Origin of the sequence: Aliifodinibius sp. S!AR15-10, from assembly GCF_031569985.1 — a bacterium.
GTDB lineage: Bacteria > Bacteroidota > Rhodothermia > Balneolales > Balneolaceae > JAMQKA01.
The window spans coordinates 57672-115342 of sequence record NZ_JAMQKA010000011.1 but is presented as its reverse complement, the minus strand read 5'-3'; the positions used below and the strand labels follow the sequence as shown (position 1 = coordinate 115342).

At 47.7% G+C, this 57671-nt stretch carries 42 protein-coding genes (1 of these 42 only partly in view); 16 read left to right on the top strand and 26 right to left on the bottom strand.

The window, feature by feature from the left end; genetic code table 11:
* Positions 1–148 precede the first annotated feature (148 nt).
* Positions 149–1660: a hypothetical protein gene (locus NC796_RS09535; protein WP_310684157.1), complete on the top strand. Its 1512-nt coding sequence runs from the start codon at positions 149–151 to the stop codon at positions 1658–1660.
* Positions 1661–1903: 243 nt separating this feature from the next.
* Here NC796_RS09535 and NC796_RS09530 read toward each other — a convergent pair whose 3' ends face one another.
* From NC796_RS09530 to NC796_RS09520, 3 genes are all read right to left on the bottom strand, one after another.
* Complete coding sequence (locus NC796_RS09530) at positions 1904–3517, bottom strand: sulfatase (protein ID WP_310684156.1); 1614 nt, start codon at positions 3515–3517, stop codon at positions 1904–1906.
* A gap of 560 nt (positions 3518–4077) precedes the next feature.
* Positions 4078–5592 (bottom strand): arylsulfatase, encoded by a 1515-nt coding sequence (locus NC796_RS09525; RefSeq protein WP_310684155.1) that lies wholly within the window; start codon positions 5590–5592, stop codon positions 4078–4080.
* Between the two features lie 85 nt (positions 5593–5677).
* Positions 5678–5833, bottom strand: coding sequence for a hypothetical protein (locus tag NC796_RS09520; RefSeq protein WP_310684154.1), 156 nt, complete (start codon positions 5831–5833; stop codon positions 5678–5680).
* A gap of 357 nt (positions 5834–6190) precedes the next feature.
* Here NC796_RS09520 and NC796_RS09515 point away from each other — a divergent pair, with 357 nt between their 5' ends.
* A complete protein-coding gene (locus tag NC796_RS09515; RefSeq protein WP_310684153.1) occupies positions 6191–6862 on the top strand; it encodes a hypothetical protein in 672 nt (223 codons plus the stop codon).
* A gap of 536 nt (positions 6863–7398) precedes the next feature.
* Here NC796_RS09515 and metK read toward each other — a convergent pair.
* The 4 genes from metK to NC796_RS09495 all read right to left on the bottom strand — a co-directional run bounded on the left by metK (position 7399) and on the right by NC796_RS09495 (position 11444).
* Entirely contained in the window at positions 7399–8547 is a 1149-nt protein-coding gene (gene metK, locus NC796_RS09510) for a methionine adenosyltransferase (protein ID WP_310684152.1), read from the bottom strand.
* 177 nt (positions 8548–8724) lie between these two features.
* Entirely contained in the window at positions 8725–9738 is a 1014-nt protein-coding gene (gene ruvB / locus NC796_RS09505; protein ID WP_310684151.1) for a Holliday junction branch migration DNA helicase RuvB, read from the bottom strand.
* A 236-nt stretch (positions 9739–9974) separates the two neighbouring features.
* Positions 9975–10790 (bottom strand): tetratricopeptide repeat protein, encoded by an 816-nt coding sequence (locus NC796_RS09500; protein ID WP_310684150.1) that lies wholly within the window; start codon positions 10788–10790, stop codon positions 9975–9977.
* Positions 10791–10898: 108 nt separating this feature from the next.
* On the bottom strand, positions 10899–11444 hold the full coding sequence (locus NC796_RS09495) for an RNA polymerase sigma factor (protein WP_310684149.1): 546 nt from the start codon (positions 11442–11444) through the stop codon (positions 10899–10901).
* Positions 11445–11876: 432 nt separating this feature from the next.
* Here NC796_RS09495 and NC796_RS09490 point away from each other — a divergent pair, with 432 nt between their 5' ends.
* Both NC796_RS09490 and NC796_RS09485 read left to right on the top strand, forming a co-directional pair.
* A complete protein-coding gene (locus NC796_RS09490; protein WP_310684148.1) occupies positions 11877–12632 on the top strand; it encodes a segregation/condensation protein A in 756 nt (251 codons plus the stop codon).
* Positions 12633–12724: 92 nt separating this feature from the next.
* Positions 12725–14428 carry a M28 family peptidase gene (locus tag NC796_RS09485; protein ID WP_310684147.1) on the top strand — a complete coding sequence of 568 codons (1704 nt, stop codon included), beginning with the start codon at positions 12725–12727 and terminating at the stop codon, positions 14426–14428.
* Positions 14429–14617: 189 nt separating this feature from the next.
* Here NC796_RS09485 and NC796_RS09480 read toward each other — a convergent pair whose 3' ends face one another.
* From NC796_RS09480 to NC796_RS09465, 4 genes are all read right to left on the bottom strand, one after another.
* Positions 14618–17557 carry a CHAT domain-containing tetratricopeptide repeat protein gene (locus NC796_RS09480; protein WP_310684146.1) on the bottom strand — a complete coding sequence of 980 codons (2940 nt, stop codon included), beginning with the start codon at positions 17555–17557 and terminating at the stop codon, positions 14618–14620.
* Positions 17558–17955: 398 nt separating this feature from the next.
* Complete coding sequence (locus NC796_RS09475; RefSeq protein WP_310684145.1) at positions 17956–21033, bottom strand: CHAT domain-containing tetratricopeptide repeat protein; 3078 nt, start codon at positions 21031–21033, stop codon at positions 17956–17958.
* A gap of 91 nt (positions 21034–21124) precedes the next feature.
* Entirely contained in the window at positions 21125–22078 is a 954-nt protein-coding gene (gene ftsY, locus NC796_RS09470) for a signal recognition particle-docking protein FtsY (RefSeq protein WP_310684144.1), read from the bottom strand.
* Between the two features lie 90 nt (positions 22079–22168).
* Positions 22169–22756 carry a CDP-alcohol phosphatidyltransferase family protein gene (locus tag NC796_RS09465; RefSeq protein WP_310684143.1) on the bottom strand — a complete coding sequence of 196 codons (588 nt, stop codon included), beginning with the start codon at positions 22754–22756 and terminating at the stop codon, positions 22169–22171.
* A 79-nt stretch (positions 22757–22835) separates the two neighbouring features.
* On the opposite strand from NC796_RS09465, the gene NC796_RS09460 reads away from it, so the two are divergent.
* A complete protein-coding gene (locus NC796_RS09460; protein WP_310684142.1) occupies positions 22836–23411 on the top strand; it encodes an NUDIX hydrolase in 576 nt (191 codons plus the stop codon).
* 389 nt (positions 23412–23800) lie between these two features.
* On the opposite strand, the gene NC796_RS09455 is transcribed toward NC796_RS09460, so the two are convergent.
* On the bottom strand, positions 23801–24088 hold the full coding sequence (locus NC796_RS09455) for a hypothetical protein (RefSeq protein ID WP_310684141.1): 288 nt from the start codon (positions 24086–24088) through the stop codon (positions 23801–23803).
* Between the two features lie 127 nt (positions 24089–24215).
* Entirely contained in the window at positions 24216–24635 is a 420-nt protein-coding gene (locus NC796_RS09450) for a helix-turn-helix domain-containing protein (RefSeq protein WP_310684140.1), read from the bottom strand.
* Positions 24636–24913: 278 nt separating this feature from the next.
* Between NC796_RS09450 and NC796_RS09445 the strand changes: the two genes are divergently transcribed.
* The 3 genes from NC796_RS09445 (at position 24914) to NC796_RS09435 (ending at position 28149) form a co-directional block, all read left to right on the top strand.
* Positions 24914–25378, top strand: a complete 465-nt coding sequence (locus NC796_RS09445; protein ID WP_310684139.1) for a DinB family protein — start codon at positions 24914–24916, stop codon at positions 25376–25378.
* Between the two features lie 86 nt (positions 25379–25464).
* The gene (locus NC796_RS09440) at positions 25465–26796 is read left to right on the top strand and encodes an ATP-binding protein (RefSeq protein WP_310684138.1); all 1332 of its coding nucleotides are present in this window, start codon (positions 25465–25467) and stop codon (positions 26794–26796) included.
* Positions 26797–28149, top strand: coding sequence for a sigma-54 dependent transcriptional regulator (locus NC796_RS09435; protein ID WP_310684137.1), 1353 nt, complete (start codon positions 26797–26799; stop codon positions 28147–28149).
* A 267-nt stretch (positions 28150–28416) separates the two neighbouring features.
* Here the strand turns inward: NC796_RS09435 and NC796_RS09430 are convergent, their stop codons facing one another.
* Positions 28417–29097 (bottom strand): YceI family protein, encoded by a 681-nt coding sequence (locus tag NC796_RS09430; RefSeq protein ID WP_310684136.1) that lies wholly within the window; start codon positions 29095–29097, stop codon positions 28417–28419.
* A 17-nt stretch (positions 29098–29114) separates the two neighbouring features.
* A complete protein-coding gene (locus NC796_RS09425) occupies positions 29115–29741 on the bottom strand; it encodes a YceI family protein (protein WP_310684135.1) in 627 nt (208 codons plus the stop codon).
* A gap of 422 nt (positions 29742–30163) precedes the next feature.
* Here NC796_RS09425 and NC796_RS09420 point away from each other — a divergent pair, with 422 nt between their 5' ends.
* The gene (locus tag NC796_RS09420) at positions 30164–30538 is read left to right on the top strand and encodes a response regulator (protein WP_310684134.1); all 375 of its coding nucleotides are present in this window, start codon (positions 30164–30166) and stop codon (positions 30536–30538) included.
* An 854-nt stretch (positions 30539–31392) separates the two neighbouring features.
* On the opposite strand, the gene NC796_RS09415 is transcribed toward NC796_RS09420, so the two are convergent.
* The 3 genes from NC796_RS09415 to NC796_RS09405 all read right to left on the bottom strand — a co-directional run bounded on the left by NC796_RS09415 (position 31393) and on the right by NC796_RS09405 (position 36886).
* Entirely contained in the window at positions 31393–32649 is a 1257-nt protein-coding gene (locus tag NC796_RS09415; RefSeq protein WP_310684133.1) for a hypothetical protein, read from the bottom strand.
* A gap of 551 nt (positions 32650–33200) precedes the next feature.
* Positions 33201–34487 carry a hypothetical protein gene (locus NC796_RS09410; RefSeq protein ID WP_310684132.1) on the bottom strand — a complete coding sequence of 429 codons (1287 nt, stop codon included), beginning with the start codon at positions 34485–34487 and terminating at the stop codon, positions 33201–33203.
* Between the two features lie 419 nt (positions 34488–34906).
* Positions 34907–36886, bottom strand: coding sequence for a PAS domain S-box protein (locus NC796_RS09405; protein WP_310684131.1), 1980 nt, complete (start codon positions 36884–36886; stop codon positions 34907–34909).
* Between the two features lie 146 nt (positions 36887–37032).
* Between NC796_RS09405 and NC796_RS09400 the strand changes: the two genes are divergently transcribed.
* Entirely contained in the window at positions 37033–37242 is a 210-nt protein-coding gene (locus NC796_RS09400) for a hypothetical protein (protein ID WP_310684130.1), read from the top strand.
* A gap of 216 nt (positions 37243–37458) precedes the next feature.
* Here NC796_RS09400 and htpX read toward each other — a convergent pair whose 3' ends face one another.
* Positions 37459–38331 (bottom strand): zinc metalloprotease HtpX, encoded by an 873-nt coding sequence (gene htpX, locus NC796_RS09395; protein ID WP_310684129.1) that lies wholly within the window; start codon positions 38329–38331, stop codon positions 37459–37461.
* Between the two features lie 350 nt (positions 38332–38681).
* Between htpX and NC796_RS09390 the strand changes: the two genes are divergently transcribed.
* Positions 38682–40052: a serine hydrolase domain-containing protein gene (locus NC796_RS09390; RefSeq protein WP_310684128.1), complete on the top strand. Its 1371-nt coding sequence runs from the start codon at positions 38682–38684 to the stop codon at positions 40050–40052.
* A gap of 592 nt (positions 40053–40644) precedes the next feature.
* Here NC796_RS09390 and NC796_RS09385 read toward each other — a convergent pair.
* The 4 genes from NC796_RS09385 to dnaX form a co-directional block, all read right to left on the bottom strand.
* Positions 40645–42549, bottom strand: a complete 1905-nt coding sequence (locus tag NC796_RS09385; RefSeq protein WP_310684127.1) for a M1 family metallopeptidase — start codon at positions 42547–42549, stop codon at positions 40645–40647.
* 116 nt (positions 42550–42665) lie between these two features.
* Complete coding sequence (recR, locus tag NC796_RS09380; RefSeq protein WP_310684126.1) at positions 42666–43274, bottom strand: recombination mediator RecR; 609 nt, start codon at positions 43272–43274, stop codon at positions 42666–42668.
* A 60-nt stretch (positions 43275–43334) separates the two neighbouring features.
* On the bottom strand, positions 43335–43676 hold the full coding sequence (locus tag NC796_RS09375) for a YbaB/EbfC family nucleoid-associated protein (RefSeq protein WP_310684125.1): 342 nt from the start codon (positions 43674–43676) through the stop codon (positions 43335–43337).
* Positions 43677–43755: 79 nt separating this feature from the next.
* The gene (gene dnaX, locus NC796_RS09370; protein ID WP_310684124.1) at positions 43756–45747 is read right to left on the bottom strand and encodes a DNA polymerase III subunit gamma/tau; all 1992 of its coding nucleotides are present in this window, start codon (positions 45745–45747) and stop codon (positions 43756–43758) included.
* A gap of 887 nt (positions 45748–46634) precedes the next feature.
* Here dnaX and NC796_RS09365 point away from each other — a divergent pair.
* The 5 genes from NC796_RS09365 (at position 46635) to NC796_RS09345 (ending at position 53966) form a co-directional block, all read left to right on the top strand.
* Positions 46635–46994: a DUF559 domain-containing protein gene (locus NC796_RS09365; protein ID WP_310684123.1), complete on the top strand. Its 360-nt coding sequence runs from the start codon at positions 46635–46637 to the stop codon at positions 46992–46994.
* Positions 46995–47339: 345 nt separating this feature from the next.
* On the top strand, positions 47340–48005 hold the full coding sequence (gene trhA / locus NC796_RS09360) for a PAQR family membrane homeostasis protein TrhA (protein ID WP_310684122.1): 666 nt from the start codon (positions 47340–47342) through the stop codon (positions 48003–48005).
* 123 nt (positions 48006–48128) lie between these two features.
* Entirely contained in the window at positions 48129–51029 is a 2901-nt protein-coding gene (locus NC796_RS09355) for a hypothetical protein (RefSeq protein WP_310684121.1), read from the top strand.
* A gap of 45 nt (positions 51030–51074) precedes the next feature.
* Positions 51075–51632 (top strand): DUF2911 domain-containing protein, encoded by a 558-nt coding sequence (locus tag NC796_RS09350; RefSeq protein WP_310684120.1) that lies wholly within the window; start codon positions 51075–51077, stop codon positions 51630–51632.
* 1644 nt (positions 51633–53276) lie between these two features.
* Positions 53277–53966: an OmpA family protein gene (locus NC796_RS09345; RefSeq protein WP_310684119.1), complete on the top strand. Its 690-nt coding sequence runs from the start codon at positions 53277–53279 to the stop codon at positions 53964–53966.
* Between the two features lie 161 nt (positions 53967–54127).
* On the opposite strand, the gene NC796_RS09340 is transcribed toward NC796_RS09345, so the two are convergent.
* The 3 genes from NC796_RS09340 to NC796_RS09330 form a co-directional block, all read right to left on the bottom strand.
* Entirely contained in the window at positions 54128–56770 is a 2643-nt protein-coding gene (locus tag NC796_RS09340) for a SusC/RagA family TonB-linked outer membrane protein (protein WP_310684118.1), read from the bottom strand.
* Between the two features lie 287 nt (positions 56771–57057).
* On the bottom strand, positions 57058–57342 hold the full coding sequence (locus NC796_RS09335) for a cryptochrome/photolyase family protein (RefSeq protein WP_310684117.1): 285 nt from the start codon (positions 57340–57342) through the stop codon (positions 57058–57060).
* Positions 57339–57671: the end of an SDR family oxidoreductase gene (locus NC796_RS09330; protein WP_310684116.1), read on the bottom strand. Its footprint extends 1119 nt past the window's final position; the window shows 333 of its 1452 coding nt (coding positions 1120–1452); its start codon lies off the right edge, out of view — the gene reads right to left on this strand; it ends in the stop codon at positions 57339–57341. Before NC796_RS09330 ends, NC796_RS09335 begins: the two co-directional genes overlap by 4 nt.

Sequence of the window (57671 nt, the reverse complement as noted above, 5' to 3'; positions counted from 1 at the left end):
TTTTTTAAAAAGATAAAATTGATTGTATATCAATTATGCGCATTAGCCATTGTTGGGATAATTACAGCTTTACAATTCGAAATTTTTCCTGGACATTAAGTAAATTTTGTTATTTCAAAGTACTATATATCAAACTTGATATCTTATCTTGGAAGTCATCGGATTAAAAATCAATTTAAATTTTCTAGTAGCTGCGTTAATTCTATTAATTGGATTGATTAGGTTATACTATTTTCTAATTGATCGAACAATCCGTGAATTAGGAGATCAAGATTCACTCCCTTATTACTATAGACTCCTATCTCCTACCAACATTTCCGACCTCTATCACTCCATTCTTTCGAAAGCATTAGATAAGGCAAAATTAATATTTGGGAAGCCGTTCAGTTTACGTGCTCTTTCAACTTGTTTATTACTAGCATTCGTTTACCCACTACTACTCTTTTTATTTACTTGGGCATTTTTCGGCGTGTATCAAATTGGAAATCAAAGTGTCATGCCATCCGACTGGCCTCATTTATATCGGCTATTATTCATTATTGGCTTAGTTTTTTGGTTTTATACTTCTGCAGAAGTTGCAAAACGTGCTGATAAATTTACCTATTGGCTTGACCGGACTTTGGAGCATCTTTTTGAATTTAAAGTTTGGAAATCTTTTGGCTCATCCCTTTCAAATTTAGAAAGAAGAAAGTTAATAGCACCACTTATAGGGATAGCTATAGGTTTATCTCTTTATATACTTGGAGCATCAATAAGAACTGCACTATTGTTTGGTACTATACTATCGGCTCCTGTTGCCTTTGTTGACGACTTTCCCGGATCTGATCAAATTGTCTTTGGAATGCTTTTTGGTGGATTATTCCTGCTCTTACCTTCTGATTTTAATGCTGGTATATTCGCTGTGTTCTCGGTTATAACATTACTTGCTATTTATCCAGTTGCGCCCGATAAAGTAATTTTTTTTGACAAGCGCTATGCATATCTGATATTCCTTTTATTAATTGGTATTTCACCTCTGTTTTTTTCGGAGGCATCTAATCAAGCCAAGCCAACATCTGATAATTGGACAGCTACATTTTTTCTCTTAGCATTGCCACTAATAAACGGAGTATTAGACTTCTTTTCCTGGGCTGTTTCTCGAACCTTGGGACGTTTGATGATTAAACTTAGCTGGTTATGGGCATTAGTATTTATAATTGTTGATCTACTGGTTGCATTCCTAATACTTGTGGGCCTAACTTGGACATTATCATTTGCTGCTAGAATCCATTCTATTGATATAAATCAGTTACTTAATCAAGTTTTTGCAGAGCCATTTGAAGCGGGTCTCTGGATCGTGGTTATGCTTGCCAGCACTTTAATCCCTACCGTTATCCACATTTGTTTTGCAATTATCAGTTTATGTACAATTAAACAATCTTCGGCAGGCTCAAAGTGGAGAGAACAATTGGAGGCCCAAATTAAAAAGTTTAAACCGCCAATGTCACTAGTTGAACGTCGTAAATTAGCTAACTATTTAGCTAGACATAGAGGTGTTACAGTTACAATTATAGCTCTTATAGTTTTTGTGGCAATTCTTTACTTAATAATAGAATCAAACTTTATAGAAATACTCAGGCTTGTAGCAGAATCAGAAATCAAAATTCCCTCCTCTCCATGATTCTTATAAAAACAAAAATTGTCTAATAGTTACCTCATATTTACACACACCTCTGTGAATATATCAATGAGGTCAAACGAGAAATCCGTACTTATATCCTCTGATATAAATATTTATGGGTAAAAGGTTTACCGATAGGTAGTTGGTATAATAGGCAACTGAAGAACAATATCTTGGATTTTCTAAAATGAACACTACTCCAGGGAGGACTCCGGTAACCAAACCTGTTGAGTAGTCGTTGACCTACCGCTGCCAAGGCAGGGGCCCCTCCTCAAAATCGGAGTCATTCACCCAGCCGGTGTTCATCTCTTCGCCCGCCATATACCGCTGGTAAAAGTTGGCCGTGCCCTCATCCATATACCGGTAGGCATCAAAAACATAGCCGCGGCCAAACATGCGCGGATCGTCCTGCTCCTTAAGTTTCTGATAGAGCTCAGCTTTCAATTTCTCCTTGCGCTCAGCATAGACCGGATCATCCGCCAGGTTGTTGATGCAGTCGGGGTCCTCTGCGATGTTATACAGCTCTTCGGCAGGGCGCTTGCCAAAATTCCACTCCCAAAAGTGGTACATGCCCTGCGTTGTTCGGTGATCCAGGATGTACGTTTTAGTGGGACTCCCATCGGTATTCAGGTACCCCGTTTCGGGATTACCTGCCGGCCAGCGGTCGGGCTTAAAGTTGCGGAGGTACAGCATATCACCCCGGATAATGCCACGCACCGGGTAGCCCCAGTCATGCGGGCGACCCACATCGTGCCGCTCTTTTCCCAGTAGTACATGATCGCGCGCTGGATTTACCTGTCCGGCTGATTCCGAATAAAAAATGTCGGCCAGGCTGCGCCCCACCGTGGGATACATGCTGGTTTCCTCCCAATTCAGCCCGGCCAGTTCAATAAATGTTGGAGCGAAGTCGGCAAAGCTGATGAAATCTTCAATCACGCGGCCCGGATTCTCAATTCCCTTCGGCCACATTATCGCCAGTGGCAGGTGTGCCGACTGCTCATACGTCTGTCCCTTGATCCGCGGAAACGGCATGCCGTTGTCGGCTGTGACTACGACGAGGGTATTGTCCAGCTCCCCGCGCTCCTCCAGCATCGCCAGCATCCGCCCGAGGTGGGTGTCAAAGTGCTCGATTTCAAAGGCGTAGTCCAGCATATCGGTGCGCACTGAATCAGTATCGGGCCAGAATTCGGGGACTTCATTAATCTCTGAAGTCTTTTTATCGCCCTTTTCTATGCCTGATCGATATTCATAACGGCGGTGCGGCTCATATCCGCCGTACCAGAAAACGAAGGGCTCTGCACCCGTTTTCTCTTCCAGGAACGCCTCAAAGTTGGAAGCATAATCATTGGACGATATCCCTCCGGCAGGTGGTTCTGTTTGGTGCTTATTATAGGGTTGACCCGCCAGGTGACGCGGTTCCCCGACCTCCGTTTGGGCTACGCCCGGCGCCCAGCCCTTGCCGGTACTGCCTACATGATACCCGCGTTCCGCCAGCACTTCGGTATAGACCTTAAACTTGGTCGGAAACTTTGGCCAGTGGTTGGCGGCCTCTTCCAGCTGCCACGAGTTGCGCCCGGTAAGGATTATCGATCTGGATGGAGCGCATTTGGGATTTGGCGTGTAGGCGTTGGTAAAGAGGATGCCCTGCTCGGCCACGCGGTCAAAGGCAGGGGTCTCAATCCAGTCGGTTCCATAAGCACCCATATGGGGATAGGAGGCATCATCGGCAATGGCGAACAGGATATTAGGGCGGGAGCTGGATTGCGCTTTTATTTCTGCCGTGAAATTAAGTAATCCAACAAAAACAATGATAAACAAAGCATACGATTTCCAATAAACACCCATTTTCTTGCCCATCCCATTTGATTTAGAAGATTATAGATCCCTGCATATTGATTACAATACTCACAAATTCTCGCATCAAAGACAAAATATCCCTCTTGCGCCTGCAGGTGACTCTAGTTCAAGTTTGCAACTTGGACCAGTACAGCAGTTGATAGCTCGTATGGCACAAGTTGCAAACTTGCGCCAGATAGGGGAAGCTACTTCTTCTTAGTCGGTACCAATAGTATAATTTCCTGCCCTGTGGACCCCATCTTGTTCTTCCCCTACCAGCAGGGGAAGAGACGCGTTGATCAGGTTCATTTAATTGAATTACAGAGTCTTCCTCCCTGATTATAGGAAGGAAACAATAGTGGGTCAACAGAAGGTAATTATCTTATTGCCACTTTGGGTCTGACTGCAACGGTCTCTCAACGCCTGATTGGGCCTGCCTCTTGGATTGTGCCTTGTCACTTGTGCAGGAATTAATTCCCGCACTATGGATGTGCCCGTTTCGCGTACCTCTGTGCTCTAATCAACCGGCCCTCCCGGTCGACAGTGCAACTGTCTCCCAACTAATATTTTATTAACGCTAATTACTCTTCCAATTCACTTCCGATGGGAAATACCTCAGACCGCACGTGGGCCTGCTCCATAATCTGCCGCATCTCCTTCACCACGTCAGGATGTTGATCCGCAACATTGTTCTCCTCGGAAAGATCCTCCTCCAGGTTATAAAGTTCGATCGGAGCATTGGGGTTTTCATTCAGATTTAGGCGCACCGCTTTCCACTGGTCTTTTCGCACCGCCTGCTTGCCGCCCCGCGCCGGGAATTCCCAGTACAGGTATTCGCGCTGCCGCTGCTCCCCGTTGCCGGTTAATGTCGGAGCCATGGAAATACCATCTATATTCGGCGGAGCAGCCACCCCGGCCAGCTCGGCAAATGTTGGCAACATGTCTTCAAACGCTGAAATATGACCGCTTTCGCTGCCTTCCGGCACGGTTCCCGGCCACCAGGCGATGGTCGGCACGCGTATGCCGCCTTCATACAGGTCGCGCTTGACACCGCGCAGGGGACCGTTGCTGTCAAAGAATTCAGGATCGTGGCCGCCCTCCACATGGGGACCGTTGTCACTGGAAAAGATGATAAGCGTGTTTTCAGCAATGCCCTGATCTTGAAGCTTCTTCATCACCTGACCTACATATTTATCAAGCAGGGTGACCATCCCGGCAAACGCCGCCCGGGGACGGGGCTGGGCCGCATAATGTCCACCTTCGAAAGGCTCTTCTTCAAAGATGCTCTCCCCGTTTTGGTCAAGATAAGGCGCCATCGCCTCCTCGGGCACCGTTATGGATGCGTGGGGAATATTGAGCGGCAGATACGCAAAAAACGGGTCCCCTGCGCTGGCATTCTCTTCAATGAAAGACAGTGCTTCCTCCATTATAGCGTCCTGGCTATACACAGCGGCATTTTTGGGCGGCCCCGATCCCGGGTGCTCAAATCCTTCCCGTGAGGTCTCGATCACTTCGTTGCCTTCCAGCGGCACGCGTTCAGGCGCCTGGCCCGGCACCTCGCGAAACAGGAATTCGGGGTAATAAAAGTGTGCCCGGCGCTGATCGTTATATCCAAAGAACAGGTCAAATCCCTGTCGCGATGGGGATCCTTCCGACCCGGGATAGCCGAGCCCCCATTTCCCAAACGCCCCGGTTGCATATCCTGCCTCATGTAATATCTCCGCCACGGTCGGCACGCCATAGGGCAGGGGATATTGCCCTATCGGCATCCGCTCCTCGTTGCCCCGGACCGGTGTGTGCCCCGTGTGAAGCCCGGTCATCAAGACTGAACGGGAGGGAGCACATACCGTGCTGCCGGAATAGTGCTGGGTTAGGCGCATCCCTTCGGCGGCCATCTTGTTCAGGTTGGGCGTTTCTATTTTCGTTTGCCCAAACGGACCTATATCACCATAGCCCAGGTCATCGGCCAGGATGTAAATGATGTTGGGCTGCTCATTTTGTGGATCCACTCCTTCATTTGCCCTTTGCTGCTGACAGCCGTAGAGCATCGACAGCAGAAAGAGAGTAAAACAAATAATTCCTATTCCATGCTTCATATCGCTTCCCAAGTTTTTATCCATTGTGTAAATAACGTCAGCTCGGTTTAAGGATAGCCAAAATGGCGCTTCATTTGCTGAATTTTTAGGATTTAGAGGTGTTCATTTTTTCAACGACAAAAAATGAACCAAAAAAATCGCCGGCTGGTGAAATTTTTGTTGCGTTCGCCGCACCTGCGCTAAAACCATTTAACTCGATCCGCTGGAAAACGCGGATCTCAAACACAAATGGTTTCTTCACGCTCCGGCTTGGCTCACTTGAGCAACAAAAATTTCGAAAGGCCGGTTTATAGATTCCATATTAACTTCTGCTTATCCCGTTCACGTTAAATATGATCCCTTAATTAAATGTTAACAATTGTACTGTGTACTTCTTCTCTATGCATCGCACTTTGCCCATCAAACTTGCGGACCTATCTTCCATAATCCGACTGCATGGTGTGAAAATAATTCGATCTTTTCCAATGAATTCTGAAATTCAATTTTTGTCGTTCTTTCAAATGGCGGCGTGGTACTGGCGATGGAGATATAGCACCAGTGGAACATTGCTTGTCAATCGTCGCTTTAATTGTAAGCTAATTTCAACAAAGAATGTCTTATGAAAAAGAAACTGTTTTATATTCCGGGAATAATTTTGTGCATTCTTTTGATTGGGTTTTTCGCACTCTCCCTGAGTCTCGACGGACTGGTGAAGTCAGCAATTCAGAAAAATGGGAGTCAACTACTCAAAACGGAAGTTAATGTCGATGACGTGGCCCTTTCTCTATGGAATGGAAAGGGAACCATTGATGGAGTGGAGATCCGAAATCCAGAAGGGTTCGAGGATCGGGCAGCCATCCAATTTAACCAGGTATCATTACAGGTTGACCTCTCAACGCTGTTTTCCGATACGATTGTAGTTAACAACCTGACCGTTCAAAACCCAAGCATCTTTGTTGAACAGAACAGTAATGGAAACAATCTTAAAACACTCCAAAATCAACTGGGGTCTACATCAGGCAGCTCCTCCCAGGCGCACCTTGTCATCAGCCACCTGCTGATTAATGACGGACAAGTGCAATTGACCTCAAAACTCGGGAAAGAACGAAAGGTAGAGGGCGAAATAGCCCAGATAGAGCTTACCGATGTGGGCAAAAAGGGTAGTGGCAATCTTAAAGAAACTGCACGCCAAATATTGGAACCGGTATTACAACGAGCGATAACGGAAGCTACTAAAGAAGGGTTGATGGATGTAGTAGAAGAGAAGGTACAAGATCTTTTAGGCGGGTAGAGAAAAAACACAGGCCACCATCTGCGATGAGCTGTGTTTAAGGGATAATTAGGGCATCCTCACGAGGGCATTAAATGGCTTCCCTAACCCGAAGCTTTTCCCGTTGCAGGGATGTTCATTTTTTGTATGACCAAAAAACGAACCAAAAAAGTCACCAGAAAATCCCAGATATTCACAGTTCTTATCCCTTCGGAGAGAGTTGCTTTTCCACACAGGTTGCTTGGTCACAGGTAGCAGCAGGGATTTTCTGGACTTGGGTGCGCTACCGGAAGCATCTGAATTTATCCTTCTCTCTCCGGCCTTGGATTTATGAGCCGTCCGGGGAAGCGAAGTGTTGGCGTGGTATAGTTATTTGTTACTGGTTATTTGCTTATTTGGTTAAACCAATAACACTAATTCCTAATAACCGATAACTAATCTCCGCCGGTGATTTTTGGGTATCAGTTCTTTAGCCATCTGGCAGCGGATTTGCTCACACAAAAAGGAACACCTCTGCCATGAAAAAAGGCTACGATGACTTTTTGAGTAAACCCCAATTACAGGGCGTCCTGAATTTTATCGACGTAATCCAGCTTTTCCCAGGGGAACTCATCGCGACCAAAGTGTCCATAGGCCGCTGTTTTTCGGTAAATCGGCCGGCGCAGATCAAACCGGTCAATAATGCCTGCGGGCGTGCAATCAAAGATTTTCTTGATCGCTTTGGCAAGCTCCACGTCTTTTACTTTACCCGTGCCGTTGGTGCTGACATTTACCGATACCGGCTCAGCAATTCCAATCGCATAAGCCAGCTGTACCAGGCACTCATCTGCAAGTCCGGCAGCAACCACATTCTTGGCGATATGACGGGAGGCATAGGCCGCGCTCCGGTCCACCTTGGTGGGATCTTTACCTGAGAACGCACCACCTCCGTGGGCACCGCGTCCACCATAGGTATCCACAATAATTTTACGCCCGGTCAGCCCGGTATCACCGTGGGGACCACCGATCACAAATTTACCGGTGGGATTCACATGATAGATCGTTTCTGAGTCCAACAGCCCTTCAGGTATGACTTCCGGGATCAAATGCTTCTTCAAATCTTTCTTAATCTGCTGCTGCTCCACATCCTCATCGTGCTGGGTAGAGATCAAAATAGTATGAATGCGGGCAGGGGTTCCATCCTCACCATATTCCACCGTAACCTGGCTTTTGCTGTCGGGAGCGAGATAGGGCATCAGATCGGTGTTTTTGCGAATATGCGCCAGCTTGCGAAGCAAATCGTGCGAATATTGCAGTGTCATCGGCATCAGGGTGTCGGTCTCACGGCAGGCATAGCCGAACATCATCCCCTGGTCGCCGGCACCCAGTGCCTTATCATCCGAGGCATCCACGCCCTGCGCAATATCGGGGCTTTGCCGGTGGATGCTGGAGAGCACGCCGCAGGAGTCGGCATCAAACTGGTAGCTGTTCTTGGTGTACCCGATCTCACGGATAACCTGGCGAACGATATCCTGTACTTCAATATGTGCCTCGGTATTCACTTCGCCCGAAAGCACGGTCAAGCCGGTTGTGACCATCGTTTCAACAGCCACTCTTGAATTCGGATCCTTTCCAATCATGGCATCCAGGATCGCATCCGAAATCTGATCCGCTACTTTATCAGGATGTCCTTCTGAGACAGATTCTGAGGTAAAAAGATTTTGCATAGTTACTGTTAGCCAAATGGTTAAAAATAAAGCACGGAACCTACGAAAAATTGGACATACTTTACACAGTTTATTCCGATTCTCCGGGCCCAATTCCCGTTTTTTTAGCTGGCATTTAAATTTCCCCTGGATTTGGATATGATAGGTAAGATGTAAAACCTGTTGGCACCTTGCCTGCTAACCAAACAATCCCGGATCTGTTTCCTCCGGGTTCACTCCCAAGTACTCAAAGGCTTTTCGGGTGGCTATTCGTCCCTTGGGCGTGCGCTGGATAAACCCCTCCTTGATCAGGTACGGTTCATAGACCTCCTCGATGGTGCCTTTGTCTTCCCCGACCGCCACGCCGAGCGTTCCGAGCCCCACCGGCCCGCCGGAGTAGTTCTCAATAATCGCCTTCAAAATCCGAATGTCCATCTCATCAAACCCGTTTTGGTCCACATCCAGTGCATTAAGTGCCTTGTCGGCAATTTCGTCTGTTATGGTATCCAGGTCATCTACCATGGCAAAGTCGCGCGTGCGCCGCAACAGCTTGTTGACAATGCGTGGCGTTCCCCGGCTGCGACGTGCAATTTCGAACGCTCCCTTGTCGGTAATGCCGAAGTCCATGATTTTGGCTGTCCGTAGTGCAATATGCTGCAGGAGCTCTACATCGTAGTAGTCCAATCGCATATCGATGCCAAAACGAGCACGCAACGGGGCAGTGAGCAGACCTTTCCGTGTAGTGGCCCCCACGAGGGTGAACCGGTTAAGATCAATCTGCACGCTTCGGGCGTTCGGCCCCGAATCAATCACGATATCCAGCTTATAGTCCTCCATGGCAGAGTAAAGATACTCCTCCACCACCGCGTTCAGGCGGTGAATCTCGTCGATAAAGATGACATCGCCCTCTTCCAGGTTGGTGAGCATGCCCGCCAGGTCGCCGGGCTTCTCCAGCACCGGGCCCGTTGTAGGCTTGATCTGCACGCCCATCTCGTTAGCGATGATATGGGCAAGCGTGGTTTTACCAAGACCGGGAGGTCCGGAAAGGATGACGTGGTCGAGGGCCTCCCCGCGCTTTTGAGCAGCCTGGATAAATACCGAAAGATTTCTGATCACCTTCCGCTGACCGATAAACTCCCCGATAGAGGCGGGACGAACATTCTGTTCAAAAGCTTGTTCTTTTTTTTCGGCGTCTAGCAGTGGGTTTTGCACGGCGAGTGACTAATGGATGATAAGTTTCAGTCCGGCCTTAAATTAATTCATTATTCCCTAATCTCGAAAAGCGATGAGAATAAAAGTAGATGGCAATCAACATTTTTTACTCCATCGGGAATGAAGATATGTTTGAATAGTAAGAGGCCCGTCCCAGCGTGGGTAATACCATGCCGGGGACAGGCCTTGATGAGGTATCACATAGCCGACTTATTAAATGATGCCTACAAAAAACATCAGTTCTGATTCATCCCTTCTTCAATACTATTGAAGTCGATATTTCCCAGCTCGTAGTCCAATTTGCGCAGCAGGCGGAAAGCAGGCTTGCGATACGTGCCATCCAGGGCGTAGGCTTTTTGGATCGCCTCGCGTGCCTGTTCCAGGCTGTCGATATTGACATATGCATTGCCCAAGTACCAATACGCCTTTTCCTGCAACACTTTGTCGTCTTCCACGATAGAAAGTGTTTGCTGAAACGCCCGGGAGGCCGGCTTGAACTCACCGTTGTTATATTTGATTATGCCGATATTGAGGTGAGCACGTGCTGCTACGGGGGCATCTTCATATTGCCGGGTCACATCTTCATACATTCGGACCGCCCGGGCAATATTACCCGAAAGCGCCGCTTGAAAGCCCACGTTCATCAACGAGTCTGCCCCGGTGAGTTCGGACTTCTGCGAACGCATAACCATGGGGGCTGCGAGGTTATTGGTCATATTGATGCTGTCGATTGTCTGATCTGCAAGAGGCTGAGAGCCATCGAGTTTGAAAAAATTGATGGCAATAACCAAGATAGCAACCGAAGCTGCTGCAGCGATCCACTTCCAGGATTTCTGCAACTCAGAAACTTTGTCATTCTCCCTGCCGCCGGTTCGCCCCTGTTTTTCTTCAAGGATCGACTTGACCGCCAGTTCGGTTTCCAGGTAATCGAGATGCTCTTGATTTTTGAGGAGGCTAATCCACAGTTCTTCTGTCTCTTTATCAGATAGCTGACCTTTTATATAAGCATCAATCTGTTTAATGATCTTGATATCTCCTGATTGATGATTCATTACACTAGTATTTTATTATTTCGATTCATTTTCATGGTCTATACCATGTTTTATGGGTACCGTTTACTATATAGACCGATGAGAATGCAATTCCTTACAAAAAAATTTTTATTTATTGCTTTTTTTCTTGTAGCACCGGTTTAACTTCTTGATTATACGGTGTTTTCGGGTCCAAACATTGCTTACGCTGAGGTTGAATTCTGCCGCTACGGCCTCTGCCTGGCAATCGGGATGGTCGAACCAGTATTGCATGAATTTTCGGTACATTTCCTGGAGCTCTTCCATGCAGCGCTTCAATATTCGCTTCCGCTCCTTGTCCAATATCGATTCCATCTGGTTTGGCAGATGAAACTCTGAGCTTGGAACCCGGTCGTAGTTGACCTCCCTTTTTTTCTCCATAAATTTCAGGTAGGTGTTCTTGCAGGTACTAATCAGGTAGCTTAATACCGCATCATTGCTGTCCAGACTATGCTCACGAATCGCATCCAACCCGGGTTCCATGGCTTGTTGCACACTGTCTTCGGCATCACTTTTGGAAGCCCCCATATGTATCTGCAAAAACCTGACTAATCGTGGTATAATCTCTTTGAGCATCTCATTTACACGCACATCATCTCCATTCTGAAGAGCTTCTACCAACTCTGAATAATCCATCCAACTAAACTGTTTAGACTAATTGTTCACGGTATACCCCTTTTTCACGTCAACCAAAGGTATTAAAAACATACCAGAATAATGCATCGGCACTCAAATCACTATTAAAAATTACTTTTTTACCTAAAAAGTCTGTCATCATTTGATATATTTGCTCTTAATTGTCACAATTTCGGGTTGTGCTATATAAAATTTGTGGCCGACATCACTGGTATTCAGTCGGTTTCTGTTTTTTTATGGAATTTGACATAAGAGGGCTTTGCTGAACCAGGGGTTTTGTCCAAGGTCAAAGCCTGAGCGAATTTGAAACCGGAGCTTATTAGCCATAAGTGAGGATTTCAAATTCGCGAAAATACCGAGATTGGGCAAAACAACGGTTCCGCAAAGGTCTCCATAATTATTTATCCGAGTTTTACAGTAAAATAGACGCCTATGTACCGAGTTCAGCTTAAAAATTTTGAAGGTCCGCTTGACCTGTTGCTCTTTTTTATCAAGCGGGATGAGCTCGATATCTATGACATACCGATATCCTACATCACCGAAGAGTTCCTGGAATATATCCACCTGATGGAGGAGCTGGATCTTGAGGTCGCCAGCGAATTTATCCTGATGGCCAGCATGCTGATGTCGATTAAAGCCCGCATGATGCTGCCCCAAGAGGACTCCGATGATGATGAGATGGATGAGAGCGATCCCCGGTATGAGCTTGTGCAACGGTTGTTGGAGTACAAGCGCTACAAAGAGGCCGCCGAAAAGATGTCGGATATTGAGGAACAGGCACAAAAGACTCACTACCGCGGCTATTTCAAAGTAGATGACGTAGAAAAACAGGCCACCGGGGAGGCGATGAAGGATGTCACTATCTTCGACCTGATGGCGGCTTTCAACAAGGTGCTCACGCAGGCTGAGAACAAGCCGACGGCCCATCATGTGGAAAAGATCGGGCTCACCATTGAAGATCAGACCGAATATATCCTGGAGAAACTCCATAACAGAGGGCGAACGTCTTTCAAAGCCATATGCCTTGAACTGGGAAGCAAAACCAAAGTTGTGGTCACCTTCCTGGCCACGCTGGAGATGCTGAAAGAACAGCAGATCAGCCTCTACATCGATGAGGACGATCCCACTGAATTTTACCTGGACCTGCGCCCTGTAGATGAAATTATCGGAGACTCAATGCGCCCCTAAGAAACAGAATAAAATACTATTCATGTGAGTTATAAGTGCTGAAATCGGAAAATGAGCACTTATAATGCTTTAAACCTAACCACTTTTTGGCTATGAAGAATATCACTTCATTCATTTCTTCGGCACTGGGCCCCATTTTACTCTTTCTCAGCGTGACCGGGATTTCCTGCGCTCAAACAACCACGATTGAGAATAACACGGCTCAACTGTTGCCATACCAGGATGAAATTGACACCACGTATTTAAAAAAACACCTCTCGGTACTTTCCCATGACTCACTACAGGGACGAGACACCGGCAGCCGAGGATTAAAAATTGCCGCCCGCTACCTGGCTGACCAGTACCGGGAGATGGGATTGCAGCCAGTGGGAGATGAAGACACCTATTTCCAGCACTTCAATCTTAGTGCCATCAAACGAGACAGCACGGTTTTTGAACTGTCCCGTGATGGGGGGCTTGTCGATCGCTCTGTAGAAAGCGAACAGTTGACTGCCAACTTTCTTCGTTCTTTTGGCGGAAGTGATACCCTTTCCGGGGGGATTGTGTTTGCCGGGTTCGGGATAGAAGATCCTTCCCGTGGCATTAACCACCTCGGTAATATGGACCTGGAAGGGAAGTGGGTGATGGTTTTTCAACAAATTCCTCATGTCGTGCAGGGCGACACCCTAATCGATCCGGGGGTTACCGGGCAGACGCGGTTTGATACCATCATCAAAGAAAAGAGAGCAGCCGGCATTCTCATTATACCGGCCCAGATGGGGGAAGCAGGATACCAGGCCTCGGCTAATGAGATTACGCGCCTTGCATACTCCGAACCCAACCAGTATGAACTGAAATATCTTGAAAACGGTGACCCCGGACTCCCGATGGGATATAACATGGTTAAACCCAGCATGGCAGCGCGCATTTTGGATATTAAAGAGGGTCCGCAAGCACTGCTAAAATACCGGCAACAGCTGATCAATAATATCAACGGGTTTTCTCCCCAACAAACCGGGTATTTTCTTACGCACATACCCTACACTTCCAGCCCGACCATGGAAACCAAGAATGTAGTAGCCCTGCTCGAAGGTTCAGATCCCGAGCTGAAAGATGAGGTCGTAGTACTGACCTCCCATTACGATCATGTGGGCATCGGGGCGCCCGACTCCACCGGGGACACGATCTACAACGGGGCCGACGATGACGGAAGCGGCACCGTAGCCCTGCTAAACATTGCCAAGGCTCTCACACAGGCTAAAACGGATGACCACGCCCCCAAGAGAAGCATCCTTTTTTTGCATGTCTCTGCGGAGGAGAAAGGCCTGTTCGGCTCTCGCTACTACTCCGACCACCCGATCTTCCCGATGGACAAGACCGTGGCCAACATCAATATCGACATGATCGGGAGGGTGGATTCGACCCATAAAGCTGAGGGCGTCACCGATTACGCCTATATCATCGGCAGTGAGATCATATCCTCTGAACTGGACAGCCTGATGAAAGTGGCGAATGCCAAGTCCGGTAATATCACACTGGATAAAGGCTATAACGACCTGCAGGATCCCAACCAGTTTTACCGCCGCAGCGACCACTGGAACTTCGGACGCCACCGTGTACCGTTCGCCTTTTTCTTTACCGGTGTTCACGAAGACTATCACCGCCCGTCCGACGAGATCCACAAAATTCAGTTTGAGAAGATGGCCAGGATCATCCGCACAATCTATGCTACAACCGTTGTGGTAGCCAACGAAGAAACTCCACCTGCAGTCGACAACGAGGAGTTCATCGAGATTACGAGGGCGCAGCCGCGGTGAAAGAGGTTGCGGGTCACTGCCACGCCCCACATTTTCTTAAGGGTAAGGTACCGGAGGTACTGGGCTGAAATTCCGCACCGGAGGAACGAGATGTGAATTCCAGCTCCAAAGTTGTAGATTGGGCTTATTCTGTAGGGGCACGGTGCACCGTGCCCCTACATGTTTTACGACGTTTTATGAATTCTTTCCTCACCTTCCCAAAACCACGAACGGCGCCCAATACACTGGGTGATGAAACAGGGGATGGTTGATCATCTGGAGCTTGGCCTGGCGCATGGCAGGGGCGGCACTGCCAAACGGCACCGAGCTGTCCCACCCCGCCCATCGCAGCAGCGAGTCCCAGCCCCAGCCGGAACCTTCCGACTCACCTGAAGTGAGCAGCGCGCTGTAAAACTGGTCCATAAAATAGGCCGTAGAGCGATCATAGACATTCCAGAGGCTGACGCTCACCGTGGGCACCCCCGCATAGAAAAAGGAGCGCTGAAGCCCCAACAGACCTTCACCATTCACCATTTTACCCAATCCCGTGTTGCAGGCGCTCAGCACCACCATGTCGGAATTGATGTTGAGCTGGTAGATTTCTGAGCTGCGCAGCATGCCATCCTCTTTCCCGGAGGCTTCCTGCGGGGCCGAGGAGAGTGCCAACCCGCTCAAATTGGGATAATCCTCGTCAATGATACCGTGCGTGGCCAGGTGAATAAACCGGTAGTTCTTGCTGAGATTCTCCTTCACAAACTGCTCGCTGAAATTGCCCTCTCTGAACACATCAGCATCTGCAAACTTCGTAGCAATGGAATCGACCTCCGCCAGGGTCGCAGGGAGTGGGGGATAGGCCTCTCCGCGCCGCAATGGGCTGGACGTACCGCCAAAATTTGAACCCGCTATGGCCAGCATCTGCCGCTCATGGGCCGTGTGTTGCCGCTTTTTGTCTCGAAGCAGCGAAAAAGTAGTCATTGAGGGCGCGTATTTTACGCTGAACTGCTCAACCAAAAATCGGTCCTCAATCCTAAGTGCCTCAAACGGCATATATGCCAGTACTTCGTCAGGAATAATCATAAGATTGGCATATTCCGCCAGTTCACTATAAAACGGTTCAATCAAGTAAGGAACCAATTTATTTGAGGCTGTCTCCAGCACAGTTGGCTGGGCGTGGGCCAAAATCTGATCGCGGAAACGTTCTACCAGCTGCGTCAGCTTTTCACTGGCATTCTCAATTTCTACCCTTTCCACCCTTATGTTACCTGGCGTAATCAAAAATATGAGCAGTTCATCCCCGGCAAAGGCATATTCCAGGATCGCCGTTTGGTCGCCTACCAATGCAGTGGCTGCCTCAGCCGATATGGGAGAGGGATATTCCAGCTTTTTATAGCCGGGATTCTGAGCCCGAATTTGGTTCATAAATGCAGCATATTCCAGTTCTGCATCGCGCAGCTTGCTCTGAATCTTCCTGTTTTGAGAGGGATCAGGCGTAGTATCTATTCGTGCCTGCAGCGTCTCGATGGCCTCTAACATCTGTTGTTTTTTTAATCGCGTTTCCACTGAAAGCTCTTGGTCTAGATTCTGGGAGGCCTGTACCAGCTCATCCAGCAAGCTTCGGGCTCTCGATGCCTCCACCAGTCCAAAAGCCCGGCTTTCATCGCCGTGGTACTTCAACACCCATGAGGCGAGGTCGACATAAAAATCGGAATACCCTTCAAAAAAGCCGGACTTGAGGCTTGACAGCTCCCCCACTTTGCTACGGTTGCTTTCAATAGTCTCCACCAACCGGTTTCCGTAATAAATGGCGCTGTCAGACTCCATGTCATCAAAGGTGTGCGCCAGCAGAGAGAGCGGCTTCAGAGTCTCTTGGGTGGAAAGGGATTGTCCTTGATGATAGGCATCACGAAAGTAGCCAATGGCCTTTTCAGGGTTTCCCATATCTCGCTGAATACTCCCCAGTACAACACTTACGTCCACTTTAAGATCTCCTATCTGGGTAGAATCAGCAATCTCTTTACTTCGCATGGCATATTTGCGGGCATTATCCAGTGCATTTCGCTGGCGCTCCAGCTGCGCAATATCCAGGTAAGAGAGGGCGATCTCCCGGATGTTGCCGGTCTTTTTGCGCATCTCAAGGGCTTTATGGTAATTGGCCCGGGCTTTCTCCATCTGCCCCAGGTCTACCTGCCGGGTCGCAATGTTTTTGTACTTAGTGGAGAGCTCTGCGGGCGATGTAATGTTGTGGGCCATGACCAACTCCAGGCTCTCCTGATAGTATTCCAGGGATTTTTTGGAATCTCCCAACTGGTGATAGAGATTACCCAAATTCACTAACAAATGTCCCTGTTTAACGGGATTCCCGGTTTGGCGAACATATTCAAGGGCTTTTTGGTAAGAAATCAATGCCTGGTCGTAGTTACCCAGGTTATAATGCACCATTCCCATATTCAGATAGGCTGTGGTTAGCCGGGCTGTGTTGTCCAGGGTTTTGCTCAATTCCAGGCTCCGGGAAAAATAGTCGTATGCCCGGTCATACATCGAAAGGTAATTATAGACCAGTCCGATGTTGTTGAGGGTAATCGCGACATTATGGTCAGTACCTACATTATTAAAAAGTTCAAGCGCCTGCTTGCTGTGTTCCAGGGCCCTGGGATAATCACCCAGTGCACGATTTACTCCACCCAGGTTATCATGGATAATTGCAATCATCAGCGAATCATTGCTCTGAATTGCCAGCTCCAGCGCTTTCTGATATTGCTCCTGTGCGGCAGGATAATGGCTCTGGTATTTTAAGATCAAGCCCATATAGTTGTGAACCAGCACTAAGTTCCCGACATCTTTGTTCTCTTGAACAAGCGGCTTGATAATATTCAGCCGTGATATCGCCTCATCATATTTTGCCCGCTGATACAGTGATTCTGTCAGATCAAAAAGGATATCAACATACCGGGTCGTGTCCTTAGTCCCATTCTTTTGATACATATTTACGGCTTCAGAAAGGTAAAACTCGGCTTCTTTGAAATTCCCCCTCTCTATATATTCTGAGCCAATCGAAGCAAGTGAGTCAGCAAGCGGCTGGTGCTGTCCTTCTGCCATAAACGGCAGCAAAAGGAGAGCAAGAACGATAATCACACCTCGATGCGAGAGCATATTCACAACAGTTATCCTCTTAATTTTATTTGTGCACACAATTAAGGGAAAAAAATTATAGCTGAAAAGAGTTAAAAACCTTAAAAACCAATTAATTTAAATTTTTTTGTAAGGATTTGGCTTGGCAGCGGTCTATAGGGTGATGGTCATATATTATTAAACAATAATCCTTAATTAACAGGAGCTAGGCTATGTTACTAATTGATGATAAAAGCTTAACACTCAATAATCTTCCAAATGGTCAAGATGATGGCTCAGGAGGGCAGGATTCCGATGACCATTTCCCAGATGAAGAGGATGGTTAGGGAACAAATTTCTTCATCACATAAACAATAGTACCGGCGGGGCTGATCTGTTTTTGGATTGGTCCCGTTTTACTAATCCCCACCCTTCAATATTTATCTACCCAGCAATATAAACGGTGCCCAAAACCGGGGAGAGGCATAACGCCTGTCATTCATCAGGTGCAGCTTGGCCTGCCGCATAGCTTCCCGCATTGTACCTTCAACAAGCATACTGTTGTAAAACTCGATCATCAACTCCGCAGTGGAGCGGTCATCAACCTTCCAGAGAGACACCAGCAGGTTTTGCGCGCCGGCATACTCAAACGCCCGGGCCAGACTCATCACCCCTTCGCCCTCATAAAAGTTCCCAAGCCCCGTTTCACAAGCACTGAGCACGACCAGTTTTGCATTCAGATTAAGGTTGTACACCTCCTCCAGCCGCAAGATCCCATCTTCCTTCAGGTCCGGTTCTTCTGCAAAATAGATGCCTGGATCGATTTCAGGATCATCCGCCATGTATGCATGCGTAGCGAGATGTATGATTTCATACCTGTCGAGCGCAGACGCCTTAAATGCTCTTTCTGAAGCCTGCCTATTGAGATAAAGATCGGTGCCATACCCCTGCATGCTCATGATGGAATCAACCTGCTGCACTTCATACCGGCTGAGCGGCAAGGCTGTTCTTGGCGGTAGGCGCCTGTCCTGACTTTCTTTTGAGGCGGTCATTTCCGCACTGGAAAAAACCGGTGCAAAGGCCAGGAAGGATTTATCCGTTTTTGAGGGAACTTGGGATTTACGGCTCCAGTATTTTACAAGTGTTGCCGAGGGCGAATAGGAAATGCTGAAACTTTTCAACAGGTACGACAATGAAGTGTAATCACCGGTGCCTCCGGCAGATTGAGAGATCAGCGCCTCAAATGGAAGGTAGTGCAACGCGCCGTCAGGTATAATGAATAAACTGTTGCCACTGATGCTGCTTTCCAGAGGCTGGAAAAGCTGGCGATAAAGGGTATATGAAAGTTCAGTATAGGCTTGGTGGTTTTCGTCAACAACGGCTTGCCGAAAATTGCGCACCTGGGCGGCAAGGGTAGAATCAACCTCCATTTTTTTCAAGGTAACCTGCTCCTGGGTTATCACAAATGCATAAACTTCATTTTTTACCAACGAATACTCGATCAAGGTCTGGCCGGGTTCCAGCAGGCGCTGAATCTCCTGTGGCGTAATATTGATATCCTGGTACTTCAGCTGGTGGTATTCAGGATAGGTTTGCTCCAGTGATTCTATATGATTATTTAGCTTTTGCTTGAGGATATATACCGAGTCCTGCAGGGCGGATGTCTGTACCGAATCGATATGCTTTTCCTGCCCCGTTTTTTCTTTTATCTGTCGATGTAGTCGCGTGAGATCGCGGCGTATATTACGTTCGTGGGCCACCAGTGAGTCCGGGATACCGGCAAAACTCTGGGCGTTTGTTTCCAATAGCTGCTCCAAAAGTACTTGCGCCTTGCCCTGCTCTGCAAAGTAAAGTGCGTACTGTATCTGCCGGGGATCCCCAGTTTGTTCATAGAGGTCATACGAAGTCTCCAGCCCGGCATCATAAATTTCATCGGCCCGTGTGCCCAGCATGAGCTTGGATTCATCACTCCTGTAGTCGGTCTGCATCTTTCTGATCAGTATTGAGGCATCAAGGTAGGTTTCGAATGCCTGTCGCAAATCTTCCATTCTCCCGTCTTGTAGGAACAAGGAACGATGGGCACTCCCTTTCCCCTGAAGTGCTTCCATAAGAAAAACGGGATGGGTGACGCTGTCAAATGACTGGTTTTGGGAGCTGGACTCCGATGCACTCTCATCAACCAGTATTGAAATAGCTTTCCGGTAATGAACTAGCGCTGTTCCCGGCTCGTCTAAATGTTCAAAATTCTGCCCGATCTTGGTGTGTGTATCTGCAATAAACGGGTGTTGTCCCCCCAGCAGCCCCGTATTCATCTCCAGGTCTTTCTGCAGGTACTCCAGGGCATTTCTGTATTCCTTTTTTGCGGTATAGGCTTCACCGAGGTTGGCATAGACGTTGGCAATCTCCGGGTGTCCGCCATCGAATATCTGGCGGTGCAGGTCCAGTGCTTTGTGATAATTCGCAATTGCTTGGTCATACTCCTCAAGGTCGTAATGCAGCGCGCCCAGATTTTGATAGCCAATGGCCACATCCAGGTTCACTTCCCCAATCAGTTTTCTCTTGATAGCAATCGACCTTTCCATATAGCTGATCGCTTCCTGGAGCTGGCCCATTTCGGAATAAACGATGCTGATATTATTATACCCCACTGCCACTTGAGGGTGATTTTCGCCCCAATAGTTGCTCAGCGTCTGGGTGGCCTCTTTCATATAATCAAGCGCCTGCTGGTAGTCGCCCTGGTAGTACTTTATAATCGCGATATTATTGAGGCCTGCGGACACATCGGGATGGTTTGGGCCCAAGGCCTGCCGGTCGATATCGATGCTTTTTTGCAGGTATTGCAGGGCCATTTCGTGCCGGGCCATCTTCTGGTATGTAACGCCTATGCTGTTGTAAAGCTGACCAGTAAAAAGCGCATCCGGATTTTCCGCACGATTGCCCAGGTCAAGTGATTCAAAATACTGATCCAGGGCCTTCTCATATTTTCCCTGGCTGTCAAACACATTACCTCTCAGGAATATAAGTTCGGCTCTTAGTTTTCGAAGGGTTCCGGCATGCTCAGCCAAAAGGGTAAGACTTTTTTCCAGATGGGCCATGGCCTGTTGGTAGCGCGACTGCTCGATATCCAGCCTTGCAAGCAGCTGCCATACCTTCACTTGAGGGGCAGGTTCGTCAGCAGCATAGCGTTGTATCAGCTTCCCTGTTCCTGAAATAATCTCTTTTGCACGTTCATATCTTCCGGCCTCAATTTTGTTCTCTCCCAGGTTAATTTGGCTGTCAATCACTCTTTGCCAGACACCATGCTTTTCGAAGAGCTCTGCTGCGCGGTTGAAGTAATGGTCAGAAGAATCGTAACGCGCATGGGTTTGGAGGGAGTCGGCTTTCTGAAATAAACGGTGGGCTTGAAGCGTATCAGGAGCAGCGATTTGTGCTTCAGCCCGGAATACCCAGATTGCAATGAACAGCAAGGATATACTGATCACCTTCTGAATAACGAAACTATACCTTTTCAAGGCCATATTTCACCACCATTTGTTAACGAATCAGAGCAATAGCTGTGTAAGTTTCAGCAGATGGGGTGCCAAGTTAAGGGCTGATCAAAGCATTTGGTTATTCACCAAACAGGGAATGTACAAAAAGCTCCCGGTCAAAAACCTGAAGATCATCAATATCCTCACCTACGCCAATATATTTCACCGGCACATTAAATTCATGGGAAATTCCGAGCACAATCCCACCTTTTGCTGTCCCGTCGAGCTTGGTCAGTACCAGGCCGGTGATATCTACAAACGAAGTGAAGGCTTCGGCCTGCTGCATAGCGTTTTGACCAGTAGAGGCGTCGAGCACCAGCATCACTTCATGGGGTGCGCCTTCAACCACTTTCCCGATGACGCGCTTAATTTTTGCCAGCTCATCCATCAGCGACTTTTTGTTGTGCAGCCGCCCGGCCGTATCCACGATGGCGACGTCGGCACCCCGTGATTTTGCTGCCGAAACGGTATCATAGGCCACAGCAGCGGGATCCGCACCCTGTCCCTGCTCAATGAGCGGCACATCGGCGCGCTCGCTCCAGATCTTAAGCTGATCTACGGCAGCCGCCCGAAATGTATCGGCCGCCCCGATCATCACTTTTTTTCCGGCCTGCTTGTAGAGATAGGCCAGCTTACCGATTGTGGTGGTTTTTCCAACGCCATTCACTCCGACAACCAAGATAACATGCGGCTTTTGGGGAAACTCGGCATCAAATTCGGCGGGCTTGTCGACCGAGCTCTCCTTCAGCAAGCCAATAATCTCCTCCTGCAGCATACTTTGCAGTTCACTTTCCGTAAGATACTTGTCGCGCGAAACACGTGCCTCGATGCGGTCAATTATCTGAAGCGTCGTCTGAACCCCTACATCGGATGTAATCAGGATCTCCTCAAGCTCATCAAGGACGGCATCATCTACCGTATTTTTCCCGGCGACCGCCTTGCCGATTTTCTCCAACAGGGAGGAGCGACTCTTTTCGACCCCTTTATCGACTTTCTCTTTCTTCTTAAGTCCAAGCTTTTCTAAAATACCCATGTACGGATTCTACATTGAAACTAGTTAACATTACGCTGCGAAACATCGGATTCACGCTTCATGAACCTCATTTGGTTTCTCCAGGTTCCATTAGCTGAATTCTGCACCGCGCGTGATCTCATTAAAACGTTGAAGATAATCAAAAAACGAGAAAACCATTAGCGCAATGGCGTTCCCCATAAAGAAAAAATGAAACGGCACGGCCTCCGGGAAAAGGAATACACTCAGCCAGTAGGCTGCCAGCCCATTTACAGCAAATTTGCCGGAAGTCACGGCCATAGCCACTTTACCACGATTTATTTTTATATAGATTGATCCTGACAAGATAAGGAGGTCCCTGAAGACGGCAAGGGCGAAGAACCAGAGTGGAATAAACCCGATATACACCGTATAGATAAACAGGAAAAAAGCGGTAAGCTTGTCGGCAATGGGATCGAGCACTTTGCCGAGTTCTGAGACTTGATCGGTTTTTCGCGCTATTATGCCATCCAGGTAATCGGAAATAACCCCGTAAATGAGAAGCACGATAATGGGCCAGGTTACCTGGTAGTTATTGACATAGTGAAGGTAAATGACAGGGAATGAGATTATGGTTCTTGAAGCAGAGATAGCGTTGGACCATGTAATAATTTTATCCCTGACTTCAATTTTAGGTGTCTTCTTCGGTTTATTTTCCACTGTTTCTGGCCACACTAAATAGTTATACTTCGATCATCAAAGGTATGAATTCAATTGGAAAAGAAAAGGAGTTTACCCGATGAGCATATTATCAGAGAGCCAGAAACTTATTGAGCGCAGAATCAGCTCGAAGGAGATCTTCGACGGCCGCCTGCTGCACGTATTTTTTGATGAAGCCAAGCTTCCCGACGGCTCGGAATCGACCCGCGAGTGGATAAAACACCCGGGGGCATCGGCCGTGTTGCCTGTTTTTGAAAACGGCGATGTGATGCTGGTCAAGCAGTTCCGCTACCCGGTGAGCCAGATTTTTTATGAGGCCCCGGCCGGTAAAATTGATCCCGGGGAAACAGCCGACAGCACCGCCGTGCGTGAACTGCAGGAAGAAGCAGGACTGACCTGCCAGCAGTTTCACTACATTGGGCATTTTTATCCGAGTATTGGTTACACGGACGAGATCATTCATCTTTATGTCGCCTGGGATATCGAAGAGTTTGAACAGGCGGTGGATGACGATGAATTTCTGGTAAAGGCACGACTCCCTTTTCGCGAGGCGGTGGAGATGGTTTATTCCGGCGAAATTTCAGATGGAAAGACCGCCATCACTATACTGCGAACCTGGCACTGGTGGCAGCAGGAGGGCCCTTTCGAGGTGTGAAATACATTGCTTAGAGATAGTACTGCGAGCTTCAGCTCGCAAAAGGTATCATCCTAAACTGAAAGTTACCGGGGATTTTGCAAGGAAAGAGTCATTGATAATATTTTAAAAGCGAGATCAATTTCATGAGCTTTACGAGATCCTGAAACAATTTCAGGATGACACATTGCTTATTTTCACCGTAGTGGAATTATCACTAAGAAGGTAAAAGTATAGGTATTAACCCGGTGATTAAATCTATCCGCGCCAGCGATATTGTTATTGGGAAACATACATTTACCTGACTACTAGTTGTCAACAAATCATCCCTTTACCAATAACAACTCTCGCGAGCTGAAGCTCGCGGTACTTAGGGTGTTCGTCTCACCTCTGCTGTCTCACATCTCCCATCACTTAATTATTTCCTCTTCCACGGCAAGTTCGTAGAGTGATTTGTGTAGATCGGTGTCTTCTATGTCTCCACGTTTAATAAGCTCATTCACTTCCTCTCCTTTGAGCAGCAGGATGCACCCCATTTTGTTGAGCTCTTCATCAAATTTTCGGGGGTCTGCCAGGGAAAGTTGCTCCAGGTCGATGCCATCGGGACTTTTATTCAAATTGACCAGGGCATAAAACTTGTCAGATTCTTCCTCTCCAAATCCAAAGATTTCGAGTTTTGTATCATCTTTTTTCAGCATATATAAAATTGGTTTCTCTAAAATTCTTTGTTTGCATGATGGTTAATAAAATGTTCAAATCTCAAAACACAAATAACAAACCTGGTTTGATATTTTCTTATTGCCATTTGCTATTTATTTAATCACATCACTTCTTGTAGCGATCCAGAAAGTCACGGGCTTTAATCAGTTCTTCCACCTCGTCAGTTTCTTTGTTAATTACCGCTACCTGGAAAAGGCTGATGATCGCTTGGTTTTCAATGCATTCAATCGTCTCATCCAGCGTTTCGCACTCCTGCTTCTCACTGACCAGGTCGTTGATCCCCTTCACTACATACCGAAAGTTGCCCGTTGATTTCTTTTCCTTCTTTTGAGTAGCATTACCCGCCGCCGGTTCATCAAAATACTCGCGCAATGCTTCTTCGGTCACGTACCATTGCACCCCCAGCTTTCGCGCCCGAATCTTGCCCTCACGCAGGTAAGCACGGATGGTCATCTTGCTGAGACCAAGCTTTTCGTGGAGATCATCTACGGAGTATAACGTAAGGCTTCCTATCTGTTTAGGCATAAATAAGCTTTTAAAATCCAGATTTAATTAGTTATCACTCAAAATTTTGAGTGATAAAAACTATATGTTAAATACATAAAACTCAATCTTATTTATGTATTACTTATACATTAACCTACTAACAAAAAGTTTACTTGATCTGTATAGGGTCTACACCTTATATTATTAACAGTTGTCTGAAACAAAGTCCTCGACCGAGGGCTTTTTCTTTTTTCTTCCCTCCCTGGCTGATTTATATTTCCTACCAAACCAACTTTATCACACAACATTTTTTAGCGATGGATAAGCTTAGAGAACACCTGCTTGACCAACTCGTTAACGAACATGCCCACACCAGTTTTAGCAATGCTGTGTCGGGACTCACCCCCAATGAGGTCGGCATTCAGCCCGACTCGCTTCCCTATTCCATCTGGCAGCTTGTCGAGCATATCCGCATCGCGCAGTCCGATATTGTGCAGTTTTGCATCGATCCTGACTACCAGTCGCCTGAGTGGCCAAAGGGTTACTGGCCTACCAACGCTGCACCATCAGGCACAAAGGAGTGGAAAGACTCAATCAAACAGATCGAATCTGACCTGCAACAGATGGTGGAGCTGGTAAAAGATCCTAAGAACGACCTGTTTGAACCGTTTCCACACGGCGACGGCCAGACCCTGTTTCGGGAAGCCATCCTGGTTATCGACCACAACTCATATCATACCGGGCAGATTGTAACCATGCGGCGCCTGCTGGGATTATGGTAGATGATTTAAAGCTTACAATTCCGCATCTTCAAGGGTTGAGATGGAGCCGCTGCAATTGCGAGCTCCCGAACCGATAAGCCGATTCGATGAGGGAATTACTTAAATTTTTTAAATATGTGCGGCTGGGGTACCTGTTGTTCACCTCCCTGCTGATACTGGGTGCGGTTTTTGGCTTTTTTGAGATCGTTCAGCTTACTATCCTGGAAAACCCTTCGCTCAGCACACTGCGCTGGCTCTATTTTACCCGGGGCGTGCTGGTAGCCTTCCTGCTCGTATCATGGGCGGCCTGGACCGTCTACAACTACCGTCAGCTGTATGAAGACAAGCTGGAAGTCGCCGAAGGGCGCTACAAAGATATTATTGAGCATTCTGCAGATGCCATTATCTCTGTCAATAATGATGATACGATTACTTCTTGGAATCGGGGTGCAGAAAAGATATTTGGGTGGAACCGGGAAGAGATTATTGGTAAATCGATGAAAATCTTTATCCCGGAGGACCTGCTGGAAGCACGCGAACTCGACTGCCTGGAATTTGGCATGACCTACCGTGGCTACGTGCAAAATTATGAAACCGAGCGCCTGACCAAGAGCGGGAAACGCGTGTTGGTCAGTCTGACGGAATCGTTTATCCGGGATGTAGACGGGGAAATCGTGGGGCGGTCGCAGGTGCTGCGGGATTTGACGGAGTTGCGCATGCGGGAGGAGCAGGTGCAGCAGTCGGAACGGCTGGCAGCCGTCGGACACATGGCAGCCGGGGTGGCGCATGAGATCGGTAATCCACTTACCGCCATCTCTTCGCTGACCCAGCTCGTTCTGCGCAGAACGGAAGATGACTTTGCCCGGGAACAACTGGCAAAGGTCCGCGAGCAGATACAGCGAATCAACAAAATTGTGCGCGACCTGGTGGACTTCTCCCGCCCCTCCAGCCTGGACCGCAAGGAAACACAGGTCAATCGTATCATCGAATCGGCGGTGGGGCTGCTCAAGCATGATGCCCGTTGCCGCGATGTGAATTTCAACCTGGAGCTGAGTCCCAATCTGCCGGAAGTCCTCTGCGTACCCGATCATATTCACCAGGTGCTGGTCAACCTGCTACTCAACGCCGTGGATGCCATGAAGGAGATTGAAGAGCCAAAAATTATTGTCGAAACCACCCGCACCAAAGAACCCGATGGCATTCAGATCAAAGTCTCGGACATCGGCACAGGTATAACAGAGGAACACATGGATCACATTTTTGAGCCCTTCTTCACCACCAAGGAAGTGGGTGCCGGCACCGGACTCGGACTATCGGTGAGTCACGGTATCATCAACAAAATGGGCGGCAACATTGCGGTAGACTCCACGCCCGGGGAGGGGACGACGTTCAATATTGTACTACCAATCAGAACTTACAACAACCAGCCACAACAGTAGATGAAAGGATCAATTTTAATAGCCGACGATGAAAAGGAGATCAGGGAAACGCTATCCATGGTACTGGAGGATGAGGGGTACAAATGCCATACTGCCAGCGATGGGGAAGAGGCGATCCAGGCCATCCAGGAGGGGCGATTTGATATCCTTATTACCGACCTTAAGATGCCCGGGGCCGATGGTATTGAAGTGCTGCAAAAAACGAAGCAGCTCTCTTCGCAAACGCTCACGATTATCATCACTGCGCACGCCACGGTGGAGACGGCCGTGGAAGCACTGCGACAGGGAGCTTCTGACTACATCCTGAAACCGGTCGACTTTGAAGAGGTCATTATCCGGATACAAAACCTGCTGGAACACAAGGAGTTGATCCAGGAAAACCGCTACCTGCGCGAGCAGATTGACCGCAAGTTCAACTTCAACCATATCATTGGTGAAAGCGAGGCGATGAAGCAGGTGTACGACATGATCAGCCGGGTAAGCAACGCTTCCACCCATATCCTGATCACCGGCGCCAGTGGCACGGGGAAAGAGCTGGTGGCGCGTGCCATACACTCCAATAGCGACCGGTCCAAAAAACCATTCCTGGCATTGAATTGTGGCTCCATCCCCGATGACCTTGTGGAAGCGGAACTTTTCGGCTATAAAAAAGGAGCTTTCACCGGTGCCGAAAAAGATCACGAGGGCATCTTTGAAGCGGCCAACGGTGGAACGGTGTTCCTCGACGAGATCGGGGAGCTGCCTCCCAACGTGCAGGTCAACCTGCTACGGGTGCTCCAGGAAAAAGAGGTGAAACCGGTGGGATCAAATCAAACCGTAAACTTTGATGCCCGCATTATTACTGCGACTAACCGGGACCTTAAAGAAGAGGTGGAAAAGGGCAATTTCCGGGAGGATCTCTATTTCCGGCTCAACGTGGTGGAGATCTCGATGCCGTCGCTCTCTGAGCGTAAAGAAGATATCCCGGTGCTCACCCATCATTTCCTAAACAAGTACAACCGCGAGCTAAACCGGGCGGTCAAAGGAATAACCAGCGATGCCATGACCGCGCTGATTTCCTACGACTGGAGAGGGAACGTCCGCGAGCTGGAAAATGTCATTGAGCGCGCCGTACTGCTGGGCACCGAGGATCATATCACAATTGGCGACCTGCCGGCCTCTATACGGAATACCGAGGAAAAGATAGAGCTTGACAGCCAGTCGCTCGACTCTGCTGTGCAGGCCTTTGAAAAGCACCACATCAAAAGTGTGCTCAAACGAACGGACGGCAACAAATCGGAGACGGCGCGCCTGCTGGGCATCGATCCCTCTACGCTGTATCGTAAAATGGAGCGGTACAGGATAGAGTTGTAGTAAATGGCACTTCTACAAGCTACAAATAACGTCAGTTCGATATAAAAACTTTCAAGTGGGATTTAGCGACTTTCGGGATGAGGCTGTCCAAAAGGGTAACAAAGCCTCCTCGCGATAACAGCTATAATTTTAGTGATCCTTATATCGAACTGACGTTATTTAAAAACGTGGAAATTGGCTCACTGAAATTCTGCTCTTGGGAGAGGACATTCCAATCAGCATTCAGCGGATTGGAGCTGGAGTGGGTTAAGCGAGTATATAAACAGATCATTCACTATTCAGCTCTACTGAAACATCGAAGTGTACCGTGAGCTTTTCGCTGGCTTTGATCAGTCCCATCAGTGTGGTGGGTGGCTCGATATTGAAGTCACGCATATTCAATGGCTTTACACCTTTCACCCGGAAGTGAGAATCCCCGATAAGCTGGCCTTCCACCACCAGGTCGGTCTTTTTCTCTACCCCGGCGATGGCAAGCATGCCCTCAGTGTGAATCTTCATCCAGCCGGTAGAATCGGGATGGACACTTTGGCTCAGCAGATCGGCCTGTAGTAACTGGTAAGTAATCTGGGGGTGCTTCTCGGCTTTGAGTGCGTTATACAGGTCGCGGTTCATCTTGCTTTTGCCACACTCCAGGGCTTTCACGGGAATGGTGACTTTGACCTTTACATCGCCCTCCCCCTGGATGTTTTGCGTGGGCTGAGATGTGTTCTCGATTTTCCCGTTGCCCGCCAGGCTTTCCGCGTAGCACCGGTAATCAACGATAGAGGCGCTACCTTCCAGCCATAATGCTCCCTTGGGAGCGATCTCGATATTACCGGAAGTGTAGGAAGGGGTAATCTCCTGTGCGCCGGCCTGTTGCGGCACTCCCCACGCAGCCATAAACATTATGATGGCTGCAATTGCGGGGATAAAGCTTGAGGTCACTATGTCTGCAACAGACCGGTACATCGAGATTAAGATATAATTTACTTGTTGTTTGCCACTGCTTTGTTTGCAACAGCAATATTAAATGAAATCGTTACTTCTTCACCAGATTTAATGGTACCGAACACAGCACTGGGCGGATCCACGCCAAAATCTTTCATATTAAGCGAGTAAGAGCCCTCAAATGAGATGGTATCACTCCCGCTCAATGTGGCCTGTACGGGAAAACTTACGTTTCGGGTTTGGCCGGCGATCGTCAACTGGCCGGTGGTGTTCAGCGTAAAGCTACCCGATTCCTGGCTGCCCGATACCAGTTCAGCCTTGGAAAAAACGTATTCAACATTTGAAAATTTTTTCTCTTTGAGTGCACCATAAATTTTGTTGTTCATGCCACCTTTGCCACTTTCTATGCTCTTGACAGGCACAGTAATTGAGAGCGCTTTTATTGATTCTTCAGATACCGGTACTTCTGCATTAAAGAGAGCATCTGCTAAATCTGCCGTTAAATTTATGGTTTCTACATCGCACTCCCAATCATGGATTGTAGAAGTTCCCGTTATTGTCATTTCGCTTTTAGGCAACAATTGGTATGTATTACTTTGTGCCATCGCTGTGGTTGTGACCAATGCGGCCATAAAACCCAGGATATAGATGCTTAAACTTTTCATTGTTACTCCGTTTATTTGTTCAATAGTTAACTTTTGTCATCCTGTTAGTATGTAATGCAATCATCGTACCAATTATGTGGAGTACACTAATTCGGCGGGAATATTTTTTAAAACCCTAAATAAACCGATTTAACGACCCTTTAATTTATAACGTTCTTCAGATTCAGGCCTTTCCTGAAACCCCTTCCAATTACTGTTTGCAATTGCGCAATCTCACTCACCGCCATTCTTGCACTGCTGCAAAAATTCTTTGCCGCTCCTTCCAGTATCTCCATTAATATTGATCATAAATCCTTCTCACAACTTTGTTTAAGGCACTCATTCACTAACAAACAAATAAATTTTGCCCCGTAGTTCACTTTTGGTATCAGTCTTGCATTAAAAAGTACAACACACCAACACTTTGCTATTAAGCTAAGAATATGGGTAAATCAATTTTAATAATAGACGATGACCAAACCATTCGGGAAGCCCTGTCACTCTTCCTGGCTGGGGAGGGTTTCAGCTGCACAGTAGCTAAGGACGGTGCAGAAGCAGTTGAAGAAATACTTGCCCATTCTTTCGATATTATTTTGTTGGATCTCCGCCTTCCGCGCCGAAACGGGCTCAACATCCTGCAGGAAGTAAAACGATTATCTGCAGACTCAATCATTATCATCCTCACTGCGTACTACAGTATTGACGAGGCGACTCTCGCACTGCAAGAGGGTGCCTCACAACTGCTCCTCAAGCCGATCGACTTTGAGGAACTGCTGGAGGCGATTACCCAGTCTCTCGATCTTAAGAAAGCCACATAGTTCGTCGAAGGTCTTAAGGTCAAAGGTTGAAAGTTAAAAGTTGATGGTCTAAGGTTCTGGACACTCAGTGCTTCTCCGTGCTTTCCTTGTTCTGTGTTTAGCCACCAGCAGGTTAAATTTACTTTCTCAACGGCTGCCCATGGCCTACTACGGTTGCTCGGAGTAGGCCTCTCCGCCCTGTGTAGTAGTCTACTCCGCCGCTCGTAGTAGTCTGCTACGTCGCATGTAGTAGTTTACTCCGGCACGCGTAGTAGTAAACTACGAGTAGCAGTAGTAGTAAGGGCAAGGCCATTCAGCTGGGGATCCTTAGTTGGGGAAGATTTCTTCCCGATAGTCATCGGAGCGAAATGACGACAACGGAGGGGGCTTAGTTGCTGATTTCGGCCCCTTGCCAAGGGCAGAGCAGTAGGCTGTAACCCGTCATCTCGAACGCAAGTGAGAAGATCTTTCTGCCAAAGGGCAACTTATATCACTTGTTTTCAGCCCTATCAACCACCCACGAATTGAATGAAATACTGGGCTAATCTCTTTCTTGTCCTTAAGGACACGCAGAGTTACTAAAGGTTGTCCTGGGGAGGCTTTTGTATTTAGATCATTTTGATGGGTCATTAGCAGCACATTACAATGACAAACTTTGAAACCTTGTGAGAAATGCGGGATAGCACAGTACGCCTTTCAACCAGGATCTTGGATCCCGGGGATGAGATAATAAAAAAAGCCGCTTCTTTTCGGGGAAGCGGCTTTAAAGAAAGGGAGTTTTACTAAGATAATTAAGATTAGCTATGATGCCTTTATCATGAGGTCATCTTTTAGCTTGCACCTAGGGCAGGTGCCTAGTTAGGGATAGTTATGCTTTAAAAACTGATCACTGCTTCAAGCATGAATCCATCAAATTCACCTTCTTCGTATTGACCACTAAATCCATCGTAGGTCTGTGTTACATATTCAACCTTGGCAAGTATATTTTTGCTGAGGAACCAGCCTCCACCAATATTGAACCGATCGATGTCAATATCATTGCCGTTTGAGAGCTCTCCGCTCACCAGGTTATAACGTCCGCCGAGGTATAGATCCTCTTCCGCACCGAAGCGATAGAGCAATTCTGCACCGTATTGGTTGAATGTTCTGGAGTCGGCTTGTCCAATATTCTTGCCGGATGTATTCTCAAACACGCCATAGAATTCCAGCCCTTTATACTTTACAAAGGGATTGATCATAACGGCTGTAATCTCATTGTTAAAGCCTGGATCAAAACGTCCGCTTCGGAAACCGCCGTCCAACACATTGTAGTATCGTGAGCCCGCTCGGTCACCGTCATAAAGATAGATGCTGTTGGCCTGTCCGGTCGTATAAATTGAACCGGTGATGCGAACACGCAGATCCTGATCAACCTGAGTGTCGTACCCCAGTTTCCCCACAAAAGTACCTTTATTTACCGGTTCACTTTTAATGCTGCTTTGGTTCAGTTTACCGTTGGTCAAGCCAACCATCGCAAACATATCACCACTGTAGTAGTACACCTCACCACCAACCTCAGTCGTGAAGGAGTCCATAATGTAGTTTCCAACAAAGGGGTTGTGGATCGCATGACCATTGTCACTGCGTCGGAAGTGGTTGTCACCGTAGTTGATCTCCATGTGGCCTACTTTGATGCGCAAGTGATCCATCAATTCAGACGCCAAACCTTCGGAGATAAAGTCCAATCGATCAACTTGCATGTACCCACCCTTGACATAGGTTTCGGTATGATGCTGAGAGGAAAGATATGTGCGCAAATGCATGCGGACGCCGCTTGTCAGCGCTACATCTAAATCCAGGTTGGATGTGGCAAGGTTGAAGTTTGATCCGAGTTCCGGCAACGTCATTGTTTCACCGTTCGACAGCCATGGCCCTGCATTCTCATGGCGTAGAGCCTGGAACTGGAGGGTATTTGCACCACCAATGCGGACATTAACCCCATCAAATTCTATATCCGTTTCAAAAGGGGCTTCAAACTGGTTGAGCCCGGTCTGATCTGGATTGGTGAAGTATGGCAATTCTCTAGACTGCTGGGCAACAGTAACTCCGACAGATAGCAAGAATGCCAAAAATGTTGCAGTAGTATATTTCATTAATTGTCTCATAATAATTCCTAAAATGATTTTTTAAATATTTGATTAAGCCTGATTTTCAGCTTCTCACTTAACAGTGTTGCAACTACCATACCAAACAGGTGTATTTGTTCAAGAATTCATTAAAAACCAGCCCTATAAGCTTTAACCAGCCATTTTAAAAAGATATAATATTCTGGGCAGAGGGAGGCTAACTTTATTATTGCAGCTCTGCAACAGGTACTATCAGCAACCTTTGCAAAGCTGCATCTACTGCGTAATCCCTACATGTTTAACCTGAGTTCCGGATAAGGATTACTCAAAATAATAACTGACATCGGAAGGAGGCTTTTGTGATTCCTGTTGGCAGCACGATTGGGTCGACGTGACGATCTCACCATTCATTTTTGTTCATCTAATTGGGAGATTGCCTCCCGACCACTGTCAGGATCCCGGTGATCGCATACTCCCGAGCAATGACAATTTTATATCGAACTGACATTAAATTAATTACATAAAAAAGGCGGACACCTTTCGGTGCCCGCCCCTACTGCTTCTATCAGGCTTGAAGCTTAGAAGCTGATAACAGCTTCCATCATAACGCCGTTGAATTCGCCATCAGCGTACATGCTATTGGCTGCAAAGCCATCATACTGTTGTGTGACATACTCAACTTTGGCAAGGATATTTTTTGTAAGGAACCATCCGCCACCAACATTGAAGCGGGTTATATCGATATTATCTCCGCTTGCCAGCTCACCGGAAACCTGGTTGAATCGACCTCCCAGATAGAAATCCTCTTCAGCACCGAAGCGATACAAGAGTTCCGCGCCATACTGATCATAGGATCGGCTTTCAGATTCTGTTGCCAGCTTACCTGATACGGCTTCATATACTCCAAATAATTCCAGTCCCTGTAATTTGATGAAGGGGTTGAGCATAAATGAGGTCATTTCTCCTGAAATTGGGCCACCTGGTGCTCGACCTGATACGGTATAGTCAGGAGCAAAGCGTCCACTTGTGAAGCTGTCTCCAAAGATACCGTAGTATCGGGAACCCGCACGGTCACCTGAATACAGGTAGAGGGAGGCGGACTCACTGCTGGTCAGGACAGAGCCTGTAAGACGGAATCTCAGGTTTTCATTTACTTGTTTGTCATAACCCAGCTTACCATACAGATTTGGGGTGGTTTTATTGCTTGATGCAACCGTACTCTGGTTGAGTTTCCCATTGCTAAGACCAACCATAGCCAGGATTCCGTTGTCGAAGTAATAAAGCTCGCCACTTACTTCGGTTGAGAACGAGTCCATGATGTAGTTGCCAACAAATGGATTCAGAATAGCGGATCCGTTATCCGATCGTCGGAAGTGAGTATCACCGTAGTTGATCTCCATGTGACCAATTTTGATACGAACTTTATCCATCACCTCGGACAGGAATCCTTCCTTAATAAAATCAAGTCTATCTATTTGGAAGTAGCCGCTTTTAACATATGGCTCCGTGTGGTGACGCGAGGTAAGATACGTTCTCAAGTGCATACGAAGTCCGCTGTCAAGTGCTACATCGAGATCAAGATTTGAAGTAGCAAGGTTGAAGTTGGATTCAAGCCCTGACAATGGAACAGCACCATTGTTGCTTTGGTTCAACCCCTGGAATTGCAGTGTATTGGCCCCGCCAATTTTGAATGCGACTCCATCAAAATCAATATTTGTTGTAAATGGAGCTTCAAATACATTCAGTCCCCGTTGGTCCTGGTATGTATAGTATTGCAGTTCACTGGTGAACTGTGCGAATGCGCTTCCCGCCATGACAAACAAAGAGAGAAGAGATAGTGTTATATATTTAGTTATTGTTTTCATAATGATCTCCCGTTATGGGTTTTGTTGATACTTGTTGCAAAATGGTTTTAAATTCTTGGGAGCGGCTTAAGCCTGATTATTTATGTTGACCCAGTGTTGCTCTGTTTAACCTATTTACAACATCCGTACCAATGACAAGATGTGTAGTAAAATATTTTAACAGAAAATTGATAAAAGGGCCTGCCGGTATCTTAAAGCCCGTTTTTATATAAAACTTTTTTCTGGGGATCCGCACCTTTTGAGAAGATGCCATTTTTAGAGGATTGCAGGGTTGCAAGGATGAAACAATGCGCAGTTGCAAAGGTGCAAGACTGCAAGAGGGGGAATTGCTCAATACAAATAGCTCATGTTTTCAACAGATCCTCTTCAGGGAATGACTCGAAAGAGGTAGGCAGATTGGGGGCTTGCTGTTTTGGACGTTAAAATACCGCAGTTTGCGTGGCGGGAAAGGTAATAACGAACCGTGTTCCGTTGGAAGTATCAATCGATACATCACCCTTGAGCTGCTTTATCAGTGTATTTACAAGGTATAATCCCAGACCGTCATTCATATCTTTGGTCAGTTCGGACTTTTTATCAAAGCCGATGCCGTTGTCTGCAACCACCAGCTGATAGTGCAGCTCATCGACGGGTTCAAAACGGATCGTAATTTTACCCTCTGTACGGCCCTGGAATGCATATTTGTAGGCATTGGTCAACAGTTCATTGATAATCAGGGCGCAGGGTATCGATTCCTGGATCTTAAGCTGGATGTCCCCGGTAATTACTTCAGTTTCTATATTCTTGTCCTCAGTGTCCAGGTTCCTTGTAATGAACTCTATCAACTTGTGAACATATTCTTCGGGACTAATGCTGGCAAATGACCTGGAATCGTAAAGCATTTCGTGCACTACGGCCATGGAGTGAATGCGGCTCCGGCTCTGCTTCAACAGGGACTCTGCGGTCTCATCAAGGGTTTGATCAGCCTGCAAAAACAATAATCCAGAAATAACGGCCAAGTTATTCTTAACGCGATGATGAATTTCACCCAACAGAATCTCTTTCTCATTGAGCGATTTTTTTATCCGCTTTTCATAGCGCTTGCGGTCAGTTATATCGCGCACAATACCACGGAAACCGGAAGGCTCTTCATTCGAATCCTTTTTAGGAGAGATTGAGGCCTCTACAGAGCGTGTTTTTCCCCCTTTTGTTATCACCTCCCAGTCGCGGCCCTGCACAGGTTCGCCGGTTTGATACACCCCTGCGCAAACTTTCCAGATATCCCGGGCATTCTCTTTATCCATGTAATAGGATCTGTCCAAACTGAATAACTCTTTGCGCGAATATCCCAGTATACGCTGCAGCGATTCATTAAAAAATGTGAAGTTACCTTCCAGATTGGTTTCAAAGTACCCGTCCTCTATATTCTCAACAATAGCGCGATATTTCTCCTCGCTCTGGCGCAGCGCTTCCTCCACCTCCCGGCGCTTGGTAACATCCAGAATAACGCAGTCGATAAATTGCTTTCCGTCGGTCTCAACCAGCGTGCAATTCTCGAGTCCCCAGAAGGTGCTCCCGTTTTTTCGTTTATACTCAACCTCTTCATTCACCAATCGGCCTTTGTTGGTCAGCTTGTTAACCAGGTCCCAGCGTTGCGCCTCCGATTTATAGTACTGCTCAGGTGGTACCGAAAGCGCCTCCTCTTTTGACTGATATCCAAACATATCCACAAATGCATCATTGACATAGACAAGGCCTTCACTGGGCGTGCTTCGCAGGATCGCCTCCTCTACGTTGGCATTAATGGATTTGAGCAGACGACCGAAACGGTTCATCTTTTTCTGAGTGGCCCGCGATTCTGTCACGTCCATAAAACTCCACACACGGCCTACAATCTTGTTGCCCACTCGTTGTGGAAAGGAGTACCGCTCAATAATGCGACCATCTTTTAACACTATTTCATCTTTGGAAGTGGCCTCGGGCCTGTTGTACAACTCCCTGATTTTATCCAGGAATTCATCGGGGTTTTCAATCTGGTCGAGCACATATTGAACTGCCACTTTATCCGCCTGCCCGGAAATGATATGCTCCGGAATATTCCACATCTCCAGGAAGCGGTCGTTATATATCGTAATCTTCCCGTCCTTGTCCACTACCAGCACCCCGTTGGCTGTTGCATCCAGCGTGGCCCGGAGGAGAGAAAGATAATCTCTCAGGGTGTCAGGCTGCTCCTCGTCGGGAGCGGACTGATTATCCATAAACAGACCCTCGGATCGGTTCCTGAGTATCTCAACCCACTCCTCTATCAGACCCGATGAGATCTCATGTTCCGTAGCCAACTCCTTAACTTTACCCTCGTCTTCCAGAGCCTGAAGTGCCACCCGCGCCTTAAAACGTGCGGTAAACCTTTTTCTTCCCATTTGTACCCGGACCTCTTACAAAAATTTACATCTTTTTATCAGAACCCAAGTTTCGGTAAAAAAAGTGTATACATCAATTTCTGAGATAATTTTCTTTATTATTTTGTTCTAACCTGAAATAATGCACTAATGTTAGAGCAATTGTAATGAGTACACCCCTGGAATCCTACAAAATTGGCGATATTGAGGTCGTTATCTCAGAGACGGATCATCCCGAAAAACTACACGTGGAGTGCAACGACGGTACTTATCATTCTGAATTCACCGTCCGAAAATATGAATACAAAAACTACAAGCGCCACATGAACCAGCGTATCAAGAATGCCTATAAAGAGCAGCACCGAGAGGATTCTTAAACTCACAGCAATAACTAGCCTTTTCTATTATGCTTGTACATACAAGCTTATCCTGTCGCTCTCTCTTTATGACAAATCAACCTTCTCGGATAAAATAAGAAACCCTTAGGTGAATCAACTTCACCTAAGGGTTTTGTAAGGAAAATGATCTAGCCTGATAGTTCCCCTCCCCAAATTTCCACAGGGAGAGGAAAAGGAGTGTTCAATGTATCTTGATCAATTAAAATCGTATTCGCCGGTCTGCGCCATATGCATCAGTCGATTCACCCGATCTTCGGTATCCGGGTGCGTAGAAAACAGGCTCATAAATTTGCCTCCCTTGAACGGGTTGACCGGGAACATGTGAGAAGTCGAGCGCATCGCCGTTTCGGACACCTGCATCGGTACCTGCTCTACCGCTTGTTCAATGCGTTGTAGGGCAACAGCCAGGCTCTGCGGTTCGCCGGAGATCTCAGCCCCAACGCGGTCTGCTTCATATTCGCGTGTTCGACTAATGGCGGCCTGCAGCAGCGAGGCGGCAATAGGGGCCGTAATCAGCACCAAAATGGCAACCAGGGGATTCGGACCGTCACGATCTCCACCACCGATCGGCAGGAAAAATGCAAACTGTGCCAGCATGCTCAACGCGCTAACAACCGTAGTAACGATCGTTTGCGTGAGGATATCTCGATTTTTAATGTGGGCCAGCTCATGCGCTGTAACCCCTTTCAATTGATCATGGTCAAGTACTTTGAGTATACCCTGGGTAAAAGCCACAGCCGAATGTTCGGGATTCCGACCCGTTGCAAACGCGTTGGGTTGCTGCTGTGGTATCACATAAACTTTAGGCATCGGAAGATCAGCCTTTTGTGCCAGCTCTTTAACCATGTTGTACAGCTTTGGATGGGACTGTTGGTCAACCTCCTCTGCACGGTACATCTTGAGGACCATTTTATCGGAATACCAGTAGCTAACCGCATTCATCCCCATCGCAAAAATGAAAGCGATAACCAGGCCTGTTGATCCTCCCAAAACCTGGCCTACCAGCATAAATAGAACAGCCACGAGTGTCATTAAAAAGACTGTTCGCATACCGTTTCTGTTAAACATATAAATCTCTTCTCTGTTTAATTTTTTGTTTTACTTTACCTACAAAACGTAGAAGTTTTGCAATTTGTTTCGTACTGAGCCATTCAAGGTACAATTTTTTTATCCTGATGTATACTCATTAACGCGATGTCTGGTTGCATTAATATGCAATAATAAAGCGCCCTGTTATTGCGGCATCAATCGCTGGACCAAGCCATCACATCCTGCCAATGCATTCCAGGTATTTTTTAAGAATCAATATCTTCAATCAAGTTGATAGAATGGTACAGCATGGTACTGAGATTAGGATAAATAAATTGTGGAATGTATTATTGTTTGAAAATAAAATGGAATACAACTGGGAAAATATAATGGGATTATCTGCTTCAACTTTTGAGAACGAAAGAGTCGGTTTTTCAGCTTTTACTTTTTACTGGGTATTCACTTTTTCTACACTTTTTGTTCTGGGGATGGTTGGTATAAATAGTCCAACATATGCCCAGGAGACCGCCGAAACACTTACCGTTGTGGAGCCGGAGCAGGTGGGCCTCTCGAGTGAGCGCCTGCAGCACCTGTCCGGAGAGATCAACCACAACATAGAAAATGAGCTGTTGGCGGGGAGCGTAGTTCTGATAGCCCGAGACGGAGAGATCGCTTACCTGGATGCATCGGGCATGCAGAATCGAGAAGTAGGCGTTGCGATGAACGAAAATACCATCTTCCGGATCGCCTCCATGACGAAACCGATCACCAGCGTGGCCGTTATGATGCTGTATGAGGAGGGCCATTTTCAGCTGGGCGATCCCGTTTCGGATTACATCTCCGCTTTCAAAGATATGCGGGTACTGGCGGACTCATCCAACGAGGATGCCACCGGGAATCCGCCGACCGTTCCGGCCAACAATCCCATTACCATTCGGCATCTTTTGACGCATACCTCAGGTCTTTTAGCATATGGGGGCAACCCTGTTATTGAAAAGATGTCTCGGGAGAAGGGGATTACTTCCGGTCTTACTACCGACTCCAACACCCTTGCGGAGGATATACCCAAACTTGCGACCTTGCCGCTGGAGCACCATCCTGGAGAGGATTGGACATACGGGATGTCCGTTGATGTGTTGGGCTACCTGGTGGAGGTGGTCTCGGGTATGACACTGGACCGTTTTTTTAAAAAGCGCATATTTGAGCCACTGGGGATGAGCAACACTCAATTCCACGTTTCTTCCCAGCAGGAATCACGCCTCGCCGCCACCTACACCGTGGCTGAAGACGGCGGGCTGCAGCGACTTGGCAGTGATAAGGGGCAGGCCAGTCTTCCGAATGTTGGGCCCGGCACTTACCCCACGGATGATGAACACCGTTTCCTGGCCGGCGGTGCAGGACTTACATCCACTGTACCTGATTATTACCGATTTACACAGATGCTGTTAAATGGCGGAGAGCTGGACGGCGTGCGCCTGCTCAGCCCGAAATCCATCGAACTTATGATCACCGATCACGTTGGCGACCGGCTGGAAGACATGGGCTTCGGACTTGGCTTCAGCGTTACCCGAAGCCTCTCCGAACGCGGTGAGCTGGGGAGCGTGGGCACGTTCGGATGGGGAAGTTTCTGGTACGGCACATTCTTTATTGACCCCGCAGAAAATATGATCGGCATCAGCGTGGCACAAAAGCACCCCGCCGGCGGTGCCACCTTGAATGAAAAGTTCGGCATCCTGGCCCGGCAAGCCATTGTGGAATAACCTCGGTTAACTGGTTTATCGAACGCGGATGACACGATTAATTTAGATATACGCAGAACAATTGTTGGGAGGGAGTAGTACTCCCGACCGATGTTGGCTTGGCTGGAGGCAGATCTTAAACATTTTGTCCACCGGCCTATCGTAAATTTGCTCGTTAACAGAACACAGCCACTGTAAAGAGATTCCTTCATCCATATATTTTAGTAACGTCAGTTCTATACAACCTGTCCATTGAGGGATTCAGAAGGGTCACTGAATCCAATCCCTCTCGATGAGAGCTATAACACCTGGGCTGTAGGATGCAGGAGCATCAAATGCAGCGGAGGTGAGGCATAAGTATGGAGGAAATCAGAACCGGGATTTACAGGATTAGAGGATACACAGGATGATACTGGAATTGCCATTTGCGTGGACACCAAGTTAAGAAGTAATCCCGAAAATCCTTTAATCCTGTCCCTCCTGATTCCAATGGATGAAATGTGAAACTTGGATGATCTTACATACGAGATAATCGGCCATCACCAAAGCCTCCTAGGATGACAGTTATTAGTTTTAGTAATTCTTATATAGAACTCAGGTTAAGTAAGTCCGGTCATTTTGTTCCAAATACCGTGGTGGCCTCTTCCATATCGAACGCGTTGTTTTCCCGGTTGATATCCGCCATACGGCCCGTCGGGTCGATGACGATACGGCTGATCGTTTCGGCCGGTTCAGGGATGCCCAAGGTGTAGGTGGGGTAGGTCCATGGCCAGTCCGTCAGTGTAGTCCGTGGCATATCGGGATATTCATTCGCTTTTTCGCCCCTCATAATCTGTAGCGGAAGGTAGAACTGCTCACTGCTGCCATCGGTGTATTCCACCACCAGGTCGATCGGCATCGGCATCAAATCCTCCCGTTTGAGTGTCACAAAGGTGGAGTCGTTTTGTCCAACCACGCTCTCGATCCCGTAATCGATCGTCTTGGTGGTTTCGATAAAATACTCGTAATACCAGTCCAGCACCATGTCAGACTCTTTCTCCATCACACGCAGGAAATCCCTGCCGGTAGGATGCTTGAATTTCCATTCCCTGAAATAACGCTTCATGCCACGATCAAAAACCTCAGGGCCAATCACATACCGCATCTGGTTCAGGAAGACCGCGCCCTTGGAATAGGAAGCCACGCCATACGCCCGGTTGGTCGTAAAGTGATCTGCGTGCGTATCCATCGCCTCTTCATCTCCATCCTCCACAATCCGGTAGTAGGAACCGTACGACCCGCTGTGAGGAAAATCGCGTTCACCGAACAGGTGCTCCATCGTCAGTGCTGAGGCATAAGTGGTAAAGCCTTCATCCATCCAGGGATAGCGGCTCTCGTTGGTGGCCAACACCGCGTAGTACCACATGTGAATAAATTCGTGCACCGTTACGCCCACCAGGCTCCGGAGAGATCGATTCCCGGTTATCAGCGTGGCCATCGGGTACTCCATGCCGCCGTCTCCTCCCTGGATCACCGAAAACTTTTCGTAGGGATATTTCCCCAAATGCTCGCTCATAAACTGGAATCCTTTGACCGTATATTCCGGCAACCGCTCCCAGTAGGCTTTGAGGGAGTCCTGCCGGTCAGAGGAAGTTGCACTATTTGTCGCCACCGGATCCGTTTGGTAGAAAAAGTGGAGTTTGGGCCCGCTGGGTACCTGGGCGGTAGTATGGGTGAAGTCGGGATCGGCACCCCAGGCAAAATCGTGCACGTTCTCTGCTTTCCAGTGCCAGGTGAGCTTGTCCGAATCGGGACGATCTGCTTCCGTGCCCTGTTCCTGGTAGCCGTGACCAATCTCCTGTGGGTTCTGTAGGTAGCCGGTGGAACCGATCACGTAGGAGGAGTCGATCGTGATTTTTATATTAAAACTGCCAAATACGCCGTGGAATTCGCGTCCCACGTAGGGATTGGGATGCCAGCCTTCGTGATCATACTCTGAAATCTTGGGATACCACTGGGTCATTGAAAACTCTACGCCCTCATTGTTATTCCAGCCGGAGCGGCGAATCTGCAGCGGCACCTGGCTGTCGAACTCCATCTCAAAGACCGTGCTTTCACCGGGTTCAATTGGATCGTTCAGTGTCACTTCTACAATCGTCTCATCCACTTTGTAGTCCACCGCATCGCCATCCTGCATCAGAGACTGGATGTGATGATACCCAATTTGATCCTCCGTAAGATGCTGGATGCGATCTCTCACCCGGCTGTCCGGATCTTCGATAGTGCGCGAACGCTTGTCCATCATGCTTCCCGGCTGAAACGCATTGAAATAGAGGTGATAAAACACGCGGTGCAAAGTATCGGGCGAATTGTTGTGATAGGTCAGTTTTTGCGTGCCGGAAAATTGGTTATTGGGCGCATCCATCCGGATATCCATCTCATACTCCACCCGCTGCTGCCAATAGTCTCGCGTCTGACTTTGGGCGGTCAGGACAAGGAAGGAGAGTAAGAGCAGTAGTAAGCCAAATCGTACTTTCATGGTGCATTATATTTTAAGTAGAATTATTTCAACAATAGTAAAAGAGATGTCACCCTTCGGAAAGATGACATCTCTCAAAGTATTTAAAATCCTTAAATATCAGTGAAAATCTGTGGCTAAAATGAATTGCGACTGGCGAATGCGCGGCTCAGGGTGGCTTCGTCGATAAACTCCAGCTCGGTGCCCATCGGGATACCATAGGCAATGCGGGTCACCTTCACATCGTCATAGGGCTTTAACAGCTTGTTGATGTAGTAGGAGGTGGCTTCACCCTCGGAGTCGGGGTTCAGTGCCAGGATCACTTCATCAACAGGATCTTCCTCATCATTTACGCGCTTCATCAGATCTTTAATGCGGATATCATCGGGACCGATGTTATCCAGTGGCGAAATCACCCCGCCCAGTACATGGTATTTGCCACGAAACTCGTTGGTTTTTTCGATCAGGTAGACATCCTGCGACTCCTCCACCACGCAGATCTGCCCATTCTGGCGCTTCACATTACTGCAGATAGAGCAGGGATCGCCATCGCTGATCACCCCACAGGAGGTGCAGCGGGTAATCGACTTTTTGAGATCCACCAGGGCATCGGCCAGCTTCATCACCGATTCATCGTTCTGCTTTAGCAGGTACAGCGCAATACGACGCGCGGATTTCCGCCCCGTACCCGGCAGTTTGGCCAGCTGCTCGATGGCCCGTTCCAGTATTTCCGAAGTGCCTTCCATAGATTAATTTTAGATTGGAGCTATCGCTCGTTGGGACGTCCGTACAGGTCAGCAGAGATTTTAAAAGCCGAGTTTAGAGAGGTCCATTCCACCAGGCATGCCACCGGGCAGCATATCTTTGTAGGTGTCCTGCATCTTCTGCTGGGCGGCTTCTTCAGCCTTTTCAAGTGCTTTGTTGACGCCCGCCACAATAAGATCTTCCAGCATTTCGGCCTCATCCGGGTCGATCGCCATCTCATCAATCTCAATTGCCATAATTTGACGCTTGCCGTTGGCCTTTACCTTTACCATGCCGCCACCGGCCTCAGCTTCCACCTCAACCTTTGCGAGTTCCTGTTTTGCTTTTTCCATCTTTTCCTGCAGTTCGGAAAACTTTCCGAACATGTCTGCCATGTTTTTCATAATGATCTACTAAATTTTAAGATTTAAAAAGTTCATGCAAATGAATTAAACTCAATTCCAGGGTTAATCCCACTATATCCTACCGGTTTAAGTTATAATCAAGTTCGGCCCCAAACAGTTCAACCAGCATCTTTATTTTGGGATCTCGTTCCTGCAGATCCTTGAATCGCTCATAGGGACTTTTGGACTCTTCCTTTTCTTCCTCCTCATTTTTCTGAACCACGGTATTAAATCGCAGGAAAATACCTACAACGGAATCCAACACTTTTGCAAGAAGGCGCTTGTTCTCATCCAGAATACGTTTGGCAAAATCATTTGTACAGCGGAGGGTCAACTCCCTGTTTTTCAATGCCACAGGCTCGATACGCTGCATCTGGAAGTAGAGCGTCTGTGGAACCTCCGACTTCAGGGTCTTCAGGTAATCATCCCAACTGTCCTTAACTTCCTCCAGCGTGATATTCTCTTTTTTGGGGACTTTAGGTTTGGGATCCGGCTTTTTCTGCTCGGCAGCAACCCCATTCCCGTTGTTTCCATTACCTGGGGAGCTGTTCTTGAAACCACCAAGTGAGGGCTGTCCGAAGAAGTTATTTTCATCTTCGGTTTCATCTTCTTCAACCACTGCCACTTCCTCATGCTCAGCTTTCGGTTGTGAAGCGTGGCTTTCTGGCTCAGGCTCGGGAGTCATAGGGACAGGTTCCGAAACCGACGTTTGGGGGCTACCCACAGGTTCCGTTCCTTCCTGCTCATCCGGTTCTTCATGCTCACGATCAGGCTCGACTGGGCGGGATTCCTCCACACCTTGCTCTACATTTTCCCTGGGATCCGGTTCGGGCCCTTCACCACCCGATTCAGCAGCACGTTCAGTGGAATTGTTTGATGAGTCCGACTTTTCACTGTCCGACTTCCGGTCTGCCGCCTCCGGTTCCCGGGTTACTGTGCCGCCATCTACATTGCTAAGCTTTTTTTTTAATGCATCCAGCTCACTAAGCAACGTGTTCAAATTTTCGGAGCGCTCCATGTGGATCAGCTTCAGCAGGGTAAGCTCAAACTGAATATGCGGCTGCTGTGCTTCCTTGATCTTGTACTGTGCTTCACTGACCAGGTGCATCATCCGCATCAGGTCATCCTGGCTGAACGGCCCGGCGGCTTGCTGGTACCGCTTTTTCGTTTCAGCTGAAGCCTCCACGAGATGCATCTTTTCGGAGTTCTTGGCGACATATAGGTTACGGAGGTGCTCCAGCAGGCCGACCAAAAATTCCTGGATATCGTGCCCTTCCTGCAGCAGCTCATTGATAAGCTCCAACCCCGACCCCGCATCGTGACTTTCCACCGTGTCCATAAACTGGAACATGCGGTCGGTACTCACCACGTTGAGCGCACGCAGCAGCTCATCGTGGTCAATATCGTCTCCGCAGAAAGCGATCGCCTGGTCGAGCAGACCCAGGGCATCGCGCAGGGCCCCGTCGGCTTTCTTGGCTATCACATGCAGCGACTCCACATCAATGCTGATTCCTTCATCTTTGGCCACCTGCTGCAGTCGCTCCACGATCTCATCCACGCTTATTCGCTTAAAATCAAACCGCTGGACGCGGGAGAGGATGGTAGGCAGTACCTTGTGCGGCTCGGTGGTCGCAAAAATGAAAATTACGTGGTCGGGCGGTTCTTCCAGCGTCTTCAGCAGAGCGTTGAAGGCCGACTTACTGAGCATGTGGACCTCGTCCACGATATAGATTTTGTAGCGGCCGTTCTGGGGTGGGATGCGGACCCGCTCACGCAGATCCCGGATGTCATCCACCTTGTTGTTGGAGGCGGCGTCAATCTCTACAATATTCAATGTCTGGTTGAGGCCTTCACCATCAACAGAGGAATCGATCTCATTGACTGTACGTGCCAGCACCCGCGCCATCGTCGTCTTTCCCACACCCCGCGGTCCACAAAACATGTAGGCATGGGCCAGCCGCTGCTGCTTGATGGCATTTTTCAGCGTATCGCTCACATGCCGCTGTGATACGATGTCATCAAAGGTTGTGGGCCGGTATGTTCGGGTTAGTGCGCGGTAGTTGTCAGACATATGGATATTGGTTTAAATAACCCTGGATGCAATCGCCTGCAGGTTCAACTTTGTACAACTCCAAAAGTACAAAATGTGAACGCCAATTTCGTAGCAGAATTATTAACAATGTTGAATTTTCAAATTTTGAATTTGGATTTAATTGGGATCTGCTTCAACATTCAAATTTTCGTTTTTGGTTTGGAGGGAGTTCAGATCGTATGTTTTTATTTTACTATATGCAATTATATGACAACCCCTAGATCCCTCCAGATACCTTTCGGGACAGGCTCTTTATTAAGGGGGATTTCAAAGATGCCTTTCAAGTATTTGTTTGCTCATCCCCTTTGTAATCGTTTTATAAACTATTGAATATTAATTCGACGATTACTGTATTAAAGGCACAAAATCAGTCTCCCTTAGTAAAGGGAGATCTAGAGGGTTGTCGGAATCCCTGCACTTTCATACATGCTATTTCAGGAAATAAAAAATAAATAGTTTTCATAAGCAGTGTGAATATCCCATAAAATTTTGACTAAGTTTGGACTTACAGTGCTTAGGTTTAGTGAAAAGAAGTGAGAAATGAGATGGACAACGTTTTGTATGCTATTGAGAGCTGGATTATAGATAGAACATGAGAATTTCATGGAGTAAAATACAACCCCCTGAGTCCCCCTTTGTTAAGGGGGATTTTAAGATGCTTTTACATATTCATTTGCGCGCTCAATCTATAAATCATTTATAACCTGCAAACTATTGATTCGAGCATTCCTCTATTAAAAGGGCACGGCATTGGTCTCCCTTAGAAAAGGGAGATTTAGAGGGTTGTCGGTACCACTGTATTTTTATACAATGTTATTCAAGAGATAGGAAACAAATATTTTTTCAAAAGACAGAGAGCATATACAATGAAAATCTACTACAATCCTAAGTTAAAAAAACTGGCCAGAAAACTTCGAAACAACAGTACCCTTGGGGAGGTATTGCTTTGGAACCAATTGAAGCAACGGAAGATGCGAGGCTACCAGTTTATGAGACAAAAACCGATTGGGGAGTATATCGTCGATTTTTTCTGTAATCCTCTTAAGCTAATCATAGAAATCGACGGCAAGGCTTCCCACCGCCACAAACTTACAAAAGATGTGGCGCGACAGGATTGGCTGGAAAAGCTTGAACTTACGGTGATTCGGTTTAGTGAAAAAGAGGTGAGGACTGAGATGGACAACGTTTTGTATGCTATTGAGAGCTGGATTATAGATAGAATATGAGAATTTCATGGAGTAAAATACAACCCCCTGAGTCCCCCTTTGTTAAGGGGGATTTTGAACATGCTTTCAAATATTCATTTGCACGTACTATCAGCAATCGTTTATAAACCATGGAATATTGATTCAACCATTTCTCCATTAAACAGTCAGGAATCAGTCTCCCTTAGTAAAGGGAGATTTAGAGGGTTGTCAATATCATTTTTTTACCCACCCGGTCGCAAATGCAGCGGCCGGGATGGGGGATAGAATATTAAAATTTAATGGCTAGTATACGATTTTCTGTTTTCCCGCGTTATCAGCGAGTATCATTCAAGCTTACTATCCCATAAATCCGTATTATACGGAATGCATTTTCTGAAAAAATACATACGAGAACCCATCAGCGGTTTGACCCACGGTTTTGGGGTGCTACTCTCGGTCGTGGGTCTTTTTTTATTGCTGTATGATGCGGTACTGATCGATTCAACGCGTCATATCATAGCCTTCTCGATGTTTGGCGTCAGCATGATTTTGCTCTACCTGTCAAGCACGCTCTACCACAGCCTGCATGTGGGCGAAAAAGCGATACGCCTGCTCAAAAAATTGGATCACAGCATGATCTATGTGCTCATTGCAGGCTCCTATACCCCGATCTGCCTGATTGTGCTGGACGAGTCCTGGAAGTGGATTGTATTTGGCGCGGTATGGACGTTCGCCATAGGGGGAATCATTAAGAAGATATTCTGGATTGATGCTCCCCAGTGGCTTTCCCTGTTTCTGTACCTGGGAATGGGATGGATGGGCATTTTCCTTTTTCCCACGCTGTTTGAAAAGCTCCCGCTGGCTTTTTTAATATGGATTTTGGCTGGCGGACTGGCATACACAATCGGAGCTGTGATCTATGGAGTTAAAAAACCGGATCCACTGCCCGGCTTGTTTGGTCACCACGAAATCTGGCACCTGTTTGTAATGGGCGGTACGTTTTCTCATTTCTGGGCTTTTTATTGGTATCTGCCTGGATTTGCTGGTTGATTGGATGAAGGTTTTGATAGGTGATTAGTCGTAAGTACATTGCGTCATACTAAAAGCTTTCAGCCGTCAGCTACCAGCAAATAATTTAAACATCCATGCTGTTTTTGAAATAGATCTTGTTTAATGAAACACATCCTATTTCTTGTTTTACTTTTTGGATTCTGCTCCCAACCTGCCTTCTCTCAACTTTATCCCACAAAATACCGGCCACCCAACCTTAACTGGAAGCAGCTTGAGACCCCGCACTTCAATGTTGTTTTTCCAAAGGGGGAGGATTCCGTAGCCTACCGCACCGCCCGCATCCTGGAGCATGAGTATCCCAAAGTGCAAAACTTGGTGGGGGGAGAGCTGACCAACTTTCCCGTGGTGCTGAATAATTTCAACGATCGCTCCAACGGGTTTGTCTCCTCATTTCATTTCCGATCAGAGATTGAAATACCGAGTATCAAGGGGAAGGCGATGAACCCGCAATCGGGCAACTGGCTGGAAACGGTGACACCGCACGAGCTGGTGCACGCCCTGCATTACAGCCACCTCAACGGAATTTGGGCCAATGTGATTAAACTGTTTTCTCCAGACGCCGCCCGCTCCATCAATGGGGGCCCGCCACAGGGTGTGCATGAAGGGATCGCTGTATACCATGAAACCCAAAATATCGCTCCCGACGGAGGGAGAGGCCATTATCCTTACTTCACGAACCAGTTTGAGGCGGTATATGATAGCCCGGACCGCTGGTCTTTGGGACAGATGCTGGGGACCTCCTCCTACAGCCGTCCGTTTGACCGACACTACATCGGCGGATATGAATTCACGAACTTCCTGCAGCAGACCTACGGGGACAGCACCACAAACCAGGTGATCGATTTTTTTATCCGCTGGCCCTTTTTAGGATACGGCACCGCACTGCGGCATGTCACTGGGAAATGGCCCGGACAGCTCCACAATGAATTTGTCGAAGAGCACCAAAAGGGAGTCAAGGACAAATCTGATTCCTACAAACCACTGTCAATCCCTTACGATGGGGCGGAGGTGCGCCGCCCGGTGTGGCTTTCTGAGAACCGGCTGCTGATGTACGGTAGTTTCTACAACGCCAGCCCGGGCTTCTATTCCTACTCGCTTACCGAAGGCCGCCTGGAAAAAGCGCTGGAAACCCGCACCGTGCAGGACTACAACTATGACCTTTCAGCCGACCGCTCGCGACTGCTGTTCGCCAACTATCGATCCAGTCCCTACTACAGCAATACCTACAAGATGGAGCTTTACGAGGCGGATCTTTCTACAGAGTCAACAAAGCGACTATCCGATAATCTCCGTGTATTTGCCCCTGTATACCGATATAACGGGTACTATGCCCTACAGACTGATCATGAGTCGAGTACGCTGATCCGGCTCAATCCAGGCAGTACCTCGTTGTCTGTTGTGGAAAAAATAAGCTTGCCGAACACAGAGTTTGTGAGTGTAAAGCTCAACCCTGTCGACACGAAGCAACTGGCCATCGTTGCCAACCGGCGGGGCCTCCAGGGCTTGTGGCTGGTCCGGGAGGATTCAATTCGACAGGAGATAAGACGGACTCCTGACATCTCCTTTAACAGTGGATCGATATTTGATCCCGCCTGGCACCCGTCCGGAGACCGGCTTATGTTCAGTAGCGATCACTCCGGCACTATGCAACTGTATGAATACGACGCTAAACAACAGGCCCTAACCCAGCTTACAAATACGAATTATAACGCCATGGAGGGAAGTTACAGCCCCGGTGGTGACCGCATCGCCTTTATCATTCAACACCAAAATGAGCACCTGCCGGTGGTGCTGGAGAGTTCTGAATTGTTGGATCAACCCGTCGATTCCGACTTGTGGACTCCTTCAAAAAAGAAAGCAGAATTTATGACCCGCAGGGAGTTGGGAGCGGACCTCAAAGAGGAATCCGACACCTGGAATATCAAACCCTACCGCTCCAACGGTCAATGGATACTCCCACGAATGGTATCTCCCGTAATCAGTGAAGTTTCCAATTCGGGGACCTACGAGTTGGGCCTCACCCTTTCCAGCAACGACCTGCTTCAGCGTAATTCCTACCAGCTCGATCTCTCTTATGTACAGAATCGGGCCTGGTACGATTTAAGTTACCACCACGCCGGCTTCTTTCCGGGATTTGAGCTCGAAGCATTCAGCCGTCCCCGTTTCCAGGCGTTACCCGTTCAAACACCATCAGGCGAAGAGCAAAGCCTTGAGTTCCTGCGACAGGATGCCGGGGCTTCGGTCGGCATTCCCACCCGTTTTATCCTGGAAGACAACGTGCGCCAAACCGTAGTGGGAATTACCCCTACACTCAAATTGAGGGGCACGCGCTTTTTTGAACTGGATCACAATGGCGACCCGGCCTCCAATTACGCCAACTTTTTTACGACCAATGTCTATGGCTTTTTTCGGTACCGGCTGCAGCGTAATATCCGGGATCTGCAGCCCAAAAGTGGAGTTATCTTATTCTCCGAGCTGGAACACTTTTTTACCAGCGGCGCGACCACCATCAGAACCGAAAACTACCAGGTGGACATTGATTTTTCGCGGGCAACGGCCTGGCGCTCCGGACTTTATTGGTACACGGCACCACTCAGGCGCTGGAACCAGTCGCTGCGGATCGGGCTTGAGGGGTTGACCCAAAACGCACCGACTTTTGACAACCAGCAACTGGTCTCGGGCGGATTTTCTGAACGGATATTTCCCACCTCCCAGCATATGCTGAGTTTCAGCACGCGGTACACGGTTCCCCTTTTCTACCCCGACAGGGGCGGTTTCCTTATCCCGGCCTATCTCAGCAGCTTTTACCTGGTGGGTTTCTCAAATACGGTTGCCGACCTTGATGGGGCCGGCATCAACAACTTTTCCAGTGCATCACGCACCGTTTTCGGGCTGGGACTCCGCACCCAGTTTCGTATTTCCAACGTGTCATTTAATATAGGAATCGGACTCGGGTATGAACCGACCCGTGGAAAACTTAACCCCTTTGTTGGGAACTTTTAAGGATGCTTTTATTTTTGAATATACTTTAAAACCGAACTACTTCATATGAAATCATTTACTGTTTACTTACTGGTATTAATCTCACTTACAACCATTGCTTGCCAAAGTGAGTCAGAGGACCCGACTACAGATCGGCGCAAAAGCCCGATCGCAATTGCACAGGTAAATCACGAGGGGACCTATGCCAAGATTGTCTATGGCCAGCCCTACAAACGCGGGCGTGTCATCTTCGGAGATCTCGTTCCCTACGGAGAGGTGTGGCGAACCGGCGCCAATGAAGCTACTGAATTAACAGTCACCGGGGATATCATGCTTGCCGGGGAAAGGGTAGAGGCCGGCACCTATGCACTCTTCAGCATTCCGAATACAGAGACATGGACCATCATCCTTAATTCCCAGCTCGGCCAGTGGGGAGCTTTTGATTATAATGCAGACTATGATGTGATGCGCGTGGATGTAAGTGCGACGAAGATGGAAGACTCGGCAGAAGCATTCACAATACAGTTTGAGGAAGTGGAAAATGACTCTACCAATATTGTAATGCGATGGGATCAGACGGAGGTAAGGATTCCGGTTGAATTTATCGGTGATGGTGGGGCGTGACAAGGGTTATGTTTGTTGAAACGTTGAAATGTTGAACCGTTGAGACGTTGAGGTGTATGGTGGCTTGGTCGAAAGTCGGAAGGCCGAAGGTCTGAAGGTTTGGGTAACGGCTTTAAGATTCGCCGCCAGCAGTTCTTCAGCAAAAAGACCTTCATTTATTCGTTTTAATTCTAATGTAGACTCAAATTAACCGGCCTTGGATTTGTGAGCCGTCTCGAGTGAACGCAACGGAGGCGTTAAGAAAGAAATCCTTAACCAACTAGTTGTTTGTAGTTTGTAACGCTTAAGACCTGTTTCTGAGAAAAAGCAATATCTGTTAATATCTTGATTTCTTTTAGCCGTAGAGACGTGCTACCAGGCGACTAAATCTCCAGCCGGCGACTTTTTTTGGTTCATTTTTTTTCGTTCCTGAAAGGAACACCACCTAAATCCTCAAATTCAGCAAACGTACCCACGAAACGTGTTCATTCTTAATTTAATGTCAGTTCGATATAAGATTTCTTATTAATAACCCGACGCTTGGTCCCTATGCTCTGCGTTGGGACCTGTTGGGACGCTCCGCGTCCAGTAGGTGCCCCAGAGACGCGGAGCGTCAGAGGGCTTCCGCCGCATACGAGCGGACGGAAGCGAGCAATTGCTGAAATAGTCCTCGGGCTACCCGGAATGTTGCTGAATGCCGGCCAGCGACCGGTTTTTGGCAGCTGGTAGGTTAGTGGTAAAAAGCAAATCGTAACGACTGTTTATGTCGAACTCACGTTAATTCAACTTGCGACTACCGGGGTTCAGTTTTACAATTATTGCTCAAGTGTCTTGCGATTACTGCTCAAGACTTTTGTCATTACTGCTCAAAGGTTTTGAACCTACTGCTCAAGACTTTTGAGCCTTTGATAGGTGGGTATTGGCTCACAATGAGGTCAATTGGGCGGTCTCCCCGCTCGTTTTTGTTCATCTAATTGGAATATTATCACGGGATTACCCCCGATAGTCGCATGGTCTCTATGGTCGGGAGTGCATTTCTCATCCCACCGGCATTTTCCTTACTATATGTTTCCGAGTCATATAGTAACATGGTTTGGAAACATATAGTAACATGGTTTGGAAACATATAGTAATATGGAGGTGATCCATATAAGTATATGGATCCAATTCATATAGTAGGGAAAATTCAAATTTCATTACAATGTGAATCAAAATTACATAGTAATGTGAATTGGTTTTACATAGTAAGGAAAAGGTGATCCACATAGCTATGTAAATCACCTTTACATAGTAGGGAGATTATGTGACCTCTCCTGTCCTCCAAATAGTTAGTAAAAACCCTGCTCTACCCAAGGCGCGGGTATTAATTCCCGCGCAAGTGATGGGCTTCTTCATATTTTAAGACTATTTTCATTCTGACCACCTATTTAAAGTAGAAAGCCCTTAGCAATAAAGATCTCTCCCGCTGGTCGAGATGACGAAGGGTATAAGCTTTATATTACCTTCATTCCCCAATAGTGCTTTTTCCCTAACCCAGATTTCTAACATGATTTGCAGGCAACTACCGGCTCCCCTTTAACCTGGTTGCTCGACCTCAAGGAACAAATTTATTCATTTACAATCTAAACGTCGTAGTCAAACTAAATCCAACAAATAGAATTACATATGGTAAAGACAAAAAAAGCTACAGCCCTTTTTCTTTCGATTGCGATGATGTTTATGACAATAGCCGGGTGCCAAAACTGGAGTAAGACGGCCAAAGGTGGTGCCATTGGTGCCGGTGCCGGGGGATTGGCAGGAGCAATAATTGGAAAAGCGGCCGGAAGTACGGTAAAAGGTGCCATCATTGGTGCTGCTGTAGGTGGTGCTGCAGGCGCGGCCATTGGCAACTATATGGATCGGCAGGCCCGTGAGATGCGCGAGGACCTTGAGAATGCCAAAGTTGAACGCGTCGGTGAAGGTATTAAAATTACCTTTGATTCGGGCATCTTATTTGATGTTGACTCCCATGCCCTCAGGGATGAATCAAAATCTAACCTGGAGGACCTTTCTGAAATTCTAAAAAAGTATGAAGACACGAACATCCTCTATGCGGGACACACCGACAACACCGGCAGCAACGATTACAACCAGCAGCTATCAGAGGAGCGCGCCAAGTCAGTGGCAAGCTATTCCTCATTTCTGGGAGTCAATAGTGAGCGCATGACCATCATCGGTTACGGCGAGGAGCAGCCGATAGCCACAAATAGTACGACCGCCGGTCGACAGCAAAATCGCCGTGTCGAAATAGCGATATACGCCAATGATGAGCTGAAGCGCGCCGCTAAACGGGGCGAACTCGGAGAGGTAGAATAATAGGAGTCTCCATTTTTGAGCACTTAAATCCGCCAGTGATTGCAAAGGTCCCCCCTCGGTGAAAGCAGTAGTTGAAGTCCGAGGGGGTGACATTTCTTTATTTTAACTCTACTTCAAGGTGCTCTATTAAAACCTAGCTTCGGAACGATAACCGACCCGGGCTAAAATTGTAGATCCACGCCTACCAGCCAGGTGCGGGAATTCAGCCAAGTAGAGGGGCGGTCGATGCCGGGGACCATCACATCCGTTTGCCGGGGTTGAGGAAGACTCCCGTTCGACAAGAAGTTAACCGCGGGATCTTCCAAACGCGCTGACGGATCGATACCTGAATACTCGGTTATTGTAACCAAGTTTTCTACTCCCAAAAAGAGCTCAACCGTTTTATCCCTGTTGCTCTGCCCAAGTGGTAGTTGATAAGATACCGTAAGGTTCTCCAGCTCCAGGTAATCGCCATCTTCTACGTAATAGCTGCTCCAGTTATTGAATTCTTCCAGGTTTTTCGGGCTGCTTTCCAAAATATTGTAGGTCCCAAGATTCCTGTTTTCATACGTCAATCTTGTTTCAGATACCAGGTCATGCCCAAAAACACCTCTCAGGAGCACTCCAAACCTCCAGTTGCCAAACTTAAGTCGATGAAACCACCCCAGCATTGCCGTTGGCAGTCCGTTGCCAATGTTTGGCCAGTCGTTAACCCTGTCAGTCTGCCTGAGAATCCACTCACCGTCCCCATTAAAGCCTACGAATTCCGGCCCATGTAATTGTCCGGCCGGCGCTTTCTCTTGGATACGCAGAAAAGTGACGCTGCACCCACAAGCCCCAGAGGGAAATCCCCGTAATTGTCCATCCAGACTATAAAAATCATTGGAAAGAGAGCCATATGAGGTCTTAATTGTACTGATATTCAACCCTGTGGAATAGGAAAGACTCAGCTGTTGAATAACTTCATACTGCATACCGATCTCAATTCCCCGGTTGGTGATTTCTCCTATATTCAGGTACCCGCGATTCCCGGAATAGGGTGGATTCGGTAGCTCTGCATTCATGATCAGATCGCTGCTCCTATGTAAAAAAAGGTCAATATTACTCTTAAAACGGCCCCCGGCAGATACAAAATCGAACCCACTATTCCACATTGCAGTCGACTCCCATTTCAGATCGGAATTTCGTCCCTGCGACTGGGTATACGTTGGCAGGTATTCACCATCCTGGTAATAATACCCGCTGGGCTGATACAGGTCTTTCGACCAACCGCTGCGTACAGGCACATTGCCCGCCAGGCCATATCCCGCATGTAGCGTCAGTGATTCCGCAAAACTAAAATCCAGGATGCTGTTTATATCGTACCCGGCGCGGACAAAAGGAAACATTCCCCATTTACTATTACTTCCAAGGTATGAGGAGCCCTCGTACCGAAGTCCACCCTCGAGATACCAGGCCGCACCATCAATTTTAGCGTTGCCATAAAAAGCGGCAAGCAGGTGATCTTCTTCCACAACATCTGAATCACCTTCCAACACATCATTACCCCTGTTTTCAATTACTGTGTAACTCTCTGCATTCGGGATATTCTCAGCCACTTTCAGCCGGTACTCATGGAACAGGTTTTGTGCCATATAGCCGATGTCAGCACGAACCTGCAGATTCTCCCCAACATAGTCTTGCCAATGCAGACGAAAATCCCCCCTTCGATTGGTCTTGTCATCTGACTGCGTCCGGGCAAAGCCGTTGCTGTCATATCCCTGGTAAAAACTTTCAGCTGGATAAAACTCACCCCTGAAAAGATCTTCTCTCGTTATTGAGAGCAACACTTCTACCGAAAGCCCCTCTAACACCGCATTTAAATGATACGTAGCCTTCAGGCTGCCGGACAGTTGCCGATCCTTGCCCTCATGCATATTTTGCTCCATGATCGCCAGCGGGTTGTAATAGTCAAACTGGTTGAATTGGTAAAATCCACCAAATTGCTCATTTCCGCCTTGCCTCGGTGCAGTCGGATTGAAGGTGACGGCATATTTAAAGGCTTCCTTGAACCCTATATCTGAGCTTTCACTTGTTCCCGCCATGCTAAGGCCCAAATCCAGTTTATCATTCAACAGTTTGCTTTGCAGATGAAGGCGCCCGTTGAGCCTGTCGTACCCTGTATGGATCGCAATGCCTTCTACATTTTTCCAGTTCAGCGCCACGCGGTAACCCAATGCTTCTGTACCGCCGGTCACTGAAAAATTACTAGCTGTTGAGGGAGCTGCTCGTGTAATAATGTCGATCCAGTTGTTCTCTTGTGGACTTGGGCGTTCGTAGCTTCCGGATATCCGTTCCTGCTTTTCCAGGTAGTCCGCAGCATCCAGCACATCGTAGGCAGGGCCGAGCTGATCCAATGCCACATAGCTACGAAATTCTGCAGAAATCTTTCCAGCTTGTGGTTCCTTTGTTTTTATTCTAATGACGCCACGGGCACCACGAATACCCCACCGCGCTGTAGAAGCTCCTTTCACGACCTCAATGGACTCAATGTTTTGCGGATCTACCATAGAGAGGGGCACGCCAGGTACGCCGTCAATCACATACAGGGGCTGAGCATCATTCAGCAGGGTCGTTAAACCGCGAATCCTCACATCGAAATGACCGTTGGGATCCGAGCCGGGTTTGGTGATGTGGAGACCGGGGATATCTCCCTGTAGCAGTTCCAGCGGACTGTGGGTATGTTTTGCATTTTCATTCCAGTAGGAATTGAGGAAGCCGTTTCCGAGACTGTCATCAGATTGGATAGTAGCAGTTTGGCCTACTCCCACTACTGGAAGAAGCACTAAACTGATTATTAAAACAGATCTACATACAGAGTTGCATTCCTTTGTTTTCCCCATCCCTAGTTGTGTTTATACTGACTCCAATTCATTCCATTTTAATAAAAGTGCAGGATATTATCAGGGTATAGGACCTTTCTTCTATTTTTACTCATTTTTTACGTTTCACACCAATTCGTTCCGGGGAGCAACTTTACCTATTTGAACATAGCTTGATGCAGCCTGCATTAGCCAAATTATGATGTTTCAAGAAACTCCTCTGCTGATCATGCTCCACCAGTTCAATCTCCTCAGTCCGGGCCGCTTCCGTCAGTCTTCTGCCTGAGTTTTGGTATCAGCTTATGGAAATCAGATTTCGGATCCCGGGATTCAATATACTCCACTTCAATCCCCCGGTCGTCCAGGTGATCCCGGTAGAACTGCATCGAGGAACGGTGAAACAGCAGCTTCTGCTTGTGAAATGGATACTGTTTGAAGAAAAGATGCTCTTCCACCAAGATTACTTTTCTTCCAACTTGAATAGCAGGATTTTGCTCAAACAGCTGGTGTGAAAACAGGAGGGTTATGGCACTCATTTTATCACTTCCTGCGGTTCGGTATCCGGCACTTCTGTAATCTTGTTGATCATGCCATCGAAAATAAATCCATGGAAGGGCAACAGTGTGTACCAGTACAGCCTTCCCCATACGCCCAGGGGGCGAAATGTGGCGACCTGGTAGAGGGTGTTATCAGTGATCCTAAATTCGAGCCACGCCTCTCCCGGCAGCTTCATCTCGGCATAGAGCAGAAGGCGCTTCTCTTTTTTATCCGCATAGAGAACTCGCCAGAAATCTAAAGAATCGCCCGCCGTTATTTCAGTGCTGCTCTTACGTCCACGGCGCAGTCCAACCCCGCCTACCAGCTT

Coding starts and splice junctions, on each gene's coding strand:
- NC796_RS09335 (WP_310684117.1), bottom strand. CDS start 57,342: ATGAGTGCCATAACCCTCCTGTTTTCACACCAGCTGTTTGAGCAAAAT.
- NC796_RS09450 (WP_310684140.1), bottom strand. CDS start 24,635: ATGCCTAAACAGATAGGAAGCCTTACGTTATACTCCGTAGATGATCTC.
- htpX (WP_310684129.1), bottom strand. CDS start 38,331: ATGTTTAACAGAAACGGTATGCGAACAGTCTTTTTAATGACACTCGTG.
- NC796_RS09390 (WP_310684128.1), top strand. CDS start 38,682: ATGGGATTATCTGCTTCAACTTTTGAGAACGAAAGAGTCGGTTTTTCA.
- NC796_RS09350 (WP_310684120.1), top strand. CDS start 51,075: ATGAAATCATTTACTGTTTACTTACTGGTATTAATCTCACTTACAACC.
- NC796_RS09365 (WP_310684123.1), top strand. CDS start 46,635: ATGAAAATCTACTACAATCCTAAGTTAAAAAAACTGGCCAGAAAACTT.
- NC796_RS09435 (WP_310684137.1), top strand. CDS start 26,797: ATGAAAGGATCAATTTTAATAGCCGACGATGAAAAGGAGATCAGGGAA.
- NC796_RS09490 (WP_310684148.1), top strand. CDS start 11,877: ATGTACCGAGTTCAGCTTAAAAATTTTGAAGGTCCGCTTGACCTGTTG.
- NC796_RS09385 (WP_310684127.1), bottom strand. CDS start 42,549: ATGAAAGTACGATTTGGCTTACTACTGCTCTTACTCTCCTTCCTTGTC.
- NC796_RS09485 (WP_310684147.1), top strand. CDS start 12,725: ATGAAGAATATCACTTCATTCATTTCTTCGGCACTGGGCCCCATTTTA.
- NC796_RS09440 (WP_310684138.1), top strand. CDS start 25,465: ATGAGGGAATTACTTAAATTTTTTAAATATGTGCGGCTGGGGTACCTG.
- NC796_RS09375 (WP_310684125.1), bottom strand. CDS start 43,676: ATGAAAAACATGGCAGACATGTTCGGAAAGTTTTCCGAACTGCAGGAA.
- NC796_RS09425 (WP_310684135.1), bottom strand. CDS start 29,741: ATGAAAAGTTTAAGCATCTATATCCTGGGTTTTATGGCCGCATTGGTC.
- NC796_RS09455 (WP_310684141.1), bottom strand. CDS start 24,088: ATGCTGAAAAAAGATGATACAAAACTCGAAATCTTTGGATTTGGAGAG.
- NC796_RS09515 (WP_310684153.1), top strand. CDS start 6,191: ATGAAAAAGAAACTGTTTTATATTCCGGGAATAATTTTGTGCATTCTT.
- NC796_RS09420 (WP_310684134.1), top strand. CDS start 30,164: ATGGGTAAATCAATTTTAATAATAGACGATGACCAAACCATTCGGGAA.
- NC796_RS09460 (WP_310684142.1), top strand. CDS start 22,836: ATGAGCATATTATCAGAGAGCCAGAAACTTATTGAGCGCAGAATCAGC.
- NC796_RS09500 (WP_310684150.1), bottom strand. CDS start 10,790: ATGAATCATCAATCAGGAGATATCAAGATCATTAAACAGATTGATGCT.
- NC796_RS09445 (WP_310684139.1), top strand. CDS start 24,914: ATGGATAAGCTTAGAGAACACCTGCTTGACCAACTCGTTAACGAACAT.
- metK (WP_310684152.1), bottom strand. CDS start 8,547: ATGCAAAATCTTTTTACCTCAGAATCTGTCTCAGAAGGACATCCTGAT.
- NC796_RS09475 (WP_310684145.1), bottom strand. CDS start 21,033: ATGGCCTTGAAAAGGTATAGTTTCGTTATTCAGAAGGTGATCAGTATA.
- NC796_RS09405 (WP_310684131.1), bottom strand. CDS start 36,886: ATGGGAAGAAAAAGGTTTACCGCACGTTTTAAGGCGCGGGTGGCACTT.
- recR (WP_310684126.1), bottom strand. CDS start 43,274: ATGGAAGGCACTTCGGAAATACTGGAACGGGCCATCGAGCAGCTGGCC.
- NC796_RS09530 (WP_310684156.1), bottom strand. CDS start 3,517: ATGGGCAAGAAAATGGGTGTTTATTGGAAATCGTATGCTTTGTTTATC.
- NC796_RS09480 (WP_310684146.1), bottom strand. CDS start 17,557: ATGCTCTCGCATCGAGGTGTGATTATCGTTCTTGCTCTCCTTTTGCTG.
- NC796_RS09415 (WP_310684133.1), bottom strand. CDS start 32,649: ATGAAATATACTACTGCAACATTTTTGGCATTCTTGCTATCTGTCGGA.
- ftsY (WP_310684144.1), bottom strand. CDS start 22,078: ATGGGTATTTTAGAAAAGCTTGGACTTAAGAAGAAAGAGAAAGTCGAT.
- NC796_RS09410 (WP_310684132.1), bottom strand. CDS start 34,487: ATGAAAACAATAACTAAATATATAACACTATCTCTTCTCTCTTTGTTT.
- NC796_RS09400 (WP_310684130.1), top strand. CDS start 37,033: ATGAGTACACCCCTGGAATCCTACAAAATTGGCGATATTGAGGTCGTT.
- NC796_RS09495 (WP_310684149.1), bottom strand. CDS start 11,444: ATGGATTATTCAGAGTTGGTAGAAGCTCTTCAGAATGGAGATGATGTG.
- trhA (WP_310684122.1), top strand. CDS start 47,340: ATGCATTTTCTGAAAAAATACATACGAGAACCCATCAGCGGTTTGACC.
- NC796_RS09525 (WP_310684155.1), bottom strand. CDS start 5,592: ATGAAGCATGGAATAGGAATTATTTGTTTTACTCTCTTTCTGCTGTCG.
- NC796_RS09355 (WP_310684121.1), top strand. CDS start 48,129: ATGAAACACATCCTATTTCTTGTTTTACTTTTTGGATTCTGCTCCCAA.
- NC796_RS09345 (WP_310684119.1), top strand. CDS start 53,277: ATGGTAAAGACAAAAAAAGCTACAGCCCTTTTTCTTTCGATTGCGATG.
- dnaX (WP_310684124.1), bottom strand. CDS start 45,747: ATGTCTGACAACTACCGCGCACTAACCCGAACATACCGGCCCACAACC.
- NC796_RS09430 (WP_310684136.1), bottom strand. CDS start 29,097: ATGTACCGGTCTGTTGCAGACATAGTGACCTCAAGCTTTATCCCCGCA.